Origin of the sequence: Pseudomonas sp. ML2-2023-6, from assembly GCF_037055265.1 — a bacterium.
In the GTDB taxonomy this organism is placed as follows: Bacteria; Pseudomonadota; Gammaproteobacteria; order Pseudomonadales; family Pseudomonadaceae; genus Aquipseudomonas; species Aquipseudomonas kulmbachensis.
This window is the reverse complement of record NZ_CP146347.1, coordinates 3505706-3561936: the sequence shown is the minus strand read 5'-3', so window position 1 is coordinate 3561936 and position 56231 is coordinate 3505706. Positions and strand designations below refer to the sequence as shown.

General features: G+C 50.1%; 55 protein-coding genes, 1 tRNA gene and 7 pseudogenes (1 of these 63 cut by a window edge). 32 read left to right on the top strand and 31 right to left on the bottom strand.

Annotated elements, in window-relative coordinates; all coding sequences use genetic code 11:
• Nucleotides 1-99, top strand: partial view of an MFS transporter gene (locus V6L79_RS16305; RefSeq protein ID WP_338579161.1) — the final stretch only. Its footprint begins 1299 nt before the window's first position; only the last 99 of its 1398 coding nucleotides appear in the window; the start codon falls outside the window, past its left edge; its stop codon occupies nucleotides 97-99.
• A gap of 427 nt (nucleotides 100-526) precedes the next feature.
• Here the strand turns inward: V6L79_RS16305 and V6L79_RS16300 are convergent, their stop codons facing one another.
• Nucleotides 527-1024: a WYL domain-containing protein gene (locus V6L79_RS16300; RefSeq protein ID WP_338579160.1), complete on the bottom strand. Its 498-nt coding sequence runs from the start codon at nucleotides 1022-1024 to the stop codon at nucleotides 527-529.
• Complete coding sequence (locus tag V6L79_RS24765; RefSeq protein ID WP_405046598.1) at nucleotides 1021-1245, bottom strand: winged helix-turn-helix transcriptional regulator; 225 nt, start codon at nucleotides 1243-1245, stop codon at nucleotides 1021-1023. The genes V6L79_RS16300 and V6L79_RS24765 overlap by 4 nt, the downstream gene beginning before the upstream one ends.
• A 161-nt stretch (nucleotides 1246-1406) precedes the next feature.
• Here V6L79_RS24765 and V6L79_RS16295 point away from each other — a divergent pair, with 161 nt between their 5' ends.
• Nucleotides 1407-2357 (top strand): alpha/beta hydrolase, encoded by a 951-nt coding sequence (locus V6L79_RS16295; protein WP_338579159.1) that lies wholly within the window; start codon nucleotides 1407-1409, stop codon nucleotides 2355-2357.
• Between the two features lie 61 nt (nucleotides 2358-2418).
• Here V6L79_RS16295 and V6L79_RS16290 read toward each other — a convergent pair whose 3' ends face one another.
• From V6L79_RS16290 to V6L79_RS16275, 4 genes are all read right to left on the bottom strand, one after another.
• On the bottom strand, nucleotides 2419-2892 hold the full coding sequence (locus V6L79_RS16290) for a MarR family winged helix-turn-helix transcriptional regulator (RefSeq protein ID WP_338579158.1): 474 nt from the start codon (nucleotides 2890-2892) through the stop codon (nucleotides 2419-2421).
• Nucleotides 2889-3326, bottom strand: a complete 438-nt coding sequence (locus tag V6L79_RS16285; RefSeq protein WP_338579157.1) for an EVE domain-containing protein — start codon at nucleotides 3324-3326, stop codon at nucleotides 2889-2891. Before V6L79_RS16285 ends, V6L79_RS16290 begins: the two co-directional genes overlap by 4 nt.
• Nucleotides 3323-3754 (bottom strand): SRPBCC family protein, encoded by a 432-nt coding sequence (locus V6L79_RS16280; protein ID WP_338579156.1) that lies wholly within the window; start codon nucleotides 3752-3754, stop codon nucleotides 3323-3325. The genes V6L79_RS16285 and V6L79_RS16280 overlap by 4 nt, the downstream gene beginning before the upstream one ends.
• Nucleotides 3755-3975: 221 nt before the next feature.
• Nucleotides 3976-4836: a LysR substrate-binding domain-containing protein gene (locus V6L79_RS16275; RefSeq protein ID WP_338579155.1), complete on the bottom strand. Its 861-nt coding sequence runs from the start codon at nucleotides 4834-4836 to the stop codon at nucleotides 3976-3978.
• 164 nt (nucleotides 4837-5000) lie between these two features.
• On the opposite strand from V6L79_RS16275, the gene V6L79_RS16270 reads away from it, so the two are divergent.
• Entirely contained in the window at nucleotides 5001-5501 is a 501-nt protein-coding gene (locus tag V6L79_RS16270; protein WP_338580325.1) for a LysR substrate-binding domain-containing protein, read from the top strand.
• A gap of 403 nt (nucleotides 5502-5904) precedes the next feature.
• A complete protein-coding gene (locus tag V6L79_RS16265) occupies nucleotides 5905-6699 on the top strand; it encodes an aminoglycoside phosphotransferase family protein (protein ID WP_338580324.1) in 795 nt (264 codons plus the stop codon).
• A gap of 832 nt (nucleotides 6700-7531) precedes the next feature.
• Here V6L79_RS16265 and V6L79_RS16260 read toward each other — a convergent pair.
• Nucleotides 7532-7616, bottom strand: a tRNA-Leu gene (locus V6L79_RS16260).
• Nucleotides 7617-7696: 80 nt separating this feature from the next.
• Here V6L79_RS16260 and V6L79_RS16255 point away from each other — a divergent pair.
• Both V6L79_RS16255 and V6L79_RS16250 read left to right on the top strand, forming a co-directional pair.
• Nucleotides 7697-8602, top strand: a complete 906-nt coding sequence (locus tag V6L79_RS16255; protein ID WP_338579154.1) for a hypothetical protein — start codon at nucleotides 7697-7699, stop codon at nucleotides 8600-8602.
• Between the two features lie 51 nt (nucleotides 8603-8653).
• Nucleotides 8654-9832 (top strand): relaxase/mobilization nuclease domain-containing protein, encoded by a 1179-nt coding sequence (locus V6L79_RS16250; protein ID WP_169916584.1) that lies wholly within the window; start codon nucleotides 8654-8656, stop codon nucleotides 9830-9832.
• A 78-nt stretch (nucleotides 9833-9910) separates the two neighbouring features.
• Here V6L79_RS16250 and V6L79_RS16245 read toward each other — a convergent pair whose 3' ends face one another.
• The 3 genes and pseudogenes from V6L79_RS16245 to V6L79_RS16235 all read right to left on the bottom strand — a co-directional run bounded on the left by V6L79_RS16245 (nucleotide 9911) and on the right by V6L79_RS16235 (nucleotide 12969).
• A complete protein-coding gene (locus V6L79_RS16245; protein ID WP_169916585.1) occupies nucleotides 9911-10150 on the bottom strand; it encodes a hypothetical protein in 240 nt (79 codons plus the stop codon).
• Nucleotides 10151-11619: 1469 nt separating this feature from the next.
• Nucleotides 11620-12231 (bottom strand): annotated as a pseudogene (locus V6L79_RS16240) (IS3 family transposase); the annotation flags it as partial.
• 243 nt (nucleotides 12232-12474) lie between these two features.
• Nucleotides 12475-12969: a helix-turn-helix domain-containing protein gene (locus V6L79_RS16235; protein ID WP_262372321.1), complete on the bottom strand. Its 495-nt coding sequence runs from the start codon at nucleotides 12967-12969 to the stop codon at nucleotides 12475-12477.
• 249 nt (nucleotides 12970-13218) lie between these two features.
• Between V6L79_RS16235 and V6L79_RS16230 the strand changes: the two genes are divergently transcribed.
• The 4 genes from V6L79_RS16230 (at nucleotide 13219) to V6L79_RS16215 (ending at nucleotide 15344) form a co-directional block, all read left to right on the top strand.
• On the top strand, nucleotides 13219-13722 hold the full coding sequence (locus V6L79_RS16230; RefSeq protein WP_169916586.1) for a hypothetical protein: 504 nt from the start codon (nucleotides 13219-13221) through the stop codon (nucleotides 13720-13722).
• 3 nt (nucleotides 13723-13725) lie between these two features.
• Nucleotides 13726-14454, top strand: coding sequence for a metallophosphoesterase family protein (locus V6L79_RS16225; protein ID WP_169916587.1), 729 nt, complete (start codon nucleotides 13726-13728; stop codon nucleotides 14452-14454).
• 67 nt (nucleotides 14455-14521) lie between these two features.
• On the top strand, nucleotides 14522-14926 hold the full coding sequence (locus tag V6L79_RS16220) for a DUF6957 family protein (protein WP_169916588.1): 405 nt from the start codon (nucleotides 14522-14524) through the stop codon (nucleotides 14924-14926).
• 49 nt (nucleotides 14927-14975) lie between these two features.
• The gene (locus tag V6L79_RS16215) at nucleotides 14976-15344 is read left to right on the top strand and encodes a hypothetical protein (RefSeq protein WP_169916589.1); all 369 of its coding nucleotides are present in this window, start codon (nucleotides 14976-14978) and stop codon (nucleotides 15342-15344) included.
• Between the two features lie 172 nt (nucleotides 15345-15516).
• On the opposite strand, the gene V6L79_RS16210 is transcribed toward V6L79_RS16215, so the two are convergent.
• From V6L79_RS16210 to V6L79_RS16180, 7 genes and pseudogenes are all read right to left on the bottom strand, one after another.
• Complete coding sequence (locus V6L79_RS16210) at nucleotides 15517-15816, bottom strand: hypothetical protein (RefSeq protein ID WP_169916590.1); 300 nt, start codon at nucleotides 15814-15816, stop codon at nucleotides 15517-15519.
• Between the two features lie 383 nt (nucleotides 15817-16199).
• Nucleotides 16200-16523 (bottom strand): annotated as a pseudogene (locus V6L79_RS16205) (LysR substrate-binding domain-containing protein); the annotation flags it as partial.
• Between the two features lie 12 nt (nucleotides 16524-16535).
• Nucleotides 16536-16778, bottom strand: a complete 243-nt coding sequence (locus V6L79_RS16200) for an AbrB/MazE/SpoVT family DNA-binding domain-containing protein (RefSeq protein WP_169916591.1) — start codon at nucleotides 16776-16778, stop codon at nucleotides 16536-16538.
• A 480-nt stretch (nucleotides 16779-17258) separates the two neighbouring features.
• Nucleotides 17259-17834 (bottom strand): hypothetical protein, encoded by a 576-nt coding sequence (locus V6L79_RS16195; protein ID WP_169916592.1) that lies wholly within the window; start codon nucleotides 17832-17834, stop codon nucleotides 17259-17261.
• Between the two features lie 94 nt (nucleotides 17835-17928).
• Nucleotides 17929-18894 carry a PIN domain-containing protein gene (locus V6L79_RS16190; protein WP_169916593.1) on the bottom strand — a complete coding sequence of 322 codons (966 nt, stop codon included), beginning with the start codon at nucleotides 18892-18894 and terminating at the stop codon, nucleotides 17929-17931.
• Between the two features lie 218 nt (nucleotides 18895-19112).
• Nucleotides 19113-20984 (bottom strand): UvrD-helicase domain-containing protein, encoded by a 1872-nt coding sequence (locus V6L79_RS16185; RefSeq protein WP_169916594.1) that lies wholly within the window; start codon nucleotides 20982-20984, stop codon nucleotides 19113-19115.
• The gene (locus tag V6L79_RS16180) at nucleotides 20981-23278 is read right to left on the bottom strand and encodes an AAA family ATPase (RefSeq protein ID WP_169916595.1); all 2298 of its coding nucleotides are present in this window, start codon (nucleotides 23276-23278) and stop codon (nucleotides 20981-20983) included. The genes V6L79_RS16185 and V6L79_RS16180 overlap by 4 nt, the downstream gene beginning before the upstream one ends.
• 224 nt (nucleotides 23279-23502) lie before the next feature.
• Here V6L79_RS16180 and V6L79_RS16175 point away from each other — a divergent pair.
• Nucleotides 23503-24670: pseudogene (locus V6L79_RS16175) on the top strand (restriction endonuclease).
• 341 nt (nucleotides 24671-25011) lie between these two features.
• Nucleotides 25012-25377, top strand: a complete 366-nt coding sequence (locus tag V6L79_RS16170; RefSeq protein ID WP_169916596.1) for a histone-like nucleoid-structuring protein, MvaT/MvaU family — start codon at nucleotides 25012-25014, stop codon at nucleotides 25375-25377.
• A gap of 148 nt (nucleotides 25378-25525) precedes the next feature.
• Here V6L79_RS16170 and V6L79_RS16165 read toward each other — a convergent pair whose 3' ends face one another.
• The 4 genes and pseudogenes from V6L79_RS16165 to metC (V6L79_RS16155) all read right to left on the bottom strand — a co-directional run bounded on the left by V6L79_RS16165 (nucleotide 25526) and on the right by metC (V6L79_RS16155) (nucleotide 28120).
• Nucleotides 25526-26008 carry an OsmC family protein gene (locus V6L79_RS16165; RefSeq protein WP_169916597.1) on the bottom strand — a complete coding sequence of 161 codons (483 nt, stop codon included), beginning with the start codon at nucleotides 26006-26008 and terminating at the stop codon, nucleotides 25526-25528.
• A 61-nt stretch (nucleotides 26009-26069) separates the two neighbouring features.
• Nucleotides 26070-26369 (bottom strand): annotated as a pseudogene (locus tag V6L79_RS16160) (transposase); the annotation flags it as partial.
• A gap of 190 nt (nucleotides 26370-26559) precedes the next feature.
• On the bottom strand, nucleotides 26560-26658 hold the full coding sequence (locus V6L79_RS24760; RefSeq protein ID WP_369782749.1) for a hypothetical protein: 99 nt from the start codon (nucleotides 26656-26658) through the stop codon (nucleotides 26560-26562).
• Nucleotides 26659-26944: 286 nt separating this feature from the next.
• Nucleotides 26945-28120, bottom strand: coding sequence for a cystathionine beta-lyase (gene metC, locus V6L79_RS16155; RefSeq protein ID WP_169916598.1), 1176 nt, complete (start codon nucleotides 28118-28120; stop codon nucleotides 26945-26947).
• Between the two features lie 385 nt (nucleotides 28121-28505).
• Here metC (V6L79_RS16155) and V6L79_RS16150 point away from each other — a divergent pair, with 385 nt between their 5' ends.
• From V6L79_RS16150 to V6L79_RS16120, 7 genes are all read left to right on the top strand, one after another.
• Nucleotides 28506-29987, top strand: coding sequence for an amino acid permease (locus tag V6L79_RS16150; protein ID WP_169916599.1), 1482 nt, complete (start codon nucleotides 28506-28508; stop codon nucleotides 29985-29987).
• A 105-nt stretch (nucleotides 29988-30092) separates the two neighbouring features.
• Nucleotides 30093-30656 (top strand): TetR/AcrR family transcriptional regulator, encoded by a 564-nt coding sequence (locus V6L79_RS16145; RefSeq protein ID WP_169916600.1) that lies wholly within the window; start codon nucleotides 30093-30095, stop codon nucleotides 30654-30656.
• A gap of 385 nt (nucleotides 30657-31041) precedes the next feature.
• Nucleotides 31042-31596, top strand: a complete 555-nt coding sequence (locus V6L79_RS16140; protein ID WP_169916601.1) for an OsmC family protein — start codon at nucleotides 31042-31044, stop codon at nucleotides 31594-31596.
• Nucleotides 31597-31692: 96 nt separating this feature from the next.
• Entirely contained in the window at nucleotides 31693-32466 is a 774-nt protein-coding gene (locus tag V6L79_RS16135) for an SDR family NAD(P)-dependent oxidoreductase (protein ID WP_169916602.1), read from the top strand.
• 175 nt (nucleotides 32467-32641) lie between these two features.
• Nucleotides 32642-33265 carry a TetR/AcrR family transcriptional regulator gene (locus V6L79_RS16130; protein ID WP_169916603.1) on the top strand — a complete coding sequence of 208 codons (624 nt, stop codon included), beginning with the start codon at nucleotides 32642-32644 and terminating at the stop codon, nucleotides 33263-33265.
• A 60-nt stretch (nucleotides 33266-33325) separates the two neighbouring features.
• Nucleotides 33326-34021: a DsbA family oxidoreductase gene (locus V6L79_RS16125; RefSeq protein ID WP_169916604.1), complete on the top strand. Its 696-nt coding sequence runs from the start codon at nucleotides 33326-33328 to the stop codon at nucleotides 34019-34021.
• A gap of 72 nt (nucleotides 34022-34093) precedes the next feature.
• Nucleotides 34094-34423: a co-chaperone YbbN gene (locus tag V6L79_RS16120; protein ID WP_169916605.1), complete on the top strand. Its 330-nt coding sequence runs from the start codon at nucleotides 34094-34096 to the stop codon at nucleotides 34421-34423.
• A 38-nt stretch (nucleotides 34424-34461) separates the two neighbouring features.
• Here V6L79_RS16120 and kefC read toward each other — a convergent pair whose 3' ends face one another.
• The 5 genes from kefC to V6L79_RS16095 all read right to left on the bottom strand — a co-directional run bounded on the left by kefC (nucleotide 34462) and on the right by V6L79_RS16095 (nucleotide 38886).
• Nucleotides 34462-36288 (bottom strand): glutathione-regulated potassium-efflux system protein KefC, encoded by a 1827-nt coding sequence (gene kefC / locus V6L79_RS16115; protein WP_169916606.1) that lies wholly within the window; start codon nucleotides 36286-36288, stop codon nucleotides 34462-34464.
• Between the two features lies 1 nt (nucleotide 36289).
• Nucleotides 36290-36811 (bottom strand): glutathione-regulated potassium-efflux system oxidoreductase KefF, encoded by a 522-nt coding sequence (gene kefF, locus V6L79_RS16110; protein ID WP_169916607.1) that lies wholly within the window; start codon nucleotides 36809-36811, stop codon nucleotides 36290-36292.
• Between the two features lie 186 nt (nucleotides 36812-36997).
• Nucleotides 36998-37216: a 4-oxalocrotonate tautomerase family protein gene (locus tag V6L79_RS16105; protein WP_169916608.1), complete on the bottom strand. Its 219-nt coding sequence runs from the start codon at nucleotides 37214-37216 to the stop codon at nucleotides 36998-37000.
• Nucleotides 37217-37385: 169 nt separating this feature from the next.
• Nucleotides 37386-38510 carry an alkene reductase gene (locus V6L79_RS16100; RefSeq protein ID WP_169916609.1) on the bottom strand — a complete coding sequence of 375 codons (1125 nt, stop codon included), beginning with the start codon at nucleotides 38508-38510 and terminating at the stop codon, nucleotides 37386-37388.
• 43 nt (nucleotides 38511-38553) lie between these two features.
• The gene (locus V6L79_RS16095; RefSeq protein WP_169916610.1) at nucleotides 38554-38886 is read right to left on the bottom strand and encodes a carboxymuconolactone decarboxylase family protein; all 333 of its coding nucleotides are present in this window, start codon (nucleotides 38884-38886) and stop codon (nucleotides 38554-38556) included.
• A gap of 288 nt (nucleotides 38887-39174) precedes the next feature.
• Here V6L79_RS16095 and V6L79_RS16090 point away from each other — a divergent pair, with 288 nt between their 5' ends.
• Entirely contained in the window at nucleotides 39175-39768 is a 594-nt protein-coding gene (locus V6L79_RS16090; RefSeq protein WP_169916611.1) for an ACP phosphodiesterase, read from the top strand.
• A gap of 58 nt (nucleotides 39769-39826) precedes the next feature.
• Here V6L79_RS16090 and V6L79_RS16085 read toward each other — a convergent pair.
• Nucleotides 39827-40070: pseudogene (locus V6L79_RS16085) on the bottom strand (response regulator transcription factor); the annotation flags it as partial.
• A gap of 30 nt (nucleotides 40071-40100) precedes the next feature.
• On the opposite strand from V6L79_RS16085, the gene V6L79_RS16080 reads away from it, so the two are divergent.
• Nucleotides 40101-40301 carry a YbdD/YjiX family protein gene (locus V6L79_RS16080; RefSeq protein ID WP_169916612.1) on the top strand — a complete coding sequence of 67 codons (201 nt, stop codon included), beginning with the start codon at nucleotides 40101-40103 and terminating at the stop codon, nucleotides 40299-40301.
• A 90-nt stretch (nucleotides 40302-40391) separates the two neighbouring features.
• Here the strand turns inward: V6L79_RS16080 and metC (V6L79_RS16075) are convergent, their stop codons facing one another.
• The gene (gene metC, locus V6L79_RS16075; RefSeq protein WP_169916613.1) at nucleotides 40392-41582 is read right to left on the bottom strand and encodes a cystathionine beta-lyase; all 1191 of its coding nucleotides are present in this window, start codon (nucleotides 41580-41582) and stop codon (nucleotides 40392-40394) included.
• A 181-nt stretch (nucleotides 41583-41763) separates the two neighbouring features.
• On the opposite strand from metC (V6L79_RS16075), the gene V6L79_RS16070 reads away from it, so the two are divergent.
• The 4 genes from V6L79_RS16070 to V6L79_RS16055 all read left to right on the top strand — a co-directional run bounded on the left by V6L79_RS16070 (nucleotide 41764) and on the right by V6L79_RS16055 (nucleotide 46184).
• Nucleotides 41764-42222, top strand: a complete 459-nt coding sequence (locus tag V6L79_RS16070) for an Lrp/AsnC family transcriptional regulator (protein ID WP_169916614.1) — start codon at nucleotides 41764-41766, stop codon at nucleotides 42220-42222.
• An 84-nt stretch (nucleotides 42223-42306) separates the two neighbouring features.
• A complete protein-coding gene (locus tag V6L79_RS16065) occupies nucleotides 42307-42957 on the top strand; it encodes a GntR family transcriptional regulator (protein WP_169916615.1) in 651 nt (216 codons plus the stop codon).
• Nucleotides 42958-43590: 633 nt separating this feature from the next.
• The gene (locus tag V6L79_RS16060; RefSeq protein ID WP_169916616.1) at nucleotides 43591-44796 is read left to right on the top strand and encodes a mandelate racemase/muconate lactonizing enzyme family protein; all 1206 of its coding nucleotides are present in this window, start codon (nucleotides 43591-43593) and stop codon (nucleotides 44794-44796) included.
• Nucleotides 44797-44864: 68 nt separating this feature from the next.
• Complete coding sequence (locus tag V6L79_RS16055) at nucleotides 44865-46184, top strand: MFS transporter (RefSeq protein ID WP_169916617.1); 1320 nt, start codon at nucleotides 44865-44867, stop codon at nucleotides 46182-46184.
• Between the two features lie 363 nt (nucleotides 46185-46547).
• Here the strand turns inward: V6L79_RS16055 and V6L79_RS16050 are convergent, their stop codons facing one another.
• Both V6L79_RS16050 and V6L79_RS16045 read right to left on the bottom strand, forming a co-directional pair.
• Entirely contained in the window at nucleotides 46548-47447 is a 900-nt protein-coding gene (locus tag V6L79_RS16050) for a DMT family transporter (protein ID WP_262372322.1), read from the bottom strand.
• A 403-nt stretch (nucleotides 47448-47850) separates the two neighbouring features.
• A complete protein-coding gene (locus tag V6L79_RS16045) occupies nucleotides 47851-48630 on the bottom strand; it encodes a S9 family peptidase (protein WP_169916618.1) in 780 nt (259 codons plus the stop codon).
• Between the two features lie 553 nt (nucleotides 48631-49183).
• Between V6L79_RS16045 and V6L79_RS16040 the strand changes: the two are divergent.
• Together V6L79_RS16040 and V6L79_RS16035 are read left to right on the top strand one after the other, a co-directional pair.
• Nucleotides 49184-49319, top strand: a pseudogene (locus tag V6L79_RS16040) (transposase); the annotation flags it as partial.
• A 132-nt stretch (nucleotides 49320-49451) separates the two neighbouring features.
• Entirely contained in the window at nucleotides 49452-50021 is a 570-nt protein-coding gene (locus tag V6L79_RS16035) for a MepB family protein (protein ID WP_169916619.1), read from the top strand.
• 5 nt (nucleotides 50022-50026) lie between these two features.
• Here the strand turns inward: V6L79_RS16035 and tnpC are convergent.
• Nucleotides 50027-50689 (bottom strand): annotated as a pseudogene (tnpC, locus tag V6L79_RS16030) (IS66 family transposase); the annotation flags it as partial.
• 744 nt (nucleotides 50690-51433) lie between these two features.
• Between tnpC and V6L79_RS16025 the strand changes: the two are divergent.
• The 5 genes from V6L79_RS16025 to V6L79_RS16005 all read left to right on the top strand — a co-directional run bounded on the left by V6L79_RS16025 (nucleotide 51434) and on the right by V6L79_RS16005 (nucleotide 56206).
• Entirely contained in the window at nucleotides 51434-51817 is a 384-nt protein-coding gene (locus V6L79_RS16025) for a DUF2946 domain-containing protein (RefSeq protein WP_169916640.1), read from the top strand.
• Between the two features lie 232 nt (nucleotides 51818-52049).
• A complete protein-coding gene (locus V6L79_RS16020) occupies nucleotides 52050-52676 on the top strand; it encodes a putative natural product biosynthesis protein (RefSeq protein ID WP_169916620.1) in 627 nt (208 codons plus the stop codon).
• Between the two features lie 11 nt (nucleotides 52677-52687).
• On the top strand, nucleotides 52688-53101 hold the full coding sequence (locus V6L79_RS16015) for a DUF2946 domain-containing protein (protein WP_169916621.1): 414 nt from the start codon (nucleotides 52688-52690) through the stop codon (nucleotides 53099-53101).
• A 44-nt stretch (nucleotides 53102-53145) separates the two neighbouring features.
• A complete protein-coding gene (locus tag V6L79_RS16010) occupies nucleotides 53146-55365 on the top strand; it encodes a TonB-dependent siderophore receptor (RefSeq protein WP_315246453.1) in 2220 nt (739 codons plus the stop codon).
• A 10-nt stretch (nucleotides 55366-55375) separates the two neighbouring features.
• The gene (locus tag V6L79_RS16005) at nucleotides 55376-56206 is read left to right on the top strand and encodes a DJ-1/PfpI family protein (RefSeq protein ID WP_169916622.1); all 831 of its coding nucleotides are present in this window, start codon (nucleotides 55376-55378) and stop codon (nucleotides 56204-56206) included.
• Nucleotides 56207-56231 lie beyond the last annotated feature (25 nt).

Genomic DNA, 56231 nt, shown 5'->3' with positions numbered 1-56231 from the left:
TACGCCATCCTGGTGTCTGCCTGCATGGTGGTAGTGGGGTTTGTGTGTGCCGCGCTCATCCTGCCGAACAAGGCTGCGCGGGTAGTTCATTACACGTGAACTGAGCAACGAAGTGCATTCGTGAACCTCTCAACCCGGTTCACGAAGCACCCCATCAATGCTCCTCTGCGCAGTGCAGCATGGTGACTACTGTTTTTGCAGGTCGCCAGGTTTCAATGCCTTTTCGAAAAAGCTCTTGGTAGGGCCGTAGAGGCGCAGGATCACGAAAAACCCTTTAGTTGTGTCATGAGGATTAGGTATCGAACCGAATCAGCTATTGGTCAAGGCAATCTTGGTAAAACGCTCACAGAAGCATTCTCACTGAATGACTCCGCTTATATAAAACAGCCCCTACATTAAGCTGAGCGTGAGAGCCTTTCTTTGTGGGTACGTAAATCACATTTCCTTGCACCTGTATGGCATACCACCCACTTTGGTTTTAGGTTCTGTGTGCCACTGATTCGGGATAGGAAACCGCCGCGAAACACTAGCGCTGTGAATTATCCAGAGGTCGGACGCCATCATCGAAAACGACGTTCCGTTTTCGAAACGTCGTTCCTTCGATACAGTACGGTTCTCTGATCCTGTCCATGCGGAAATGCCGGAAATCTTCACGTGCAGGATCCCAGGCCACCAGATACCAGAGTGGCGGCAGAATCAGCATCGCTTGCGGCTCAACCACACGTGTGCTGCTTTCACCTTTTGCATCGCGGTAATTGAATCGCAGATGCAGGCGCTGAAGAAAGGCTGCCTCAAATTCCGGAAGCAAGGCAGGGTCCATTGTTCCGATATTGGTTCTGTCCACCTGCGGGGCAAGTTCTCCAATATACAGACAGTCCAGAAAATGCCGCAAATCCCGAATTTTGTCTGATGGCAGTGCCTTTTCAATCTTTGCAAGTCCGGTATCTGCAACGCTTGAGAATGGTAGATTTCCCGCCGCACGCATAGATGCCACGCTGATCAAAAGCGCAAAAACCTCGATCACTGAAAGACGTGGCGCGGTCTGAACTGAACGGGGGTCAAGTTGCAGCCCGCCGCCGCGACCAGGTTCAGAGCGAATGACAAACCCTGTTCTCGCAACGCATTAATGTCACGTAACAGCGTGCTGCGGGATGCCCCTACCTGGCCTGCGAGCTCGGCAATGGTTGATGATCCGTTGCGGCGGAGGCTGCGTATGATGGCTTCTTGTCGAAGGCGAACATTCATCTTCTTTGGATCAATAATCAAAGGTGTCAGATTTTGACACCTTTACCTCGTAGTTTACGAGTGTCGACGTCAGCTGGATGTCTGGCACAAATCCTCGGAACTACCGACATCAAGTGCTGCGCCGCTGCCTGATCGCCCATCCAAACCAAAAAGGAAGATAAATGTTTAACTCCAACGGCTTTCCCATGCCCACTTTGATCTCGGTAAACGGTGTTGAATTGGAAGTTTTTGAAGCAGGAAAAGAAAATTTTGGAAACCCGATCGTACTTTGTCACGGCTGGCCGGCGCATGCCTTTTGCTGGCGGCATCAATTGCCAGCGCTTGCGACCGCTGGCTATCACGTCATCGTGCCGAACCAGCGTGGGTATGGCAATTCTGCACGGCCGACTGACGTGGCCGCATATGACCTCGCGCATTTGACTGACGACCTTGTCGCGCTGCTTGATCACTTCGGATACGACGATGCCGTCTTTGTCGGCCATGATTGGGGCGCTAATGTTGTCTGGGGTACGGCGCTACTGCATCCAAACCGAGTGAGCAAGGTCATCGCGCTCGCACTTCCCTATCAGGAACGGGGTGACATCCCGTGGGTGGAGTTGATCGAAAGCTTCATGGGGCCTGATAACTACATGGTGCATTTCAATCGGCACCCCGGAGTGGCGGATGCGATCCTGGATCAAAACAGGCAACAGTTCCTTCGAAATCTGTATCGCAAGAACGAACAAACACAAGCACCCGAACTAGGAATGGCAATGATCAACTTGGCTGAGGCCGAGGCTGAGGCTGATACCGGAGAGCCGCTCATGACAGATGCCGAGCTGTCTGTCCTCGACGCCGCGTTTGAGGTCTCTGGCTTCACGAGCAGTATCAACTGGTATCGAAATCTGGACCGCAACTGGCATCTCTTGGCGGACGTTGACCCGATTGTTCATCACCCCGCGCTAATGATCTACGGGGACCGCGATACGATACCAAAGTCCCCAAATCTGAGTGACTTTGTGCCAAACGTCGAGGTTGTCAGCCTGGACACAGGCCACTGGATTCAGGAAGAAAAGCCACAAGAGACAACCAAGACAATTCTGGACTGGTTAAAGCAGACGTCTGCAAGCTGACCTTTAAAAGAGCAATTTTTCAACAGAGTCGGCCAGAAGCGGTCATTGCGTGTCTACATAATCAAGACAATTCATCCGGCACTGGCCCTTTGTCGAGCATCATTTGAAAAAGCTGTACCAAGCTGGACCGCTGCTCGCCCAACGGTAAGAAAAATTGGCGGTCAACTTCCTCCACAACAAGGACGGCCTCGTGCGCCAATTCTCGCCCGGCATCGGTGACGGAAATTACCTTGGCCCGAGTGTCGGTAGGATGGGCATTCCGCTCGAGCAGACCATTGGCGAGGAGCGTGCGAACCGTCTGAGATGTTGTCATTGGGTCACTGCCGGTCAACTGCGATAGTCGCGTCTGGGTAAGAGGTTCTTGCGAACTGAACCAGGTAACGACTGCCAGCATGACGAACTGAGTGTGCGTCAAACCCAGCGGTTGCAACGCTGCGCGCTGATCTCGCTGCCAGTTATTGGAGATGCGCCAGAGCAAAAATCCAGGGCTGTCAGACGGTCCGCTGTGGACGGTGGGGAGTGGCTTCGACGTCATGGGTTACTCCTCAATGCTGCCAGATCAACGTCCATCGCGCGGGCAATGACGCCAATGTCGTTATCGGTTAGGGGAATCAGACCACGCCTCAAAATAATGCCCCAGTTTCGCGGGACACACAGATCCAAATCCCCTCGCACTGTTTCCAGGGGCACTTCTCTTGCCTGGCCATACTTAACTCGGCGGCGAAACGGTACAAAACCGTTGCCCATGTCGTATTCAAAAACCTCGTCGTCGTGGATCATCCCCAGCGCTGTGAATGCTTTCAGAGGGGCGCCTTGCATCTCCACACTCGGTGAGTAGTAGACGAAAATATCGCCTTTCTTCATTCTGCGTAGCGGCTGAGCCTTGCCATGGCATACCTGCGCAAAACCTCCCTCCACACCTTGGCAAACGTGCGAGCGCGACACAACGCCAAGCCACGCCTGAGTCATTGGCTCACCTGCCGTTCTGCCCGTTCTGCCAGAGCGCGCAATACGTCTGGAAAGTCAGAAGAAACCTGATCACAAACTGCCTGGGCGCCGATTCCGTTTACATCGATCGTGTAAGTGATTGAGCAGTTTCCAGCGGGCAATAAACTCACTTCATGCCTCACGCGCACAGTGATGTCGCCAAGCGTGGTCTCGTCTGTAAACCCGGTAGGTTCAGTGACTTCTACGAGCTGGGACTTAATGACCTCCTGATCCGGCAACACCATCGTCATCCACGTGCCTTTAATGAAGAGACCCTCAAGTACGCACGAATAGACGCCTGCATTCCATTCCTTCCAGCCAGCGACGTCTGTGAAAAACCCCCAAATCATGGCGGTGGTTGCGCTAGTTTCGTGGCTATACGAAGCACTGGCGTGGTGAGTGTGAGGCATGCTGAACTCCCTTTATGCATGCGCGCATATTGTATGTGCGCATACATAATTGATCAACGCAGTCGTTCAATTAATTAAACGGGGAACAGATTAATTTCCCTTCTCTAACACGTCCGCTTCTGGACCGATTGCGGCCGTCGCTAAGAGCCGCAACCATCCAAAGCAACCCTTCACAATCAACAGGGCACTGACTCTGGAATGCCAATGGCAGTCAGCTTGTTCTAGATTGATGGCGACTCAGACATCTCTACCAGCAGCTGCCCAAATGCATTGGCCGCAGGTGTCTTTCCTGTGGCACTCCAAATCAGTCTGAAGTCAGCATCCAGCAGCGCTGGCAGGCCATGTTGGCCGTCAATCACCACCATGCCGGGCTCTAGATCTCCCAACGGTAGAGCGGTGACGGCAAGCCCCGCCAACACTGCTGCCCGCAGTCCTTGTTGACTTGGGGAGGTAAAGGCTACGCGCCAATCCACAGTGGAATGCTCCAATGCCTCTACGGCCACTTGGCGGTGCAAGCAGGGCGTTGGTGCAAACGCCAGCGGCAAAGGGGAGTCGCCGGTAAAGGCGAAACTCTGCGCTGCGGCCCAGACAAACCTGGTTTCGCGCAGCACGGTACCGCCGGGCGGACTGCCCGGCAATGCCATGACGACGGCCAGATCGAGCCCATCGGCATCGACCAGCGCGCGCAGATCAAGGTAGGTGCCAACGGTTACATCCAGACGTACGGCGGGAAATTGTCTGGCGAACCGAGTCAGTAACGGCGGCAGGCCGTCGCCGATAAAATTTTCAGGCACTCCGAAGCGCACGGTCCCGGATACCGACGACGCTTCGAAACGCCGGGAGAGGGCGTCTTGCGCTCTTAGGACGTGTTCGGCATGGCGCAGGAAATCTTCGCCATCTTCTGTCAGCGTCAAACGTCGGGTGGTGCGCACCAGTAGCGTGGTACCGGCCTGTTCTTCCAAGCGACGGATTTGATGACTGATCGCTGACTGGCTCAAGTGCAGCCGCTCTGCGGCACGAGTGAAACTGCCGGTTTCCTTGATCGCGACAAAAGCACGCAATAGCGCTGGGTCGAAGTCCATTTAGTCAACTCATGACGAATATTAATAAAACTTACGAAATTAAATCATTTCTGTCATTTTTTAATTACTTCCAGAATGCGGCCGGTCACTTGGAGTTATGTCTGGCGAGGCTGACATTCAGAGCGGTCTTGCCGGAGCCCATCAACTTGATCTGGAAGATCACGATGCAGTTCTCTTCTTCGCAAAAAGATGTTTTCACGATAGCCGCCGTTTGCTTGGCCTCGCTGATGTTCGGCCTGGAAATCTCGAGCGTGCCGGCCATTCTGCCCACACTTGAATCGGTTCTGCGCAGCGATTTCAAAGATATGCAGTGGATCATGAATGCCTACACCATCGCCTGCACCACGGTACTGATGGCCACCGGCACACTGGCGGATCGGTATGCACAGGAAACCGGGATTGTCCTGAGCAACGCAGCGATGGGCGCGCGCTACGATTTGCATGCGATGTTGATCGAGGCCGCACTGGCTGGTCTCGGCGTGGCACTCGTACCGCGCCTGTACGTGGAAGCGGAACTGGCGCAAGGCCGGCTGGTTGCGCCATGGCCGCAGGAAAAGAATGTCGCCAAGACCTTTTGCCTCGTGTTACCCGACCCCCTTGAGCTGAGCCGCGCGCCCATCCAGGCATTTGCGCATTGGCTGTTGGAGGAGGCGCAGGTGAAGTAGGGTCGTGCGCAGGTGCCAGGACCGGTTCGGTTTCGTAGGCCACGTTAGTGCTGATCCCCCGGGGTGATGATGTCTATGCACGACCAGCTATTCAGTGGATAGGTGATAAAGCTTTTGTGTCTGCTTTTGGCCGAAAGTGGTTGTTCGCGAGCGGCAGCTATCGGCCCAGAGCGTGTAAAAACGCGTCGCCAAAATTGAAGTGTGCGCTTCTACGTTAAATCTGGCATTTATCGGCACATCTGCAGATGTGGATTTTCCGTAGAAGCGCGACTTCCAGTCTGGTTTTGAGTGCCTATCGCACTGAAAAACGTTTTTACACAGCCTCGGCCAAAAGCAGACGTTTAGCCTTATGTCCCAATCATTCATAATGATTGCTCGATTAAAAGCGAAAATTAATGCGTTTATGTTTGATCAATACTTGAAACGATGGGAGCTGACCATCGACGGTGATGCTTTCGTCTCGCTGAATGGCAATCTACTTCCCGTTCGCCACTACGGCATGCCCGCCATGCTCAAAATCTCGCAAGAAGTGGAAGAGCAAGCAGGCAATCTGCTCATGGCTTGGTGGGATGGTGAGGGGGCGGCGCCCGTGTTGAGACATGATGGCGAGGCCTTACTGATGGAGCGCGCGAGCGGCTCGGCCTCGCTTACACGTATGGTGAGCTGCGGCCAGGACGATGAGGCTACTCGCATTCTCTGTGCTGTGGCCAGCCGCCTTCACACACCACGCGCAAAACCGGCTCCTGCTTTAGTCCCACTGGTGCAACGGTTCGAAGCCCTATGGAGCGCAGCGGCAACGCACCGAGGGGTATTTGTACAGAGCGCGAAAACCGCTCGCGAACTCCTGGATGCGCCGCGCGACTTAAGGGTACTGCATGGTGACATCCATCACGGCAATGTGTTGGACTTCGGATCTAAGGGGTGGCTCGCTATCGATCCTAAGGGACTGTACGGTGAGCGCGGCTTCGATTACGCGAATATTTTCTGCAATCCCGATATCAAAAGCGCTTTGGCCCCAAGTTGTTTCGCGCGCCGGATCGGTATCGTGACACAGGCATCCGACATCGATCGCCACAGGTTATTGCAATGGGTGCTCGCGTGGGCCGGGTTGTCAGCAGCCTGGATGCTCGAGGACGGCATTGAGCCGGCCATCCCCCTTGGAGTGGCGAAGCTTGCAGCGTTGGCGCTTGGGTTGTGAGTTTTACGGTAGGGCAAGGCCAAGAATAATGTTCTGCCGACCCAATAATGCAAGTAGCCTTGTTCTCATTTTGATCCTCTAGACGCTGAAGCATAAGTGGAGTGTCCAGGTTACGCGTTTGGCACGACCTGCCCGTTACGCTAGCCAAAGTTATCGCTTTACTCCTGAGTTGTGCGACGACCGATTCCGGGCTGGTGAGAGGGATAGTGTGCGGTTCCCGTGATGTTGCAATCAATTCAGCATGAGTAAAAACCATAGGTGAACTCAAGGTACGGCATGCAGCTGCGAATGTCGGGCGCGAGGTGTTTGGCAGTGGTATGAGCTTGGGATTTTGTACTTTGGCAGGACGCCAGGGGGAGGGGCGAAAATCAAGAATTGCGGAACAGCTTTCAGAATTACGGAACAAAAAACAAAGGGCCTGCACGAAGAATCTCATGCAAGCCCTTGATTTGTTTGGTGCCCGAAGCCGGAATCGAACCGGCACGCCCTTACGAGCGGGGGATTTTAAGTCATCTTACCCGTCGCCAGCATACAAAAGCAGTTGAGCGCTGAGGCCGGCTTTTGCCCGTACTTATAGGCTTAAAAACTTGTTAAAACAGTAACTTACGGACATTCTTAGCTGCATTAAAGAGCGGGTGAAAGCTGAGCTCGGCAGGCCTGGAATGGCGAAAGCTACCAGCAGAGCTCCCACGCCAGCTCCCAAATAGCTCCCAAGCCGGCTACCAATTTTAAGGTGCTGCATACCAAATCGCAGACAGCAAAAAACACCAAGGTCTCGGTAGACGCTGGGGACAAATAGGGGTGTTTTTTGATTGAGCGGGATGAAGCTAGATGGTGCCCCGAGCCGGAGTCGAACCGGCACACATTTCTGCGACGGATTTTAAGTCCGGTGTGTCTACCAATTTCACCATCGGGGCTGATGTTGCGGTAAAGCAGGCGACGATTTAACCCCAAAACAAAGTCAAAATCAATCACTTAACCAGGGAAACGACGTGTTATGGCCTTGAAAATTAATTTTACTAAGTCCACGCTGGACGACCTGACGTGCCCGCAAGGCAAATCCGACATCCTAGTGTACGACACGGAAATCAAAGGTCTGGCGATCCGGGTCACCAAAGCAGGCGGTAAAACTTTTTTTGTGGTGCGCAAAATCAAAGGGCGAGACCACAGGATTAAGCTGGGTGCTTTCGACAAACGCACTACAAAAATTCCGATGATTCGCGACGAAGCCCTGTCGGTGTACACGAACCTGGAAGCGATGCTGGAGGAAAAAACCACGAAAGACTTGCAAGAGGAAGTGACTGTCGAGAGCGCATTCGAGGACATGCTGATCGCAAAAGCGAAGCTCACTGAGTGCACCATCGACGACTATCGCAAGACTTTTAAAAATCACATTGCTCCAAATTTGTCCGGCAGGCCTTTGCGCACAATAGCCGCTAAAGATGTGACCGCCCTGCACGCAAAGGTGACTAAACCGTTGCCAAAAAAGGATGGGACACTTGGCCCGCCACGGGAGAGGACGGCTAACAAGACACTATCCCTGCTCGGCTCGATCTTTTCGTTTGCCATAGCCTTTTACGATAGCGGCTCAAAAAGGCTGGTTGAATACAATCCAGTTGACATCATGACTACGCTAAAAATCTGGCACGAAAATAAGCGATCAAAGATACGCATAAATCCTAATGAGCTTGGGGGGTTTATTGCAGAGTGCCTAGCTATTGCTGATCAGCAGCCGATGCGAGATGTGCCAACATCTTTTAAAACCGTTTCAGCCGCTGTCCTCTTTATGCTTTTTAGCGGAGTGCGGCCATGTAAAGCCCAAGGTCACCCAGGATGTCGTCCAGATCGCCAGGGAGCTCATGAATCTCGCATCGCTGATCAACGCCGACCGCCCCGGCAGTGAGCTCCTTGAAAAAGTGAAGTACATCGCCCAGGTAAACCTCGGGGGTGTTCAATGATCGGCAAGATTTTTCCGAAGTCAGCAGGCTCTTTCAAGAACCGCATTCGATACATCTTCGGCTGCACAAAGCACGACCACGGGATCAGCGGAATCCGTACGATCAGCTTCAACACCATGAGCAAAGATCCACTGCCAGGCGTCCTTCAGGGTAACGAAGCAGACCTCGCGGAGATTATCAAAGAGTTCGACCAGATTGAGACCCTTCGCCGCTTCTCAATCGACTCTGAGAAAGCCATCAAACCGGTCTTCCACGCAATGCTGTCCCTGCGCCCCGGAGAGTCCCTGACAACTCCACAATGGCGTCAGGCGGTCACCAAATACATGACTGATCTGAGCTTTGACGAGACTAACCAGTACGTCGCTGTAATGCACCAGGACAAGGATCATCAACACGTCCACATCGTCGCAAATCGCATCCGGCTCAATGATGACTTCTCCATGGTCAGGGACAGCAACGAACGCTCAATCAGCCTGGAGTCAGTGTCGGGTATCGAAGACCGCTTCAACCTGAGCAAAGCCCCTAAGCCGAAGGGCACCTGGGGCGTCTCGATCACCCATGCCGAGCTCCAAGCATCGATTCGCGACAACGACCTGCCTTTGAAGCACAAGATGATCACCAAGATCGCTGGAGCTATCGAAGCCACGAACGCCCAGGATGGCGACATGTTCGACTTCGTCCGGGCGCTGAGAAAGCAAAAGGTCTACATCAAACTGACGCTGAACGACGATGGCCAACCCAAAGGGATCTCGTTCGAATTTGACGGCAAACACATCAGTGGTAGACAGCTCAAGCGCTCAAGATTGACTTGGCACAAACTAACTACACAGGAAGGAATACATTATGACCCCGAAACCATTTCAGAGCTTCAGGTCGAAATTGTTCGAAGAGATCAGGACGAACATCAAAGATCTGAGCGACTCCGGTACTTCTACCTCCTATTCGAAGGCGGCGCGCGACGAATCCCGATCAAAGTCAAATCAAACAACTGGAGACTCGACAGAGACGTCAAAGCGATCCTAGAAGCCCTGGAAATGCTGCTAGGTATCGATCTGACCTTAAAGGGCGCTAACAACAGGCCATCCAAGTATTATGTCGAGTACATCCCAGGCCAGCCTCTGGTTCTACCCGCCAAAAAGCCAATGGAGTACGAGTTTGATTCACTGCATCCATAATGCTCGGTTCGTTATTGGTGATGGCGTACCCGGTCAACGCGTTGCTGGGTACGTTTTCAGCCTTCAAAGTGGCGATGACTACATCCAAACGCAACCAATCCAAGATCTAGGAAAACGTAGGTGAGCTTTTTGTTGAAGACAAAAGCTGGCAGCACGCACCAGACCGCCGACTTTAAGTACGACGATGCGCGGTGTCAGGATTGCAGGGGTTTCGATCATGTCGTAGCGCGTGACATCGACTGGTTCGAAAGACGATTTCTTCCATTGAGCCGCAGATCCAGCAGCGTAAAAACTCTCAAAAAAAGTGTCTTGGATCATGGTGAGCCGGCCAGCACCGTTAGTTGGCGCGCTGATGTCGACAGCAGTAAACTGATTTTTTCGACTTTTTGAGCCGGCCAGTAGAGTTGCTCGACACCACCTACGCTCCATTTCACCCGTTTCGGGGCTTCGGTTTTTATCTGGTAACCTTTAGCTGCCTTGATTTGATCATGGCTCTGTGAGTTGGCATGGCTTATTTTAATACAGCCTTTTTATCGTCACTTTGCGTAGGCTAGCCAAGCAAGGATCATGCCCATTCAAGCGGTTATTGGACAACCTCATGATCGCTATCGCCCGCTTTCCGCTACGTAGCCTCCCGACGAAAATCTAGCTCGATCGTCCAAGTGTCCGCGGCCTCAACAATTTTGGTCGCGCTAATGTTTATGGGTGCAGCGCTGTCCGTGAGCGTCTAGACAGGTCACCTTCCTAGTCCCAGCGTTAGGCTGGCAGAGTCTGGGTATTTGATTGACGCTAATTAGGCCAGTTTTTGCCGCAGATCATGAGGGGAGGCTGAGGAGGCGGTGACGAAAAAAACGGTCGATGGTGGCGAATCAATCCTGAACTACGGCCTTCATTAAGTGTGTCCGGCTGAATCTGGAATGGATGGCAGAATGTACTGGAGTAGCTGACTGGATGGCCGTGAGAACGATATTGAAACTCAACCTGAAACTGACGTGCAGTAGAGCAGAGTGGAGCAACCAGCTGATACGCTAATCGATTGTCCCGGGGCAGAGGGCACCGCTACATCTGTTCAACATAGGTTCGCCAGTGAGGCTGTCCTCAAACCAGACATTTTGATGGTGTGCCGATTCCCAAAATCTAGACGTAATTATCCCAAAAAATTACCGCTTTCATTTGAGATCAAAAGATAAGCTAGCCGGCCTGCGGCCGAATAAGCGATTCTCTGAAATCCAGCCCATGTACAAGTTTTAGGAAAAGCACAAGGAAGATGAAAGTTGATTTCTATAATTTCTGCAGTTTTATATTGAAGTGCGTTCAGAAAGAGAAGAATGGTTTGCTTTTTAAGTATTTTAAAAACAGCTAAAAAAGTTGTCAAGGCCTCAAAATGATATATTTCTAATTCTAATTTGACAGTATTGTGGGTTTTTAGTGATCTACCGAGCAGTGGATGTGATATTGGCTGATTATTGAATTGTAACAGGGTGTGTTTCGCATGATATTGATTTGATATGAAGTCCTTAATGAGGGTTAAGGCATGATGCAATGATAGGGTTTTTGACGAAGAATCCTGTATTTATAATTCAGGCAAGGAGAGCCAGCGGTATAGTGCTCCCCCCGTGAGTATTCAATTTATGCATGGCGAGTAGAGGATGCCGCGAACACTCTTAACCCCCGGGTAAGCGCTGCCGGAATGTTTTTTGATAACTCGCCATGATTAAGTTATGAGGTTGACTATGTCTGGGGTTGAATCAGCACTCATCTTGACGGTTTGAATCGCCCCGGGTTCTTTAGACCCCCTGAAAGCTCATTGCGTAACGCTTTTCAAACTCTACCGGCAACAGCTGATTGTTGAAACCATGACGAAGTTTCGCGTTGTAGAAAATCTTGATGTAATAAAACACATCACTACGTGCATCTTCCCGCGTGGTGTAGATTTTCCGCTTGATCCGTTCCCGCTTTAGAAGCTGGAAAAAGCTCTCGGCCACGGCGTTGTCATGACAGTTGCCTCGACGACTCATGCTGGCAACCAAATGGTTCGCTTTTAAAAAACTGCGCCAATCCGAGCTGCTGTACTGGCTGCCTTGGATGGAGTGAACCATCACCTTGTGTTTCGGTTTACGCCTCCAAACCGCCAACAATAACGCATCAATTGCCAAATCACCGGTCATCTGCGACTTCATTCACCAGCTAACAACCTGACGAGAAAACAGATCCAGCACCACAGCCAAATACAGCCAGCCCTCATACGTACGGATGTCGGTGACCCAAACTTTGTTGGGTTCTCTGACATCGAACTGGCGCCTCAGCAAACTGGGTGCGGCGACCGCTGGCTTACCGCCGTACTTTCCAGGACTACGTCTATACCCTGTCCAAGAGCGCAGCCCTTCAAGACGCATAAGCAGTGAGCGATAGCCGGTTCTGATTCACACGCGGAGGTGCGAAAGTGGCAGCCGCCCTTGGGCACAGGGTTACTAGTTTTCCGTGCATGCGCGGCGGGAGGCTTGGGGGATGGGATGTCGCATCCCGACAGTTGCCCCTTGGTGAGCATGCGTGAGACCTCATCGAGTAGAATCCAACAGTGCTGCCTAAGAGTGGCCGGCTGTGGAAGCCACCGCTAGAGCTAGACCGCGAGGTACTTAGACTCATTGACTGGCGGCGGATCCAGAATCTGAATGCCAGATTTTATGAACGGTTGAAGCAGCCATCCCTAATTTTAAAGATGTCTGCTTCTGCGTCATTCCTTCAGCTTTGCAGGCAAGCACAGCCTGAATTCTATCTGCCGGGATAGGTCGCTTGCCGGCTTTGCCTGTTACTAAACCACCGCCTTCGAAATGGCTCGGTAAACCAGAGAGAACCCCTAGCGCTTCAAGCTTGTTCATCTCTGCCAGCAGACGGGCATTGAACGAAGTGAGAGATTCTTGACGCTCGTAAATGGATGCCATCGCCAATAAAGCAATGGGGTCGACTTCCAGTCGCGCGCTGATGCGCTCGAGCATGTCGAGTGTGATGTTGGTCTTCGCGTGCTCGACATTGTGCAAATGCCGTGCTTCCACTGCGCCACCTAGTTGCTCTTGAGACAGACCTCGAGCAGTTCTGATCGAGCGTAGGATCGCTGCCAGCGTTGATCTCGAAGGCATGGGTGCTTCCCGTAAAGGGAAGGATAAGGCCACATTGAACAATTCATATCCATGTAATATAGTGCGTAATTGTGAATTTCAGGTGAGTAGCTACCACCGCACTGCACTGGCGCCGATGGTTGGGCTCCGTCGTCAGCAGCGGTTTAGTCCATATTTGTCAATTTAAAGGAATTATCGCTGAGGTTGGTTGCTTGCGAACTTGGGCGCCGCCTTTCGAATTGCAGCACCGCAAACGAGGAAATCAGCATCATGTTTATTTCAGATGAGTCTTGTATGGTCGGCTTACCGGGCTTCCCTGGGCCTGGCCGCACGGCTTGGCGGATGATCGAACGAGACACCGAGGATTTCTGGTATCACGTGCGCTTTCGCATTTGTGAAGGAGCAAAGCCTCGGTTCAAAAAAATGATGCCATCAGACCCTTCGATGCTGACACACCTACTCTCGCAGCAGAGCCCAGAGCACAAGATTGAGGTGGTTCAGATTGTGACTCCCCCTTGCATGAATGGGAGTCCTTTAGAGCGTATGGAAAAGTTGATCAGTGCAATCGTCGGCTACGACAGAAGCGGTGAGTGCGTACTGCTTCATAAAGTCGATAGCGGAGCAATCTACAGCAGCTCGCCCGGCGTGATCGACGCATGCCTGCTCAGAAATATTCGAACGATCTACGACGCCATGACTGCCGCCGGGAAGCATTTCCATTGCACCAACTATCAAACCCCGAATCGCTCCGCCACTACAACGGCAGCAGGTTAATCCATGAAGCTACAAATCTATTCAGACCTGCACCTCGAGTTCGCTCGGTTCGATCCCGCCCCAAGCGACGCGGACGTAGTAATTCTCGCCGGCGACATTGATATCAAATCGCGGGGCGTGAAATGGGCAAGCGAGGTTTTTCAATGCCCAGTGATCTATGTATGCGGTAATCATGAGTACTACGGCGGGCACATAGGTCACACACTGCGAAAGATGAAAGACGCTACATTGCCCCATGTGCATGTACTCGAAAACGAGATGCTCATTCTCGATGGCACACGCTTTTTGGTCACAACTGCCTGGACGGATTATTCGTCTACGGGTGATGTGGTTGCGGCAAAGAGAATTGCTTGGGATTCGATGAACGATTTCTTGACTATTCGAGCCGACTTGGATTACAGGCGCTTGCGTCCAGACGACCTAGTCGCTAAGTCAATGAGAGCTCACCTATGGCTAACCCAAGAGCTTAATAGACCTTTCGACGGCAAAACAGTGGTGGTCACACACCATGCACCAGTGTTGGATCACCTGGGTGACGATCACCCTGGACATCTGGCTGCAGCGTATGCGAACGATTGGTCAGAGTTACTTAGTAAGCCTGATCTTTGGGTTTATGGGCATACCCACGTTGCGGCGGACTTCTTAAAGGAAGGGTGTCGAGTGGTGTCCAATCCACGCGGTTATCCGGGGCAGAATACGGGCTTTGATCCTGATTTATTGATCAAGCTTTGATTGTCAGTGATTGGCTATTGGACACGTTCGCGTGGCTGGCCGAGCTCAACGGGATGGAGGATTTTTGATGGTGACATTGGAAGAGGTCTCGCAACTCTTGTACGGCGCTGGAGAGGAGGTTGTCGGCTGGGAAGGCTCACAAGAAGACTTGATCTCTTTGGCTGCAAAGACATTCCCAGGCAAAGCATTCTGTGTGGTGAAACAGTGGATCTTGATCGACCTCACTGTGACGCCGGTTGAAAGGGAAAAGCTTACGAGCCTCGGTCTATTTCCCATGACGCTTTTCGCTCACGAAGTCGTGCTTGACAGTAAAGGTCGCTTTCAATCCGGTATGTGGGTACGCAGTAACTTCGGAAAATCCTTCACTGAAGGCTGCATGTTTGAAACCAACAGTACCGTCTACCTTCTTTTAGGTTCAGGTCTGAAAAAAGAGGCAAGCATTGGCGCTGCTTTTTCCATGAAGGCCGGGTAGGCAACGGTCAGCACAAATACATAATGACCCTTTTTGGAGCTTTGGCCGGATGCCTGAAATCATTGAAGTTGAATTTCATAGTAAGTATCTCAGTGATTTTCAGCTGAGCCGTCTTGTACAGGCAAGTCTTCGAAAATACACCGTGGCCATTACGGCTTTTATCAGCGATGCGGTGATCATAGACAACAGGTGCCTTGGCGTGTTCTTCGATCACCTTCAGGAAGACGAGGTGTATCGAACAGCCAATGGCGGAATCATTTGCACGACAAAAATTCATAGGGCATGGAAAGAAGGACGCTTCTGGCTTTTGGAAACGGGGGAGGGAAATTACCTTGTTGGTAGCTTCAAGCGCGGCGGTGGGCGACGTAATTTTCTTGAATTGATTCGATGGGGTGATCGTCTCAAATCAGAAGATTGAATACTTAATCTCTGGCGTAGTGGCGGTATGACTGCATGGCAGCTGATGAGCGCTGGATGGCTATTACGGTTTTGATCAGCAGCGCTCCGAGTTAGACGTGTGGAGCGCTTCAAACTGCCGCTATCCAGTGAAGCCCATTTTTTCATCGGACGGATTCACAGTTAGCCCTTCTTCAGTAACCGAACTCGTTCAGCAGTTTCTGCAAAAACTCACGTCTCCGTTGGACAATGCTTAAAATGAGGTGGTCACGATCGGTGTCTCTCGTTGATAAGTGCCCAGCGTCCACAAGGCCATGGATGTAGCCTTCAGCTCTGCCTCTAGCTTCGAGCAACGCCTCTGCTGAAGTGCTTTTGTAGATGTCTTCCGCGATGATCTGCCACCGCTTCATTTGACGCCGACCAACCGGGTCGTCCGAAAATTTTGGGGCGTTGATCAGTGTATTGAAATCGTTGTGTACGGTGGCTGTGCTCAAGTTGGGTTCTCAGAACAGTGATGTCTGAGCTGAAGTTATCATGCGCACACTATATCGCCTGCTGCTGGCTGGTTTTTTGTAGGCGCTGACGCGAAGGGCCGAATTTAATGTTGTTACACGCTATCGGTGGCGTCTTTGAGCTTTGTGGAGAGTACAGGCAGTACTATGTAACGAGTAAATTCTTAGCTAGGAGTTCGATATGGGATACCTCAGCCTAGAGGACATCTACCCCGACGACCCCAGTTATTCGTTAGCCTTCAACATCTCTATGTCCATAATTTTGATACTGACTACGATGCCTGCGATTCTGCGGTTGGCTCTTTCATAGCCGTAGCAAGTCCTATCCGACCAAAAGCGGGCGTATGACTCAGGGTGAAAGAGAGCTATCCCTTTAGAATGAGGGACATATCTGGATATTTAGCGCACATGAAATCGACGAATGCGCGAACCTTGGGAGCAGTAAGGCGCCTGGATGTATGCAAGACCCAAAGCCTTGGTTCAACACCCAACACCGTGCCCCACTGAACTAACTCCCCACGCGCAAGCTGGTTCCAGGCAATGGACTGTGGAATGAGGGCGGCGCCACCACCGGCAATAGCCGCATCGCGAACCATAAGTAGCGAAGAGAACCGCAGCTTTGGAATCGGCTCCAGGATCAACTGTTCTCCGTCGAGACTCCAATGCGTGGGCTGGAAGTTCGAAAGCACATTACGGCTGTCTCATTTGTCCTGGGCCTTACCAAGCTGTCCGCTATCCCAGGCTTCAGTGAGCTCGTCTATTCGATCTGCAATCTGAGGCGTTTTTGATAGGACAAGGCAGCGTGTATTGCCGACAAACTCCTCTATCAAATACACCGCGTCGCCGACGTCTAGCTCCAATTCCTGTAGCGCCTCATCGGGAATTCGGATTGCACCGTCACCATCCCATTCTTCGATCATGATTTTTATCGGTGGCTTTCTCACGTGTGGTCTCCATAGCTTAAAGTCGGCAATGGTAACGTGCTTTGCGTGCAGGCTCAGAGCGCGGCGAGCAGCTGTTCGAGCCGTTCACGCTCCCTGGAACTCATTAGCTCGACAGGATCAAATCCGTCGCGCAGCCAGAGTTCAAGTGTTCCGACTCTACCATCAGGCGACCTGCAGTACTCGCAGTAGTCCAGGGTGTCACAGTCATTTAAGAGTGTGAGTCGCCAGCCATCAATTTCCACAGCCATGAGGCCGTGATAGATCTCGCTCCAGGACTGCACGGATCTTCGTGTCATGATGCGTTTACCGAGTGCGACGTCCGTCAGTATCTGGCAGACCTTGCGGGCGGTGAGAGGGGAGGTTGTGTTCAAATCATTCGGAGCTTGAGTCATTGCTTGCTAACGCTAAGTTGCGGTGTGGAGTGGCGTCAATGAAGAGGTCGCTCCTTCGGGCCAAAAGAGGCCGGGCCTGGAAGATGAATCATTGCGGGCCGACAATCTGCTTTCTGTACTCGCCAAGGTTCGCCACCCAGTTACGCGAGATCATGTGAAGCTTATTGGCAAGGTCACGGCAGCACTCAGGTGTGAAGAATGGCGGCAAATCATCTTGCGCACGGACATACTCAAGAATGTTGCCGTGGCACAGGGTGTGCCGAACCCTGACGAGTTCAACATTCTGGCGGGTAGGCAGATTGGCTTCGAAATCTTGCTCACCTGGAAATGCTAAGGCGTCGATTGACATGCCGTTGGCCCTAGCTTGGCGCAGCAGTGAGTTACTGAGCAGCGAGATATCGTCAACGTTGTCGATTCGTGCAGGGATCTTCACTTGAGCCATCGTATTGCGAAGCGAGCCCTCGATTCCGGTGAGAAATCCAGTGCAAGCTGGCAGGTAGAGCTCATGCTTCAGCGCGTCATACGCCTGGATGAAAAGCCAATGACTTTCTGCGCCCAGCGAATGTTGAAGCCAATAGCTGCGCTCGTCGAAGTCCGCACGCTGTCTTCGCAGAAAGTCCTCAAGCTGATATTCGTCGCCAGACAGTTCATGGGGGGCAGTCACAATGGTTACCTCATTACAGCAGATTAGAAAGATGACGGGGCCTGAATCCCCGCAGCAGAGCTAGAAATCTACACCGGACGCTCGGGACAGGACGTCATAGTGTGTTTGCGTTGGAAATCCATTGCAGTACCTCATCGACACCTGCGCGATTAGCCTTCGCAAGCAGAGTCTTGCCAATCTTAAATGGCGCTTCTTCTCTACAGCGTTCTGCAAACCGGACGAAATTCTTATCCGCCGATATGATGACTTCCGCGTCAACCAAGTGCGTCGCCAGACGAGAGTCGCCCGGCGTGCCGGTGGTGACCTTGTGCCATGCTTGAAGAAACTCGAACGACCCGCGTAGCCATTGCCGCGGGACCGCTGCGGGATCGAGTTCATGCAGCCATAGCCGATTCATCGACTCGGTTGATGAAAGCATGGCGGGCACGTCAATCTCGCTGTCGAGCCACTCTCTGATCGCACTCTCGTAAATCTGCAGTTCGGACTTGAACATATGCAGGCTGGGCACGCGCCAGTAGTGCACAGGCTTTCCCGTCCAGCCTGGCGTGCCGGTTTCTGGGATGTGTCCGACATGCTGTAGATGTGTCTCACTGCCAGGCCTGATTTTCTTCAGCCGTTCTCTGATGGCGAATGACTGCTCGACAGCCAGGTTCTCTTCTTGCTCCCGTCGAACGCTTTCATTCGTTGGAGGGGAATCAATCTCCCTGCGTGCACGATCCCAGAAGCCACCGGTACGCCTTACCCAGTCATATCTGACTCGGTTGAACTCCCTCATGTTCGGCTTGGCTATGACCCATTCCGGCCGCAGCCTGATTATCTCTGCTTTGACCTCAGAGCATTCGCTGAACACCTCCGGCATCAGGCGCTTCCAATCATTTTCTGTAAGAAGCCGGATTACCTTACGGCGGGCGTCCGGCACCGGCAGTTGCTGTACCTCATCCACCACAGCGGAAGAAACGACAATTTCAACTCCTGCTGCCCGGGCGCGCATGGCAAGTTCGCTGCCAGCATCCTCATTTGCGATGTAACTCCAGATGTTTGTATCCAAAAAAAATCGCATCAACGCTGTCTCAATCCTGAAAAGTAGTAAGCGTATTACGCTGTGAAGACTGTCAGATTTTGGATCAGCGCAGGTCAAACATCCATTGGAATGCTTCGACTGCGCCTAGCTTTCCGAAAGCAGGTTTGCGTCGCCTAATCACCTAGCTGAAGCCATGCCCTGTGCCACTTGTCTCTTCAGTACATCCGTCAAACAATTCATGTCGTTGGTAGTGAGTTTCACAGAAGATCGACCTCGTCGGGCTTGAGCCATCCTGCCTCGATTACTCGCTGCTTAGCTATCCCAGGCTGAGCGGTGTAAACCACAATCGCGAGACTTTCTTCGGCCCGGCTGCACGTGACATACAGCAGGCGACGAGTGCGAGCCAAGGAATCATCTTTGCCCTCGTGTTGATTTTTTACGTCGCTGTCAGAAGCTGGTTTGACACCCAAGAGCTTGTCGTAACTGAAAAGGAAACCACCTGCCTCTTCGTCATTGAGGATGACCATGACTCTGGGGAACTCCAGCCCCTTTACACCCTGGTGCGTGTCGAAGGGGGAAAGCCCATCGGTATAACCAGCGAACGCAGCCATTTCCGAGAAGGGACGCCCTAGTAGAGTCTGGTATGCATGGGTTTCTAATGCATCACGATCCGATGTGTCTGGAGGGGCATCAGTCGTAGCGCCCAGCGATAGAGCTGCTACAAGTCGGTCTGGGAGATCCAGCAGGCCTGTTTGGAGTAGGACTTGAGCGACGTCTCCTATCAGGGGGTCGTTGTCATTGAATAGTTCACACAGCGATTCAGTAGCGTCTCCTGCTTTCTCAAGCAAGGCTAACTGGTCAGGCACCTCTTTCATGGATTTAGGGTCGAGAAGCGGCGACTGAAGCCGCACAGCTTCCATGAGACTGAAATCGTTCATTTTGGTAGCTTGAAGAATAGGGGCCACCCGTTCGAAAAACAGTTTCAAGATTGGCAGTGTTCCGTCCAACAGCCCGGTTCGTAGGTGCTCAACCCCATACAAAGGTGTGAACACACCCTCGAACCCCATTCGACGTCCGGCCATCTTGTGTTCAAGGATGAGGGTCTTTCTTCCATCCTTACCAGCTGCCCACTGAGTATCGCCGGTGATGGCTGCCATGCGCTGTGCTATGTCTTCCTCCAACCCGAAGCTTTGACCTGGTGTCTGTTGGGTGCAAAACATTCGAACCGTGCCTTCTATGGCGTCCGGCTTTGGCTTCTGCTGATGATTGTCTGCGCCCGCACGGATTACATTGATAAGATCAACAACCCTTGTTGGGCAGCGACGGTTCATACGTTTTTCGGGCACCGCCCAATCTGGAGGGATCGCTTCCTCCAAGCGCACCTTCCCATCGTTGTAGATGCGTTGCATGGTATCGCCGAGAAGCCCGAGACAGAAACGGTCAGGGATGAGGGATTGTGCTCGCAGAAAAGCATCCATGAGAGGCCCATAGGTATCCTGGCTCTCATCGATCAAGAGTACAGGGTGCAAATCCGCCATAATATTCAGCAATGGAGGCAACTGGATAAAAGCAGCTGCCATTTGAATGACTTCACTATGGTTTAGGGCTTGCCTACCGCGATTGTCGCCGGTAGGGCTGTAAATGAATGTGGATATCTCATCCAGGGAATCGAGGCGACGAGCTTTGCTATCCCTTGAAGCTTGATTTGCTAGAAATGTCTTGTTTTGCCCTCGAGCCTTTCCAAGCTTCTCATTGAGCTCACCAATGTCTTGGGTGAGCTTGACCCGAAGCCACTCACGAATGTCATCATTGAAGCCCTGAATCATCCGCCAAGAGAAGGCGTGAATGGTTGACACAACCACCAGTGGGTCGTGTTCAAGACGGCGGGTAATTTCCTCGGACGCCGCTTTGGTATAGGTGATGATCGCGATTTGGCGTCCTTCAAAAGTCAGTCGTTGCCGTTCCCTATTCTTTAGAATTTTCACGGCTTCGACTAACGAATGGGTTTTTCCAGAGCCAGCGCCGGCGTATAGGAAAAAACTCTTCGGATGGTCGAGATTCAGACAGTCCTGAATGATCTGATCGGCATCTGGAACATCATCCATAGTAGCTTCCGGCTGCCGGCTCATGGTGTCACCTCGACAATCGCTGAAGGGATGACCAGTAGCTCTTTGCTTTTTCTTTCGAGCTTGGACTGCAACCACGCCAAGCCTTCATGGATGTAAGTAGGCACCGTCAACTTGGCGAAATCAGAATCGCCGAGAACGTGTAGTGCGAACTCTGCCTTATCACCATCCTTGAGTTTGGTGAACAGCTCTGTGCCAAGCTCTAAGGATGTTTCTGCTTCACGTAGCGCCTTGGCGAAAGATCGCATCAGCCCGCGTCCCGCTTTGTTAGCAAAATGCTCTGTGTTGCTCAAGACAAGGCTGTCTTCAAAGGTATTTGGTAATGCTTCGACCTCTAGCCCAGTTTTGGGTAAGCGGACAGTAATGGGCGTCTGATAAGCGATCCTGATCGAAAACAGCTCGTCAATTTGCTGAGCTTTACTGTCGGAGGTCAGATCCAGTAATGAGTCCACATCATGTCCAAGGCCTGCTGCTCGCATCCAATGGCGCACGGTTGGGTTGTTAGTGGTTTGGCCTTTCTTCCGCTCGACAGGTTTGCCGATCTGTAGGAGACCCGCGTCCAAGTCAGTTATCACCAGAGTGACAATACCCAACGCATCGATCAGGGGCCGGAGCCGATGCGCGTGGCTTCCCCCAATATCCAAAATGGTGATGTAGCACTGGTCTAGGAAACGAAAGTGCTGCCTCAAAAAATGTGGAAGCATCATGCGCTCAGCGGCCCCCTCAACAAGGATCACCGCATCCGCAAAGAACAGGTCGGCATGTTGGGCCCGAAGGTAACGGGTAACGAATTCCTTCGTTTGATTGGACTCGCCGAACACTGTACTTAGGTTCGAAACGGTAGAGACTGGGATTGATATCCCGGCCATGCCGGACGGAAGTCTGCGGAAGTATCTCAAGTTTTCGTAGTCAATCTCATGAGCTACGTGGCTGGAATGGGAACTCACCATCAGCTGTGTCCTGAGGTTCGGATACTTCACTAGCAATGGGTCGCTGCACAGCACATGGTAGGCGTGTTTTATGAATGCTTGCTGAACCTGGACGTGTAGGTGGGCCTCCGGTTCTTCGATTAGAACCAAATGTATAGGCTCAACACCAGTAGCGCTTTGCTCTTCAGGGCTTCTGTACTTCTTCAGCCATTCATCTCGAAATGCCATCAATCGGAATATCATTGAGATGAGGTTCTGGTAGCCGAGCCCGTTGGACGTCTCCGGAAGCCTAAGAGGCGGTGCTCCAGGGGCTCCTCCAACGGAATCCAATTCAAACAGCACCGCTGCTTCGTGGTTCATCCCGTCCGTAGGGGCGAGGCGGGTGGAAACTCGGATGGATGGGTCGGAATTATTCGGATAGCCCAAGCCGGCGACTTCCTTGAGCGCAGGCGCGAAGCTCGTGCTCAAGCGAGTGTCAAAGGCGGTTTGAGCTGCCTCAATTGCTCTGAGTGCCTCCAAATCTGAAATATCTGGGCTATCGCCTGGATCGAGATGCCTGCTGTAGTACGCTCGCAATTGTTCCGAGAGCTTCCTGCCCGATCCATGTCCTCCCTCTAGGACGCCTTCGTCAGCGCTGTCACCAAAGCCGCGTTGAGCATTGATCTCGTGGACTCGAATCAGGTCTGTTAGGGGATTGCGCTCGAGTGGCGTTGCAGTGGCCGCAAGCGGTTGCGGGTTAGCTTTACGAGTTGCAGGATCTGGAGCTTTTAGCTGGCCTGGATCAAGTCGGTACCATCGGATCTTGAAGGTTTTACCGATTCGCCGATTCAGGTAATCATGCAAGCTCTGCGGCCAGAGCGGAAGCGATGGTGGCTGCGTACCTAGCGCTGCCTGTTTTTGAATTTCCTGCTGAAGCTCCCTCACTCGTGCCCGCTCTTTGCGGTAATCGACAAACAGCGTTGGCATATCATCTGGTTCCAGCCGGAACCGCATACCGACATGGCCGCCTTTCCAGGCGAAGTTCGGTATGAGATCTCGGATGTGATGAAGCTCGCCCTGAGCTGCTTCAAGCCAAATATCTAGCGTTGGCAACCAATCAGCCCATTCATTTGCGACTGGGATGGGGAAGCTATCATCTGCAGCCTCCCAAGCTTCACCAATGGCATCGATTGTGGCGAGATGGCTCAGAGTAAGATCTTGCAATCTGAAAATCGACGCTTTCGAAAGTAGGAACTTGCGCAAGGCCAGCATCGCAGATGATTTGCCACTGTTGTTGGCTCCAACGAGGAGTGTGGTCTCGGCTGCGAGGTCGACTCGTACGGATAGGAGCTTGCGGAAGTTCGCGATTTCCAGATGCTGAATTTGCATAGTCTCTTCCCTGATGACTGCTCAACAACGGAGCGTCCGGCTGATAGATGCTGGAACTCTAGCTTAGCCGGCCCGGCACTCCAATCGCCGTGGTGGTATTTCGCCATCATTGGTGCGTCTGCGTGCAGTGGAAACAAGCTCGTGGACTGAGTGATGGCACTGAGCTATGGTCGCTAGCATGATGTGCGTGAAGGCGCGCGATGACTTGGGAAGGAACGGAAACGATGATTTACCAATGCAACGGATGCAACAGGACTACCTTCGAGACAGCATGCCCGTGGTGCATGAGCTCCCAAGTTTCGCCGTCATCAGAGCTCACGTTGCGGCACCTCACTCCACTGGATCCTTCGTTTTATCCCGACTTTCAATACAGATCCAAAGGCTTGATTCAAGATTTCTTCGGTAAGAAGAAAGAGCAAGCCCAACTGAACGATCTTCTGAACAACGTATTGAGAAAATACGCGGAGCTGAAGCAGCCATACTTTACGAACTTCATTCACACGACTCGCGAAAGCGCAGGTAGCAGCGATGACGCAGGCGTGCCCGGCCCACGTTTGGATGGTGTGTACAGCGAGAGAGAGCTATTCAGGGAGGTCTTGATTCGCAAAGGTTTTGACGAGCTTGAAGGGCTTCCATCTCTTTTGGACAAGCTGCTGCAAACCACAGCATTCAACTCTGCCTACCTGGGCTTCTCGAGAGAGTTGACCCGCCACATCCGAGCTGATCTTGCCGACACCTTACGTTCCTGGATTGAAGAGGCCGGGACAACGTTCAGGTCTGACCTGGCCTTGTTCTGACTACCACCTCTGGGAAAATGACGTTCCATTTCCCAATGTCCAATTCAATCCCCAAGCAGCCTCCACATCTGGCGTACCGCTGCTTCCGCTACAGTCTTTTCGGAATGGCTTGAGCCTGTGCGAGGAGATTTATTTCGATATCCTCGTTGAGCGGCTGGGATCACAGCTCGAGCATTTCAATCCGAACCAGTTCATCACTATGTACCTGGTGGATGCGATGGACGGTTTTCAGTTCGAAGCCTTCCTGGTCGAGATCTTTCAAACCATTGGCTATGACGTTAAAGAGACCAAGAAGACTGCTGATCAGGGCGCAGACCTTTTCGTTACTAGGTTCGGTAAAAACATGGTCATTCAAGCTAAGAATTACTCTGGCTCTGTAGGCAATGCGGCTGTGCAGCAGGCCATTTCTGCTAAAGCCTTCTACGGGTGTGACGAGGCTATGGTAGTTACCAACTCCTACTACACGAAGTCAGCGAAGGAGTTGGCAAGCGCAGCCGGTGTACGGTTGGTCGACCGAGATGGGCTTCAGAGTTATCTGGATGACTACAATCAAAAACTTATCGAGGTCTTCCAGGCTGAGGAAGAAAGTGCTTAAGCTAGGCGTATCCGTGATTGCAGATGAGCAGTAGATCCCATGTTCTAAGTCCTTATGTTTACCTAGAACGATCAGTCACGAACGCATTTTCGTGACTGGTTAGCGGAGTTAGATCACGCCACCCGGTGAATCGCGCCAGGTTCCGTAGACACCGCCATGCCTCAAAAGGTTGGTCTCAATACTTCGCTTTTGACAGGACACGAATAAATTAAAGTTGCGAACCTAGACTCCTCAGTGCGGGTCTTTGTGATCGCTCATTCATGAATCTTATAACTAAACGATTTACGGTTAACTCTAGAGTTTGGTGTATTGTTAGGGGACTAACTACGTAGAGACTAAGCATGTCAAAACTCGCCGAATTTCGCCAGCTCGAAAAACACCTAGCCGAGCAACTACAAGCCCTAGAAACCCTGAAAGGGGATGCAGGCCTCAAAAAGGAAATAGAGTTCGAAACGAAGCTGCGCGCTCTGCTTGCTGAGTACGGTTACAGCTTGTCTAACGTAATCAACTTGCTGGATCCTCAGGCTGGCCGTAGCGCTCCAGTAGCCGAATCTAAATCCGGCTCTCGTAAGCCTCGTCAGGTTAAGGTCTACAAAAACCCTCACACTGGTGAAGTCATCGAAACCAAAGGTGGGAATCACAAAGGGTTGAAGGAATGGAAAGCAGAGTACGGCTCGGACACCGTTGAGTCTTGGTTAGCCAAGTGATTCTGGTTTGAGTGCAAAAGGGCCCTTTAAGGGCCTTTTTTGCAGTGTAGAGCTAAGAATCCGAGTCGTAAGCGTCCGGCAATTTCCTCTAAGCAGTTACGTAGACTATGAGATGGTGCTCGACTATGCGGACACCATCTCTGGTTAACTAAGTGGCTGGCCTTATCGATATTTCGGGAGCGTGGCTGACTGGAAAGTTTACCGAACGAGCAATGAAGCATTTTTCATGAGCTATTTTGTGCAGCATCTGAGCTTTTTCGATCTCAGACCCCGATGCCAGGATCACTTTGGGCCTCAAAATAACTGAGGTGAACTGACCAGCGCCGTTGCTCTCCTCGACCATTGTTCCTTGAGCGTTGTCCTCGTAGGCCACTACAACGACCCCGGCCTCAGCGCAAAGGCCAAGGTACCAAAGCTTGTGGCACGCAGATAAGGATGCCAAGAGCAATTCCTCGGGATTCCAGCGCGTAGGGTCTCCTCGAAAACTGGGATCGGATGAGCCCTCGATTGGAGTTTTGCCGTTAACTGCGATTAAGTGCGCCCGGCTGTAACCCCGATAAGATGACGTTCCTGTCCCGTTGTTGCCGGCCCAAGTTACCTGGACTTCGTACTCGTGCGCTTTATCTACCATTGCTCCCTCCTGGGATAGTTTTCGAAAAGTCCATTAAAAAACGGACTCATTGAGCAAGCACCTAGCGACGAGGTAGCAGTTCCATAATCTCACTGACCCGTTGCGTAGGCAGGCGAGTGAGGACGTCCTTCAAATAAGCATACGGATCATGCTCGTGGAGTCGCTCCGACTGGATCAGGCATATGATCACCGCCGCCCGTTTGCCGCTGCGTAGTGACCCTGCGAAGAGCCAGTATTGACGACTCAAGGCCCACGGTCGAATCTGGTTCTCGGCCCAATTATTGTCAATGTGTACGGCCCCGTCATTGAGGTAGGGCTACAGCGTTGTCCAGCGCTTCAGGCTGTAATCCAAGGCTCTGCTGATAGGCTCGGTGGCGAGCCTTATGGCGTCGGGGATCATCTCTACAAGTCTCGCAGAAAGGTCGCATAGGCCGCCGCGCTTTCGGTTGATCAGTTAATTTTGAAGGCACCGCGTGGATATGGGATTTCGAAGCAGATGGTTGCTCCAGTAATATCCGTTCGTGACTTCGACGACGGTAATTTCAGGGGAATCAAGGCAGGCTGCAGGGCAATGGTTTTTGCGATTGCAGCCGAATCCAATTATGGACGAGATTTGCGTTGAGATTGTGGCCCAGCGCGACGATGGCAATCGAGGCGCCAGGTTCGGAGCTCTCTTGAATGAATCCGGCTTTGAAGGATTTGAAGTACTAAAGGCGTTGTGGCTGCATGAAAGACCAGCTTAAAAGACTAGAAATGGTGTCCACTAAAATTAGTTGGGCGCCATCGCCTTTGGCGTCGTGGTCAGGAAGGTGAGTTGGCCGGAGGCTTACGCCACTTGGGTTGACAGGCAGCGACAAAGACTAATTTCAAAGACTGAAATTTTGCATCCGGCAAACTAGGAAAACCCTGTAAAGGGTTAACCTAGCAATTAGTGGATTATGGTTTGTTGCGTAGAGAATTAAATTCTTCAAAACCTTTTTCGAGATCTTCGATCAGGTCAAATGGATCTTCAAGGCCGATATGAAGTCGTACAAGGTGCCCATCAATCTCCCAGGATGTCGCACTTCGGATGGCTTTGGGATCTGCAATCATAGCCAAACTTTCAAATCCACCCCAAGAGTAGCCAATTGAAAATAACGATAAGCTATCCAATAACGCGTCTGCCGCAGCTTGTGAAGAAGGTTTGGTCACGAAGGACAGCAAGCCCGAGGCTCCTCTAAAGTCTCTTTTCCATAATTGATGCTGAGGATGAGACTCTAATGCTGGATAATAGACTACTTCAACTTCATCGCGTGTTTCCAACCATTTGGCTACTGTTGTCGCATTTTTATAGTGGCGTTCAAGCCTAATATCTAACGTTCTCATTCCCCGAAGTGCCAAGGTTACATCATCAGGGCTAACAAACAATCCCATGTTGAAGTGGAATTTTTTGAGGCTTTCCCATGCACGCTTGGAGGCTGATACAGTACCGAGAACGGCATCAGAGTGGCCGACGATATATTTGGTGGCGGCCATGATGGAAAGATCGACACCTAGTTCGAGCGATGGAAAGTAAAGGGGAGTTCCCCACGTGTTGTCAGCAATGACCAAAATATTATGCTCATGGGCAACCTTAGCGATGGCTGGTATGTCCTGTATTTCTAGAGTCAATGAGCCTGGGGATTCCGTATAGATGGCTTTTGTATTTGGCTTAAAAAAATCTACTACACCGGCACCTATTGTAGGATCGTAAAACGATACCTCTATTCCAAGGCGATTACCCACTTGTTCACAAAAGGCTCTAATTGGTGCATATACGTTGTCGGCGATTAGCAGGTGATCCCCTGCTCCAACTGCCGACAGTATGGCAGTCGTACAGGCAGATAGCCCTGATGGGCAAAGCACTGTGCCTTCAGCATGCTCTAACTGCTTAAGGGCCTGAGTAAGTGCCTCCGTGGAGGGGTTGTTCCATCGGCCGTAGATGTATTTTTGGCGCCCCTCGCGCATAGATGCGCTCGAAGGGAAAGCCACGGTTGAGCCTCGGTAAACCGGCACATTTACGAATCCATGATGCTGCTCAGGCTCGATAGACGCGTGGGCGAGTAAGGTTTGAACGTTTTTATATTTTTTCATACGGGCATCCAATTCCTGCAGCGGTTGGTGGCTTGGTGCGGACAGAAGTGACGCAGGGTTAGGATTAAAAAGCTATTTTTATTAAATGTCTACTACTAGGTTGGCCTATAAATAAATGTCATATAGAACATGGTCTTAGGATATTTTAAAAAATAGAGTTTACACGCCAACCATGTGGATGGTAGATTTTTTGCGACTCAAAACTCTACTATCTGGTCGGTATCGCATCGACGCTCGGTGTAGGATTTTGAATTGGGAGTGGATGGCTTCGTGCTATTGCTGCTACGCAAGTACACGCCGATTTCCGTATCTCGTTGGTAAAAGGATTAGAAGTTAAGAATTGCTATGGATAATAAAAACTGCAGATAAATCGCTTGGGTGAAGTATGAAAAAACAAAAAATAGAATCCCTAACAGCAACTCAGTGCAGTGACAAAAAAAATGATGCATCGAACTGGCTCGATTCTCAAGATAGTGGGTATTCGAAGCATTTAAAAAAACGGCATGTGCAAATGATGGCCTTGGGAGGTGCGATCGGAACTGGCTTGTTCTTAGGTGCTGGTGCTAGGTTGCAAATTGCGGGGCCAGCACTTGCAGTTGTGTATCTAATTTGTGGCATATTTGCGTTCTTTATACTAAGGGCCCTTGGCGAACTGGTTATGCATCGCCCAAGTAGTGGAAGTTTTGTGTCCTATACCAGAGAGTTTATGGGGGAACGTGCATCCTTCGTTGCGGGTTGGATGTATTTTGTTGTATGGGCATTAACTGGTGTGGTTGATATTACTGCTATTGCTATATACATGAAATACTGGAGTGTGTTCTCGGATGTACCTCAGTGGCTATTTGCATTGAGTGCTTTAGGCGTAGTGACGCTAATGAATATGGTTGGTGTCAAATGGTTTGGTGAAATGGAATTTTGGTTTGCTGTGATAAAAGTAGCTGCAATTAGCATATTTTTGATAGTTGGATCGTATTTTTTTGCAACGGGTCATGAAGTGGCTGGTCATATCCCAGGCTTTCATTTGATAACAGATAACGGTGGGGTCTTTCCTCATGGAATATTACCAGCGATTATCATCGTGCAAGGTGTCATTTTTGCTTATGCAAGCATAGAGTTGGTCGGAACAGCAGCTGGAGAAACGGCAGATCCAAGAAAAGTGATTCCAAAAGCAATTAATGGTGTGATTTGGAGGATTAGCCTTTTTTATGTTGGTTCCGTATTCTTGCTTGTTACGGTATTACCTTGGACTGCCTACAGTGCAAATGTTAGCCCGTTTGTCACGTTTTTTGAGGCACTTGGTATCCCAGGAATTGGTTCCGTCATGAACATTGTTGTAATGACGGCAGCACTTTCTAGTCTCAATTCAGGATTGTATGCTACGGGTCGTGTGTTGAGATCACTTGCTATGGGCGGATCTGCACCCAAAATGTTTAAGCGCATGAGTACTCAAGGTGTGCCCTATATGGGGATTTTGGTTACCATGGGCATTAACGTATTTGGTGTTATTTTGAATTTCCTCATTCCCTCTCAATTGTTTGAGCTTTTACTGAATTTGGTCTCTCTGGGGATACTTTCTACGTGGGCCTTCATAGTTCTTTCTCAAATTATGTATCGCCGTGCAGTGAAGAGGGGCGAGGTGGAAATGGTCTCATTCAAAATGCCTGGAGCGCCGTTTACTTCATGGCTGACGCTCGGTTTTTTACTCGTAGTATTGGTTCTCTTGGCGCTCGACTATCCAAATGGTACTTATACTGTCCTCTCTATACCTTTAGTCGCAGGAGCATTGATGCTTGGTTGGTCGAGGGCAGTTCGCTCAAAAGAAAAGGACTTAGAAGGAGCGGGTACACCTAGTCACGTAGGGGCCTAGCTTATTAGCGATGAGAGCACGTCTCGCGGCGTTCTCTCATCGCTTTGAGTTGAACCATAGTGCTAAGACGGCTAATATGCCTGTATCAAACATTTAGGTAAGCTTATGAGCACGCGTTCAGACCTTTTAACTGCTGCCGAATTATTGCTACGTACCAAAGGCTACTCTGCATTTAGCTATGCTGATTTAGCTCAAGAAATTGGTATTAAAAAAGCCAGTATCCATCATCACTTTCCTACAAAAGAAGGGTTGGGTATTGCAGTTATTGAGAGCTATCTTTTTAGATTTACTAAAAATTTAGATCTGATTAACGAGGAGAGTTCCGATACCATCATCCGGTTGAAAGCATTTTCATCTCTGTTTGTTGATAGCTCGAAAAATGGGATGCTACCTCTGTGCGGTGCACTTGCAGCTGAGCTGTCTGCTTTGCCTGATAGTCTCAAAGAACTGACTAGAAAGTTTTTCGAAATACATATCTCATGGTTGGAGGAAAATATTGCGAAGGGGCAGGGTGAGAGCGTTATAAAGGCAGACCTTAATCCTAAAGAAATTTCACGTGCTATTTTGAGCTTGCTTGAAGGTAGTAGCTTCGTTTCTTGGGCGTTCAACGATAAGGTTGTCGACCAATCTGGGTTTGATTTTATTTTGCAGAAAATTATCGTTTCGTAATTTCTATCTAGAATACGATTTGATGATCCCTTTCCGGATTTCTTCTTAAGTCATTGTTTTTGCCCATCTTTTAGATGGGCCCCATCTCGTAACGTCTCCGATACTCTGTAGATTTTCTCTGCATAGGTTGAATCTTCCCGCTCGAATACAAAGCTCATGGCGTTTTAGCCTGGTGAAGCTCCGTATCTGCCTGTCTGTTCTGACAGGTAGCGTATCGATGCGCGCCTTGTTTCATAGGGCTTTGGAGGCATTGGTGTCATCAAGATCTCTAGCGCAGGGATTATTTTTCCAAAAACTCTGTTGCAAGCCAACCTACCAGTTGGTAGGATTGTTTTGTCGCAAACAAACCCACACGAAACAATGCGCTCCACAGAGGATTTACCAAATGACAAATAATCTGAATGGTATTGATGTAGCCGCACTGCAGCAGTTTGCCCAAGGCGTTGCTGAGGATGCTTCCAAGCGGCACGCCAGCTTTAACGTCAAGACTCAGTGGAAAGGCCAAACACGCTCTGTGGCAAAAGTCAGCCGCTACAGCCTCGCCGGTGAGACCTATTCACGTGATTTCGAAATCGTCGCCGATGAGCCAAATGAGTTGCTTGGCCAGAATACTGCGCCGAACCCTCAGGAACTGCTGATGGCGGCCCTCAATGCCTGTATGTCAGTAGGCTACGCGGCCAACGCTGCAATGATGGGTATCAAGATCCACAGTCTGGAAATTGAGACTGACGGTACCCTCGATCTACGTGGTTTTCTGGGTTTGGACGAGAACGTTAACCCAGGCTACGACGAAGTAAGTGTTGTAATTCGTTTGCACACCGACGCATCCCGTGAGCGTGTGGAAGAGCTGCATAAGAATGTGATCAAGACATCGGTCAACTATGCCAACTTTTCTAAAGCCATTCGTATGGTGCCAACGCTCGAAGTTCTAGAAGACTGATTTTTAGGGTTTGACACCTGCTGAACCCTAAAAGCGCCAGTTGAGGAGTTTTCTCTGGCGCTACGGTTTTCGTAATCTAGTTACCGGGAGCATGAAATGAACGATTTTTTCAAAGGTAAGAAACTGCTTGTCGTCGGTGGTACCAGCGGAATGGGCTTGGAAACTGCTCGTATGGTGCTGAAAGCGGGTGGCAGCGTGGTGCTGACGGGTAGCAAGCAAGACAAGGCAGACGCCGTCCGTAGCGAATTGAGCCCGCTTGGCCCGGTTTCAGTGATAGTCGCAAACCTCATGACAGAAGAGGGTATGAATTTCGTTCGTAACGAAATCAACACAAATCATAGCGATATCAGCCTGATGGTTAACTCCGCTGGTATTTTCATTCCCAAAGCTTTCACTGAGCACGACGAGGCTGAGTACGATATGTACCTGTCTATTAATCGTGCAACGTTCTTCATCACCCAAGCGGTGGTCAAGAACATGCTCGCCGCCAAGCGGGAAGGGTCAATTGTCAACGTTGGCTCCATCGGCGCACAGGCTGCTTTGGCAGGTTCGCCGTCCTCTGCCTATTCCATGGCTAAAGCAGGTCTGCATGCGCTGACCCGCAACCTTGCGATTGAATTGGCTCACTCGGGCATCCGCGTAAACGCCGTCTCTCCAGGAATTGTTCACACATCTATCTATGAGGGCTTCATGGACAAAGAGGCAATCCCAGAAGCGATGAAGTCTCTGAACGATTTTCACCCACTGGGCCGAGTTGGCGTTCCGGAAGATGTGGCCAACACTATCGTGTTCCTGTTGTCGGATAAGACATCCTGGGTGACCGGTGCTATCTGGGACGTGGATGCGGGAATCATGGCCGTTCGTGCCTGATTTCAGCTAACGCTGTCTGATGGGAGCTGCCAAAATCGACTCCCATTCCATCACCAAGAGTGCTGGGAGGTGTAATGGCTCGAGTGATTATTCACGGCTATCTGACTGGCCCAGCTGGCTTCAACTACCAGCTTTTGGTGTAGGGCGGCTTAGTTCTGGGCGCAGGAGTTTTTCAATGTCAGGTTCGACAAGAGCAGCGCTGTTAAAAGTCGCGGAAAATCAGATGAGGTCTAAGGGCTACTCAGCATTTAGCTATGCAGATCTAGCCACGACGATTGGCATTAGAAAAGCCAGCATTCATCACCACTTTCCGACCAAAGAGTGTCTTGGTCAAGAGTTGATTAAAGACTCTATCATTCGCTTTGATGCGACTATTCTGTCAATTGAAGACGCTGATGAAGACTCTATGTTGCGGCTTCGAGCCTTCTCCCGTCTATTCGTCGATAGTGGGAATGAAGGGCTTCTACCGTTGTGTGGTGCACTGGCGGCAGAAATGGCAGCGCTACCCTTATCACTTCAAGTGCTGACTCGAGTTTTTTTTGAGACACAACTTGACTGGCTACAGAGAACCATTAGCGAGGTAGCCATTCAGAAAGGATGGATACTTTCCAAGCCAGCTAAATCCTATGCATTCATGCTCTTGAGTGTGTTAGAGGGGGAGTGCCTTATTGATTGGACATTAGGTAGATCAGCTGATCCCTTAGCAGGATTCGACTACATACTCGAATCCCTGGAGCAATCAGTCGTGATGCCTGCTCGTCAGATCAGACACACCAAAAGCAAGCAGCCGAGTTGTTAATAGTCGCTTTTAGTTTTCCTTAATAGCGACGCCTTTATTCCCTTCACTAGAGAGAGATTTATGAGCGGTATTCCGAAGAAATTCGTAGTTGATATTTGGTCTGATTATGTCTGTCCTTGGTGCTGGGTCGCTAAGCGTCGTTTTGAGAAAGCGCTTGAAAGCTTTCCTCACAAGGACAGCGTTCAAGTTAACGTCAGAGCTTACCGTCTTGCCCCGAACCATGTTGCTGAACCTATGGTCGGAGCCCTCAAGCGTAAGTTGGGTAGTCCAGCCGCTGCTGTAACCATGATGAATACAGTTAAGCAATATGGCGCATCTACGGGGCTTGATTACCATTTTGAAACCATGATGTTTGGTGATACAGCGGATGCTCACGTATTAGTCAAAGCAGTCGAAGATGAAGTCGTGAAGAAAAACCTTATGGAAGCGCTCTATGAGCAAAGTACCACCCAAGGTAAATCGCTGTTTGACAGAACAAGTCTAGAGGCGATAGCAAAGTCTGTTGGGGTATCTGATGAGTCGATTCGACTCGCGTGGTCATCCCCTGATCTGCGCCTTCAGATGCAGAGCGACGAGCGCGCGGCGGCTCAATTTGGGTCAGGCGTTCCTTTTTTTGTTTTCAATAATTCGTTCTCTGTTTCGGGTGCTCAGTCTCAAGAAGCTTTTCTTCAAGCACTGAACCAAATGTATTTGGAATCAAAGGGTGAGGATGAGTCGTTTAATGGCCAAGTCTGCGGTCTTGATGGTTGTAATTGATGTTAGAGAGATTGCGGCACCTGATGGTGCTGCAATTTCTGTGTCTGAAATTGCATCGTGGGTGAGGTGAAAATGAACCGTATCGTAGACTTGAAAGCCGAACAGTTCACTCGATTCGTTGCAAAGGGGAACAGTGTCGTGCTGTTTTCGGCGTCTTGGTGCAAACCATGCCAAGAGATGAAGCCGGTCTTTCACGACCTTGCAGACAAGATGCATTCTCGCGCATCCTTTGCAAGGATCGATGTAGCTGTTTCGCCGACGATTTCCCAAATGTATGGGATCCGGTCAGTGCCATCCTTGGCGATTTTTCACGAAGGGCGGTTGCGCTTAGTCTTGGCCGGCTCTCGTTCTGTTGCCGCGTTGAAGAAAGCAATCCTGGCTGAGTTAAAGGACGTCTTGTAAAGCTACCTTAAAGTGGCTTTAGATTTTTCTGCCTTGGATTAGCTATCTTTCTCTTCCGGCTTGGCGCGACTTTTATCAGGCCAGTTGTTGATAGTATGAGCTCGGTCTTCGTTGAATATTTCTGTTAGAAGGGCGTTTGCCCGCTTGTATGCGTCGTACTTGAATTCAGTGTCCTCCTCGGGCTGTCGGGCCATTTCTTCAAGCATTTCCTGGTTCAATCGGCGGAAGCGATCCGCGCGTTCACGGGCTTCATAGCGCCCAACACCAAGTTGTTCCAAGGCTTTGCGTCCAAGGGACAAAGCGCTTTCAAAAGTCTCCCGCTCGGCTTCCTCTATACCCATTTGGCGTAGGGTAATGATGTGTCCCATATCACGAGCGCGCACTACCAGTTTCATGGCGGGGAAATGCTCTTGGGCCAGCCGTGTCAGTGCCAAGTTGTCTTCCTGGTTGTCGATGGCGTTGATCAGAACCACTGCTTGAGCTGCACCAGCGGCGTGCAGCAAATCAAGACGGGTCGCGTCGCCGTAGAACACCTTGACTCCGAACTTGCGTAACGTTTCGATATGATCGGGGTCGTGATCTAGCACCACCACTTCAAAACCACAGGACATTAATAGACGGCCTGCAATTTGGCCGAATCTACCGAAGCCAGCGATGATTACCCGAGGATTGCGTTGGTCGATGGTGTCAGCTTCCTGATTGTCCTGTTTGCGCGCTGATTCCAAGCGATTGAGCACTAGAATCAGCAGAGGAGTCACACACATGGAAAGTGCTACCGCCAAGGTTAGACTTTTACCCCAAGGGTCGACCAGGATGCCCGCAACCGTTGCTGCGCCAAATACCACAAAGGCGAACTCACTGCCCTGACCGAGAAATACCGCCTGCCAAGAGCGCTGTTGAGTAGGAACGTTCAGGAAGCGGCCAAGAAGTTTGATCACCAGCAGCTTGATCAGGATAAAACCTAAGGTCAGTGTTAAAACTTTCAGTGGTGCATCAATCAGCGTGCCAAAGTCGATCGACATACCGACGCCGATAAAGAATAAACCAAGCAGTAGCCCCTTGAATGGCTCAATGTCGCTTTCCAGCGCATGCCGGTACTCTGAGCTTGCTAATAGGACACCGGCGAGAAATGCCCCCATAGCCATGGACAATCCTGCCTCTTCTAGCAACAACCCAAATCCAAACACTAGGAAGAGCGCCACGGCACTGAAGATTTCGCGCAAGCCTGAGCGCGCAACAAAGCGCAGAACGGGTCGTGAGACGTACTGACCCAAGAGCACCACCGCGCCGATCGCGCCGACGATTTTTGCAATGGACAACGCGAGCTCCGCGCCGGAGGGCGTACCACCATTTGCCGCTAACAATGGAATCATCGCGACCAGCGGAATCGCTGCAATGTCCTGGAATAACAACACGGCAAAGCTGCTGCGGCCCACGGCAGTGGGTGTCATATTTCGCTCGTTCATGGCCTGCATGGCGATGGCGGTCGACGATAGACTTAGCGTCAACCCCACCAATAGTGCTGCTGACCAGTTCAAGCCAAGTGCGGCACAAAACACGGCAATTGCAGCGCCGCAGACCAGCATCTGCAATGCACCGCCACCGAAGACCATTCGGCGCATGGCCCAAAGACGTTTGGGATCAAGTTCGAGACCAATGATAAACAACATCAAAACTACGCCGATTTCAGCAAAGTGCAGAATGGATTCCACATCCGTAACAAGCTTCAGGCCCCAGGGGCCAATCAGGCAGCCGGCCAATAGATAGCCCAGAACTGGGCCAAGTCCTAATCGAACGGCTATCGGGACTATCAATGCAGCAGAGCCCAAGTAAATGAGCATCTCAATCAGACTGTGAGTCTCCATCTTAATATTCCTTCCAGGAGGCCAACCGCGAGTAATAATGCTCGATTTGTGAGTGTATGAAGTCAGGTTCATCTGCATACGCACCGTGTACCACCACAGGATTCAGCCAGCGCATGTTGCAATAGATTGCTGTTGCGTGGAGGGGTTGAGCCAACACCGAAAAACCTGGATGGTCGCCAATTTGGAAATGATCGTGCTCGCCACCCGTCGTGACGGCCCACATCAGACTCTTATCTTTTAGGCCGACAGAGCCTTTGCCGTATGCCCATCCGTGGGTGAATACTTTATCTATCCATAATTTCAAAAGCGGCGGGGAGCTGTACCAATACATCGGATGTTGCAATACGAGCAGTTGAGCTTGATCGACTGCTCTCTGTTCAGCCTCAACGTCGATATTGAAGTCCGGATAAAGGTCGTACAAGGAGCGTACGACAACGTCCGGATTGCTTGATACGCGCTCGAGCATTGCTTGATTAACAAGTGATTTTTCGGGGTAGGGATGAGCATAAATGATAAGAATCAAGATGACCTCCAGGAGGTCCGTTAGTCGATGAGCGATAGAACCCACCCTCATAAAGGATGGTTTAAATTCAGTACTTTGAGGCCAATTAATTTTTGTGAACGAAAAAGCCCTTCCTGGAGAAGATGCCAAGTCCCAAGGAACGAGATACACCAAATCCAGAAAAGGCTTGATTGTCAGAGCAGCGCTTTACTCGCCAGCTTGTATCTTGAGCACCTTTTCTGCGGTTATTGGCTCTCCTGCAATTCCCCAACTACCGCTTTTTACTTCTTCGAAAAGAACCCAAGTGAGAGCTCGCATGTTTTCACCTTCGACTGAAACCATGGCTTCCGTAACTTTGTGAATCGCCTCGGCTTTCTGTTCTTCCGTGAAAACGCCTTCGATACCTTTAATGATGACTAACGGCATGGTGTGCTCCATTTATGCAAGGGCTTAGGGTCAGTGTCGAAGACGCCCACATCTTCGCGACCTTCGGGGTACGGATTTTTCCCGTCGATACAACAGACATGACAGGCAGGTTCCGGATTACGACAGGACAGCCCACGCAGAAATGAATGTGGGCTAGGCCTTTAAGCAATTACGCTTTAGCTGGAGCAGGTTGAGTCGCGTTACCGTAATTCGGATAGTCGGTATAACCCTTGTCAATCGAACCACTGACACCGTAGTAGGTTGTGCGATCGCCTTCCGATAGTGGCCAGCCGTTCTGCATACGCTCCACCAGATCTGGGTTGGCAATGTAAGCAGTACCGAAGGCGATCAGGTCGAGTTCGCCTTTGGCTAGTTCAGACTCAGCAATATCTTTGGTGAAGCCGCCGGCTGCCATCAAAGTGCCTTTGTAAGCTTCGCGGAATGCGGCACCAAACCCTGGAGGGGTTTGCGCGACTAGGATGGTTGGCTGGTAATTCAGGTGAACGAATGCAAGCTCGCGATCATTAAGTGCATCAGCCATGCTCATCCAAGTTTCTGCTTCGCCCTCGTATACGCCGAAGTCATACAGGCGGCCAAATGGCGAGAACCGTACACCTATCTTGGAACCGCCGATTTCAGCAGCAATTGCGTCAATGGTTTCAAGCAGGAAACGCTGGCGATTGGCGATAGAGCCGCCGTACTGGTCGGTACGAGTATTCAGGGCGCTGCTCAGGAATTGATCGAACAGGAAGCCATTGGCAGCCATGATTTCGATACCGTCAAAACCAGCGTCAATAGCCATGCGAGCCGATTTCACGAAATCCGCAACAACGCGTTTCACTTCGTCAGTTGTCAATGCGCGTGGTGCGGAGGGTTGAACCGGGCCAGATTTTTCAGGCTCTATCCAAGCATATACCGTGGTATCTACCGCAGGGATAGTACCCGAGGAGACTGGTATTATGCCGTGCACCGAAACATGGGACATGCGGCCAACGTGCCAGAGTTGCGCAAAAATCTTCCCCCCTTTGGCATGCACTGCATCTGTGACTGTACGCCAGCCTGGCAAGTGCTCTTTAGCATAAATCCCAGGGGTATATAGATAGCCACGAGCCTCGTCGGAAATTGGCAGCCCTTCAGTGATCAGCAGTCCAGCAGAAGCACGCTGCGCGTAGTACAGCGCGTTGGATTCATTTGGAATGTTGTTCAGCGTCCTTGTGCGAGTCATTGGGGCCATGACAACGCGGTTCTTCAGAGATGTTCCGGCCAGATCGTAAGGTGTGAACAGCTTATTCATGATTACTCTCGACGTCGTGTGAGGGAGCAAGGTCGCGTTTGATTTATGACTTGTCGAACGCGTCGAGTACGTGGGTGCTATACACCAGTGCTGCACCGGCGTTCATGTTGATGGCAACACTCAGTGCCTCAGCAACTTCCTCGCTTGTAATACCGAGCTTCTTGGCTTCCGCTGCGTGGAAAGCAATGCAACCATCGCATCGAGTCGTAACGGCTACTGCTAAGGAAATTAGCTCGCGAGTCTTCGCATCCAGATGGTTTGTTTTGCTACCGGCAGCGCCGAGTGCAGCCATGCCCTTCATGGTCTCCGGGGACAAGCCGTTGAGTTCTACCAAACGAGTGTTGATGTCTTTACGGGTCTGCTTCCAGTCTTGCATTTGATTCTCACTTGGGCGTTCAGCCCGGTTAGTGGCGCGAGGAAATGTGGAACTGGATCAAATCTACCATCCAGTTGGTAGGCTTGCAAGGGGCGTGATAGAATTTGGCACCCTAGAGATGTTGTCACTGATGGTTCAATGCTCAGATCGATGCCTAGAGCCTCTACGAATACGGTTTTAGATTGTATTTATTACAATCCTAGTAGATGGTAGTTTTTTACGCTCGACAGCAGGACGGGCTTTGAGTGTTAAGCGTTATTAAAATCATGCAGTTAGACGAGGTTATTGATGAATTACCTAGCGCACTTGCATTTGGGCGGTCAGGAGCCGCAGCAGCTCCTGGGGAGTCTCTATGGGGATTTTGTAAAGGGAACGCTTGCAGGCCATTTTCCTTTACAGACTGAAGAGGCAATCAGGTTGCATCGCCAAATTGATGTGTTCACTGACTCCCATCCATTGGTCAAAAGGGCGTTAGGACGATTTCGAGTGGCAAGGCGTCGTTATGCAGGAATTGCACTAGACATGTTTTTTGATCATTGCTTGGCTCGCGACTGGGAGCACTTTGCTGATGAGCCTCTGGAGGCTTTCGCAAAAAAGGTCTATGTCATTTTAAAAAACGAGCCTGCCTTACCGGAACGTCTGGCTCAGATCGTTCCGTCCATAATCAGAGAAGATTGGCTTGGTGCATATAAAGATTTTCCAATGATTGGTCATGGACTCAAAGTCATCTCACAGCGCTTATCCCAACCAGAAGGCATGTTTGGCGTCTACGAGGAGCTGTCAGCGCTATATGAGCCGCTGAGTGAAGATTTTCAGGAATTCTATCCAGTGTTGTGGCAGTACGCACAAGCCGGTTTAGGTGCATCAAAGACACCTCAGTGAGCTTATTTGCCTAACAGGTTAGGCTTTTCAGTAGCTTAGTTGGATTTTAGGGATAACCTCATCTTGGAATTATTCCATGGTCTATTCCATAATTTATCAAAGCAGTGGGCTTGTCGATATTAAGCTTGCGCCGGACGATGAGTCTTAACGGTTCTGACACTAATATCCAATTCGCGAGCCATTTCCTTATTGTTCAACCCTTGAGCTATTTTATATAGAACTTGGTTTTCCCGTGGGGGTGGCTCGTTCGAGTTACCATCGTCAAGAAGTAGTTTTTGCGCGATTTCAGCACTATATGTAGCAATTCCCAATGCGTAATAGAGGACTTCAACGTGTTCAATGACCTGAGTCGTTTCGGTAAGTATCTAGGTCAAGCAGCGCGCCTGATGGTTGGTATGCCCGATTACGATACGTACGTTGAGCATATGCAGACTAAGCACCCTGATAAGACGATGATGTCATATGAGGGATTTTTCAGAGAGCGACAAGAGGCTCGCTACGGGGGTGGCAACTGTCAACCTCGGTGCTGTTAGTAATGTTATGTTTTTTGCTAAATAAAGTTAAGCCCGATACCAAGTATCGGGCTTTTTTATTTGGCTATAAAGATTAATTTTAAAACATGCCTAGAGCATAATATGGTTTTTCATTTGATCAAATCGTTCAAAACCCAGTGCTAGGTCAGCAATTAGATCATCTGGATTTTCCAAGCCGATGTGCAGCCGTACCAAGTGGCCCTCATCACTCCATTGTGTTGCACTTCTGATATTGCGAGGGTCTACAGTGATAGCCAAACTTTCAAACCCACCCCAAGAGTAACCCAGGCCGAATAAGTTGAGATTGTCGAGTAGTGCCTTGACAGCCTCGAAAGGTGCGGGTTTGGTTACAAATGACAGTAGGCCAGTAGCGCCAGTGAAATCCCTTAGCCATAGGGCATGATTTGTATGGGATGGAAGCCCAGGATAAATAACGCGTGCAACCTGCTTTTGATCTTCGAGCCATTGTGCAATTTTGGTTGCATTCCGTTGATGTCTCTCCAAACGAACGTCGAGCGTGCGAAGTCCTCGGAGAGCCAAGTTTGTATCATCTGGGCTAACGTAGATGCCGCATTCAAAATGGTAGGCCTTTAATTGAGGCCAGGCGAGCGGTGAAGCCGCGATGGTGCCAATCAATGCATCTGAGTGCCCCACAATATACTTCGTGGCTGCCATGATCGACAGGTCAACACCGTGTTTGATCGCTTTGAAGTACATAGGTGTAGCCCAAGTGTTATCCAGCAGCACTAGGGCACCGCAGTCATGGGCCGCTTCGGCAATCGCAGGTATATCCTGTATTTCAAAGGTGTGGGATCCAGGAGACTCAGTAAACACTGCCTTCGTATTGGATTGAAAGAGGGTTTTTATGTCATGCCCAATCTGTGGGTCATAGTAAGTGGTTTCGATCCCGAACCGTTTTCCAGCCGTTTCCAAAAAGTGACGTGTTGGGGCATAAACGGTATCAGGTACCAAAATGTGCTCGCCTGAGCCAACGACGGAAAGTATCGCCGTGACGCAGGCTGACAGTCCTGATGGACAGAGAACAGTTCCAGTTGCTCCTTCAAGTGCTGTGATCGCTTCGCAGAGAGCCTCGGTGGATGGGTTGTTCCAGCGGCCGTATTGATACCTTTGACTACCGTGCTGCATAGAGTCGACATTGGGGAATATTACAGTTGAACCACGGTATATTGGAGGATTTACGAAGCCATAATGTTCTTCGGGGTGACTTCCCGTGTGCGTAAGTACAGTTGAGGGAGAGTGTATTACCTTTTTATTTTTCATAGATTTTCCCATCGATGAGTCTATTGGCGAGACCTTAAGTATATTTTTATGTGAAGGAAACTATCTTTCGATTGTTTGTCATTTATAGCCATTCTGGTTAATTTTATTAGCTGAAAATGATGCTATGGAAGTTTTTCAAAAGTTGTGCGAGGATGCCTAAATTCGCCTATGAGGGAAAATCATGATTGAGTTAGACAAAGTAGATCGGACGATTCTCAGCATTATTCAGATGAATGGCCGATTGACTAACGCGGAAATTGCCGCGCGCGTATCTCTCTCGCCACCAGCAAGCTGGAAGCGTCTTAAGCGACTCGAGGAAGAAGTTATTGATGGTTATTATGCAACCCTTAACAGAAAGGCTCTTGGCTTAAATGTCTTTGCGTTTATTAGTATTACGCTTGATAGCCACTCAGAAGAGGCGATGGATAATTTTGAGCGAGGTGTTGATGCGCTGCCTAATGTGTTGGCGTGTCATAACATATCTGGGAAATATGATTACTTGTTGCAGGTTGTTGTAGAGGACATGGATGAGTTTCATAAGTTGGCCATGTTTAAGATTCGTAGGTTGGGCAATATCAAAGAGATGTACACAGGGTTTTCGTTGCGAGAAGTTAAGCGGAGTACAACGCTACCTCTTTGAGATTAGTTGGAAAGCATTTAGTGAAGTGGTATTTTATATTGTTTTTTTGATAATCTGGTTTGTGATTTTTAAGGGTATTAGAGCATGGCAAAAAAACTCGAGTCGCTTGCAGAGATTGCTGAATTTAAGATCGTGAACATGATCATAGCAGGGCACCTCAAGCTGGGCTCCAGAGTCACTGAGGCTGAACTTGCAGAGAAACTATCAATAAGCACTGCTCCTGTACATCAAGCGCTGCAGGCTTTGAACAGGCTTGGTGTGGTCATTATAAAGCCACGGAAAGGAACGTATATATTTACTTTTACCAAGGAAGACATATGTAAAATGACGCTTGCGCGTTACGCCATTGAAAGCGAGGCGCTGCGGCAAGCTCATGTAAATAGCTCTACCCGATTTAGTTTGGAGCTTTCTAGGGTGATTTCAAAAATGGAGGAGTCTGTAAGGCAGGGAGATCTAACAGGGTATTTAAAGTATGATGCTGAGTTCCATGATGTTTTCTATAAGTATTCAGAGAATGAATTTCTCGTTATGGCATCTAGCGCGATTACCATAAAAGTAATGGTGTTGTGGTATTTGAGTATTCTTGATAAGTATACAGTTGGCGATATGCTGCTATCTTTTGGTGATCATCAAGCTATTTATGAGAAGGTTGTTGTTGGCGAGATTGATCAAGCATGTAAGATCTTATCTTTGCATTTGAAACGCTTGGAAGATATATTTTCCAGGGAGGAGTAAGTGTTTTTGTTCATTTGCGAGGACGGACATGCTCCGTACGTCCTCAGGTGGTTATGGTTTTTTATCTGTGTTGTTGCTTGTTTGCGTATTGACTATTGTGAAGTTTGGAGTGAGTGAGAGTTTCTGTAGTTGAGCGCTTCGAAGTTGGTCGCTATGTTTTTTTGTGAAGCCAAGTTTGCCAAGAAGGATTTCTATCTGATGTATTGGTTGTGGGTGTTTATTATTGATAAGTGTGAGCGGTTCCCTCGCTAAGGATCTATATATGCTTTTAGATAATTAAAGTGTTTTCGCGTTTTGGAGGAGGCGTTACGCATAACTGCTGCCAGCAGCATGACTGCACGATGAGCGCCGTAAGAGCGCTGTTCACAACGGTCTAGAGATTTTTGTGAAATTTCACAGTTTTTTTTTGCGCGGCTGATATTTCACTGTGGCAGGTGGAGATGCTCTAGGTTGGCGCATGTGAATACTAATATTTAAAATAAATAATTGTAGTGCAGTGAAATTTCACGAGTTTAATTTTTTGAGATTTTTGCAGGGGTTGAAAGCTATTTGGGAAGCTGCTTTTATTAGGTTGTGTGAATGAAAAGTCCACGTTTTTCATGATAGACAAAATAATAATTGAGGCTGGTTGGTATGAGAATTACAAGTGTCGAAGTATTTGATTGCAATGTCCGTGAGAAAGATCCTGCGCTTAGTTATTTTAATCCAATTCTGATCCGTATTAACACTGATGAAGGTGTCTCTGGAATAGGAGAGGCTGGACTTGCATATGGATCAGGTTCAAATGCAGCTGTTGGCATAATCAAGGATCTTGCTCCGCGCCTCATTGGTAAAGACCCCATGCGGATTGAGTCCATCTGGGAAGACTTTTACCGTGGCACTTTCTGGGGGATGGGAGGAGGGCCAGTATTTTATGCCGGCATGAGTGCGATTGATATCGCATTGTGGGACATCAAGGGTAAAAAATATAATGCCCCTATTTACGAGCTGATCGGGGGGAAAACCAATGAAAAGCTTAGAACCTATGCCAGTCAGCTTCAATTTGGTTGGGGAGATGAACAAACAGCCCTTTTCGATCCTAAAGACTACGCGGATGCAGCCTTAAAGGCGGTTGCAGAAGGCTATGATTGTATTAAAGTCGATCCAATTCAGTTTTATGGTACCACCAAAGAAGAAAATGCGCTGAGCAACCCTAAGCAAAGTTACTATGGACTTCTACGTAACGAAGATATCAATCGAGCATACGATCGCCTGAAAGCTATGCGGGATGCCGTGGGTAAAGATGTTGATATTATCTTGGAGATTCACTCTCTGCTCGGGGCAAACTCCGCTATTCAGTTAGCCCGCGCTGTTGAAGACATAGGTATTTACTACTATGAGGAACCAACAAACCCGATGAATACTGACGCATTTGCAAGGGTTACAAATAGCGTGAGTATGCCCGTGTCCACAGGGGAGCGGAATTATACGCGCTGGGGTTATCGTGAGCTTTTAGAGAAACAGGCGGTAGCTGTAATTCAACCAGATGCTTGCTTGGTGGGAGGGATTACTGAAGCTAAGAAAATTTGCGATTATGCAAATATATATCATGCTACTGTTCAAGTGCATGTGTGCGGTGGGCCGGTTTCTACCGCAGCAGCACTGCATATTGAGACTGCAATACCCAATTTCATTATTCATGAACACCACACAATTGCTTTGAAAAAAGATATTATCGATCTTTGCAAGTATGACTATCAACCAAAGAATGGCTTTTTTACAGTTCCTGAGTTGCCTGGGCTTGGTCAAGAACTGAACGATGAAGTTGTTCATCAGTACTTGGTAGCAACAATAAAATAATAAAGCATTGTGAACTTAGCACTGGTCTTGTTTCAGGTCAGTGCTTTGTTACACCCTGGGAGTATAAAATGGAAACGAACATAGCAGCTTTTTCTAATGAGAGCTCAAGCTCAAAAGCTCTTTATGGAAAGGTGATTAGAAGAATAATACCGTACATGTTTGTTTGTTATTTATTTAATTATCTCGATCGCGTGAATGTTGGTTTTGCTAAGCTGCACATGCTTCAAGATATAGGTATGAGCGAGGCCGCGTACGGATTAGGGGCGGGTATATTTTTCATTGGATACTTGGTGTTTGGCTTGCCAAGTAATCTGATGCTGCAACGGATCGGCGCTAGGCGCTGGGTAGCGATTATCATGGTGCTGTGGGGGATTCTCTCAACCTCATTAATGTTCGTAAAAACAGCGGAAACATTTTACGTACTCAGGTTTCTCACAGGTGCCGCTGAAGCAGGTTTTTTTCCTGGTCTGATTTTGTACTTTACGCAGTGGTTTCCTGCTTCAATACGTGGACGTGTGATGGCTTTGTTTATGTCTGCTATTCCACTCTCTGGCGTTCTGGGCGGGCCGCTTTCTGGGTGGATCCTTGAAGCATTTTCGTCCAGCCCCGTTGGTGGTATGGCTGCATGGCAATGGTTATTCGTTATTGAAGGGGTGCCTACTATTCTGTTAGGTGCAGGTGTATATTTTATTTTGGATGATCGAGTACAGGATGCGCGTTGGTTAACTCAAGAAGAAAAAAATGTAATTATATCTGACTTGGCCGCTGACGAAGCCAAAAAGCCTTCCTGCAAGGCGGAGGGCATGAAGCAAGTCCTGAAAAACAAGTGGGTTTGGATTCTGGGTCTTATTTACTTCTCATTTCAAGGTGGCGTTTACGCTATTAGCTTTTGGCTTCCAACAGTAATTAAATCTGGGAATTGGGGTGGGATGTTTATGGTTGGTTCAATCACTGCCATCCCATATGCTGCAGCTGCCTTGTTCATGCTTTTCATGGGAAGATCTGCCGATGCCAGTGGTGAGCGGCGTTGGCACTTGGCAGTTCCGATGATTATGAGTGCTGTAGGTCTAGCAGTTACTGCCAGTGCAGGGGGCTCATCTACAACTGCTCTGTTAGGACTTACTATTGCAACTATGGGCGCTTTTACAGCACTCCCAATGTTTTGGCCACTGTCGAGTTCGTTCCTTAGTACGGCTTCCGCAGTAGGAGGCGTTGCAGTAATCAATTCGATAGGTCAAGTTGCGGGTTTTGCTAGTCCATATTTCGTTGGCTGGATCAAAGATACGACTCACTCAACAGATGCCGCTTGGTATTTTTTGTCAGCACTAACCCTGTTAGGGGCATTGGTAATGCTTCTTGCTACCAAAAAACGTACCTTCCGCAGTTGAGATAGGGTTATTGCAGCGAACCACTTCGATTTGAGGTGCGGCGTTGAATATATTAATAGTTACAGATTTAATAGGGGTTATGTTGGAGCAGATATTATAAATGTTATCTGTTAATTCTTACATGGTTAATGACACCGATGCCTGATATCAAGGGTTTCGGTGTTCACCTGCTCTTGTGTATTGTTGAGATTAACTTATATCCTGAAGTGGATAGCTCATCTACTCTTGTATGATTGATGGTAATGCTGGTCAAGTTGGGTTGTTGATTATTAAGGAGCTAAGGCTTGGTTTTTGAGTTAGGCTATCTTGTCGATAGTTAGTGGCCTATACAATTGGCTCAGAAATCCAGCTAGACGTATAAGGCTAGTCTTCAGTGTTTAACTTATGTATGGATGATTGTTTAGATAATAGGATTAGAGTAATTCCTCCAAGCACCGCGAGAGAGCTAAGACCAAGACGTGCAGTATAGATTTCTCCCAGTAATAAAACTCCGGCAAGTGATGCAATAACAGGGACACTGAGCTGGACGGTCGCTGCGTGGAACGATGAAAGCTGTCGCATTGCCGCGTACCAAATTGCGTATCCAATGCCAGATGCAATGGTGCCTGACGCAAATGCTGCCGCTATGCCAATAACGTCCGCATGAAAAGACTTAATGAAGGGTAGGGCCGTAAGCATGATGAGCGGTACAGACCTCATGAAGTTGCCACTTGTCGTCGCCAACGGGTCAGTCGAAGCTTTGCCAAGAATTGAATATATCCCCCAGGCTACTCCTGAAGTGATCATTATTGCTGCGCTTATCAGAGGGGGGGCATTCGTACCTGGAACAAGAATCACAACTAATCCAGAAATAGCGAAAACTAAGCCCAGTAATGTTAAAGGCCCCATTCGCTCTCCTTTGAAGAAACCGAACCCAAGCATCGTGAGTTGTACTGCTCCGAACAAAATAAGTGCGCCGATGCCAGTGTCCAGATTCAGGTATGAATAGGAAAAAGCGAATGCATAGACGTAGAGTGATAAGCCTCCTCTCCAAGTTCCTGTGCAATTTGGAGTAGACCGCCTAAGCTTAAGAATTATCCATAAAACAAACGCACCACTGACTAAACGTATAACACTAAAACTGATGGGGTCGATAGCACTGTCTCGCAGTGCCAGCCGACAAAGTACGGAGTTCGCTGCGAAAGCGACCATTGCGATGGTTGTTAGTAAAATTATGCGTCGTGATCGCTTGCTCATGATTTTTTGAGTAAAGCTGGCACTCATGAAGTAGTCTTCCACTTAATTGGGTCAGATTTAGATGTTTCATGATCGAAGAGCTATCGTTATATTTTTTAAATGCATCAATGATAGATGATAATTTTATTGTGCTAAAACTCAACCAACTGGCGATGTACTTTATTCAAAATGTAAAGCAGCTAATTTTTGCGATTGAGTGAGCTGCCAGGCGGGACTCTAGGTCAAATTGCTCCTATCACAGCTGCACATAGAAATGTGACTAATATAATCAACAAAAAAACAATGCCCCATGAGTTTTTTGTTGGTTTCCTTTGATCGCCTCTTTTGGCAGACTCACTATCGCAACAAAGTGAACTATTTCGCCCTTGTTCCCTCGCTCTCTTAAGAGCTAATATTGAGCAGTATCGCATGTAAATATCCCTAGATTAATTTATATTGAATGTGATTTTTCCGAAGTGTACAAATATCTTGAACTCCATGCGGTAATGCATGAGGCAACATAGTCAGCGTCCTTGCTATTGGTTAACAAGTGGTCGGCAGAGTCTAGTGAAATAAAACTTTTAGGATGCTTCGCGGTCTGGTAAATTTTTTGAGCTTGTTCTATTGAAACAACGGTATCTACTGGGGAGTGGAAAACTAGCAGCGCCCTACGTAGGCTTGCAATATTTTTGTCCTGTTGATGTGTCTCAATATCATCAAGGAACTGTTTTTTTATGTTGAACTCTCTACCTGCTAACATGACTTTAAATTCTCCATGATCTCTTATGTTAGCTACCTCGCTTTTGAACTGTTTTATTACATGGGACGCCTCAGCAGGAGCACCTATGGTCACAACTCCTTTTACTTCTGGGATATATTTGGCCGCTGCTATGACTGCAGCCCCTCCTAAACTATGGCCTATTAGGATAGCTGGAGCTTCATGTGTTTCTCGCAAATAGTCTGCTGCTGCTACCAAGTCAGCAACATTGGATGAGAAATTGCTGTTGGAGAAATCACCTTCACTATTGCCAAGGCCTGTAAAATCAAATCTGAGAACAGCAATATTGTTGTCAACCAGGGCTTTTGCAATTCTCGCAGCCGCTTTGATGTCTTTACCGCAAGTGAAGCAGTGGGCGAATAAAGCGTAAGCGCTAGGTGCTTCTGGCGTTTGAAGAAGGCCGGATAAGCTTACTGATTCAGAATTTTTAAATATTATCTGTTGTTTGCTCATGATTTTTCCACAGATCAGCTATTGGTTCAGCAAAAGATCGAGACTTGACCGAGAAGCATTTTTTGCCACGGCCTTTCTAAGGATGCGGTGGCCATTACGAAGCAAGACTACCATCCAGTAGGTAGGTTTGCAATGTTTGTGACCGCTTTGCGAGCGTTTTTGAGTAGAGTATGGATCGAGCGGACTGAAGGGCAGGGCGTTAGGGATGTGGAGAGGTGAAATCCCTCACATCAGCCCGTAAGGGAAATGGCATAGCATAGAGATGGTCATGGATCTAGATGCGTGCTGAATAGTGGGCAGGGTGTTGTCAGGAAAGCCTGATGTAGACTTGATGATCAATGCTTTTGATATGGCCTACAATCAAAGAGAGAAGCTTCAGAACTGCTGCTGCTTCATTTCGATCAGGGGTCGCAATACGCTAGTCGTCAGCGTCAGCGTCAGCGTCAGCGTCAGCGTCTGTGGCTTTACAGCACAAAGTAGAGCACGATATTTGAATAGCCCCTAGTTTCGTAGACATCTTCATACCTTAAAATTAGGCCATTCAGGAGGTGCCATGAGCAATCCACGTTATGCCGAAGAATTCAAAATCCAAGCGATCAATCAAATGATCGAAAAAAAAGCTGCCTGTCGCTTATGTGGCAGCACGTTTTGGCGTATCGACTCACAGCCTTTATGCGTGGGTAAAGCGTAAGCGGCTGGCTATCCCACCTTGCGCAATTACAAGACGTAACCGCACGCAGCCCGCTTCTGCATGTCGAAGGGCGTAGCATATGTTCTGGAATGGGTCGTATGGTCAATGAGTCGTTTAGGAGTTGTTCCCGTTGAAATTCGATTTAACTGAACTACACACAAAATATGCAGGCGCGGCAGACCCGGCCCTCGGCCATATTCCGAACGATCTGATAGCTGCTATCCAGGATGTGTACAAGCCGGCGGGAATGCAATTGACGGATCTGGCTCTACGCGAGGCTGAGAGTGTCGAGTATGGTGCCTCCCGCTTTGGCCTCGACGGACACACCATTGCCTTCCGTGTGGCTAAAACAACGCCGACGAAGATTGGACAGTTCGTCACAATATGGAAGCGCCCGACGTCAGGCAGCATCATTGCACCTCTCGATGTCGATGATGGCGTAGCCTTTGTTGTAGTGAGTGTGTTCGATGCAACTCATCGCGGACAGTTTGTTTTCGACCAGAAAATACTGGCATCAAAGGGCATCATGGCGATTAACGGTAAAGGCGGTAAGCGCGCCATCCGCGTTTATCCACCTTGGGTCAAACCAGTCGCCAAAGAGGCCGTTAGGACACAACAATGGCAACTACAATACTTCCTTCCTCTTGAACAAAGCGGAAGCGCCGATTCCGTGCAGGTGCGTCGGTTATTTGAAGTTTAAGATCCTTATCCGTCATTCTTGAGCGTTCTGGGTAAGCCCGACGTCCACCTATACGGCAGGAGCTGATCAATTTCACTCGCACGCTGCGTCGGCAGACGCGTGAGAACGTCCTTCAAATAAGCATACGGATCATGCCCGTTGAGCCGCGCAGATTGGATCAAACCCATGATCGCCGCCGCCCGTTTACCGCTGCGTAGCGACCCTGCGAAGAGCCAGTTCTTGCGTCCAAGAGCCCAAGGCCGGATCTGGTTCTCTGCCCAATTATTGTCAATGGGAACAGTTCCGTCATCGAGGTAGCGCGACAGCGCTGCCCAGCGTTTCAGACTGTAATCCAATGCTCTGCTGATAGCCGAACCTTCGGGCACGAGATCGCGCTGCGCGATCATCCAGGCATGCAGCCTATCCATCACCGGTACTGCTTTTTCTTGCCGTATTCGGCGCAGTAAATCCGGATCCAGGTCACGGACTTCACTTTCGATTTCGTACAGCAACTGGATATAGCGCAGGGCTTGCTCGGCGAGCATGCTCTTGTTGGTGGCATGCAATTCGAAGAACTTACGCCGCGCATGGGCCATGCAACCGATCTCCGTCACGCCGAGTTCGAAGCTGGCCTTGTAACCGCCAAAATCATCACAGACCAGCTTGCCCTTCCAGCCTTGCAGGAAGTTGGGGCCGCGATCAGGTGTCTTCCCAGGGTGCATTACATTTCGGTTCAGCAGGCCCAACTGGACATTAGTCAATAATTGATGCTCGGTTACAAATGTGGATGCTACCTCATCAACTCAATTGCTGGCCAACGCCCGCTTGCAGGCCGGGGAAATAATTAACGTCGTGTCCGGGACTATTTGATCACTAAAGTTTTAGGCCTTATCCGAGCAATGCCTATTGAGTATTTGTTTTGATCGGCCACAGGAAATGCGAAAAATCTGCCGATGCCAGTCGCCCGCATAAGCTGCGACACTCCGACGCAGTCATAGGCCTTGGCTCGCTATAACATGCTCGTCAAAAGACATGTGACAGTCTGTCGCATGAGGCTTCGTGGAACCCTGCTTGAAAAAGGCTTCCTGGCTCGTGCGAACAACACATAAAAGCCTTAATCTATTAGCGATTTGTGGTTTCACCGGCTGTTGAAGTAATAGGGGAGTAGGTATGCCTTTACCACACTGTTCCACCAAGTGTGAACGCCTAGCTCTCTTGGGCCATTTCTACTGGGAAGGTACCGGAAGCTATCGGGCTACCAGCGCGAAGACCTGCCTCACAGCGTAATTCTGGCAACGTCTTCGGTTAGAATTTCACTTGGGTGAACTCTCTGAAAGTCGTGTAATTGAGTTGTACCTCCATCGTCCAGTTATTTCTGGGCTGTGGGTTTGACCGACTTCTTCATGCCCTTAATTAGTAGTAATGCCGCTCACATGAAACTGTCCCTTGCAGACCGCTCACTCGTTGCCTGGATGCTGTGTTTTTGCGTCCTGCTCAACGTGTACGCCTGCGGTTTGGGGCATGGGCAGATGACCGGGTTCGAGCTTAATGGCGTCGGCGGTCAGTTCTGTTCTGCGTCGGGCAACAAGAGTCCGGTACAAAGCACGGACTACACCGACCAGTCAGTTAGCGGTTGGGTTGGAAGCTTTACCTGTCCGATCTGTTCTGCGGTGACGTTGAGCATCGCTTTCTTATTTTGTCTGACCTGGTTATTGCGGGTAGGGCAAAAGCTGCGCCCAAGCCGTGAATTGGGTTCCAGGGCGCCTCCTCGATACTCTTGGCCATCGGCTAATCCCCGCGCTCCCCCTCAAAACTGACGCTTGCATGTGACCGGTCAAACTCGGCCGTCACTGCTTTATTACGACGTTATTTTTACGCCTGATTGTCGCTGACGCGACCGCAGGTGGACGTCGTTCAATCGTCATGAGGAGGTAGTCCTATGTCTCGCGTTATTGATCATTCAGGTTGCAAGTTCAGCTTATTCGAAAGCTTAAGTTTTACATCTGCTACATCAGATAATCCGCAACGAACGATTGTGGGGTGGCTGGCATGCGCTCTGTAGTTATTCCTTCAGGGGTTTCACGGCTAGCCACTAAAACTTCGCGCCTAAGCAGTCGTGGCGATTTCCTGTTGCCGTTTCCTGATTACCCCGGCAATGCACGCTGTTTTGTTCATCTTGATACCCGGTTGTTGCCTTACTGGCACACGCTATTTGATGTGTGCCCCGGGCTACTCAAGCTTGATCCTCCAGACGGTTTGAACATCTTCCGTAGTTTCATGATCTGGGCATATCGCAATCACCCACCGCTGAATTGGACGTACTACCTGAGCGTCTGCCGCTGGTTACTCACGTCAAACTATCGATCTCAAATTACTGAGGATTACATCGACTCATTCATGGCTGCAGCGGCAGCCCGATGGGTAAACACCGACGATAGCCAAGCGCGTGGGATGGTACTCGTTTGGCAAGGCTCACCCATGAGGGTGTTTGACTGGAAAGTAGAGCCTCGCAGCGTTCCAGGTAACGATCCTGAGCATGAAGAGTTTCCTCCTGCGCCGTGGGACTTTGCTTGGTGTCCCTTGACAGGGAAGGGCGGCAGCGGATTCCGACGGTGGTTGCCTATTCCCGGATATGAAGGTCAAACACAGTTATCCAAGCCTGTGCGTGATAAGTAGAGCACCTGCTAGTGCGTAGACGTCAAATTATCGCAGCCTGGCTCAGTCTGTTCGCCATGCTGATGATCTTTGCCGGCCCGCTGATCAGTCAGGGGATCAGTCTTGCCCAAGACAAAAGCCAAGCAATGAGCATGGCTGTCATGGAGTGCCACGACATGCCTGGCATGAGCCAGATGTCTCACCATGGCTCTGTGGACAAGCACCATGATCTGATCGTGTGGGAAAAGTGCGGATATTGTTCTCTTCTGTTCCAGCACCCTGCGCTCACTGAGTCAAGCCTGCCGAGCATTCGGCGCCATGTTCCACTGTCAAAGTGTCTATCTGCCCGCTTTATCCCTCGGCAAGCTGTACCACCGGTGTTCCCTGGCGCACGAAGCCGAGCTCCGCCTACTCGACCGTTGAATGTTCTCTTCATTTTCTGCTAGGCGCACATGGCTGGATCTGCGTTGCCGGGGCCACGCACCCGCTGATGCTTATTGTTCAAGTGCGCTTTGCCAGCACCTGTCTTTCAACGGTAGATCCCATGTACTTGACCAAGAACGAGCCATTTTTTCACACTGCCCCATCGCATCTGCGCTGGCGCCGAGCCTTTTGTATGTTTCTGGGGTTGGCATTACCCGTTATTGTCCAAGCCGCGCAGCCTGAGGAGGGTGCAAAAAGCTTACAGTCCTGGACATTGGCACCTACAACCGTTTCTGGAGCAGGTCACGGCTATACTGCACCCACTTCTGAGTCAGCCACGCGCACCGATACGCCCCTGGTCGAAGTCCCGCAGTCGGTGCAAGTTGTCACCCAATCGATGCTTAAGGAACAGGGCAGTCGCTTTCTTTCCGATGCGCTGGTTAACGTTTCCGGGGTAAGAGCAACCAAGCCTCAGGAAGCGCTGTTCGCTCAACCAATCGTGCGCGGTTTTCCGGCAGAAATTTACATGAATGGGCTGCCAGCCTTCGGAGGGACTGCGGCAAGCATTGACCCGACGAGCCTGATCGGTACTGAGCGCATCGAAGTGCTTAAAGGCCCTACGTCAGCGCTGTACGGCGGCGGTATCGGCGCGCCACTGGGTGGCCTGATCAACGTGATTTCGAAGCGGCCAGAGGCCGAGCCTAGCGCGTTCCTGTCGATGCGCGCCGGTAGCTTCGGCACGGTGAATCCTTCGATGGATATCAATACACCCATTGGCGACAAGGTGGCCGCGCGGATTTCCGCCGACTACCAGGAAAACGACAGCTGGATTGATCACGTAAACGGTCATCAATGGTCGATACAGCCCAGCGTTGCGTTCCAGCTATCGCCTGAGACCGAGCTCTTGCTGCGTGGCCAGTATGAGGATCGCAGCCAGCTCGAATTTTCCGGCCTGCCCGCCGCTCAGGCATTGAGTGGGCAGATTGACCGCAACGCTTTCCCGGGTGCCAGCAGCGGGCAGCCTCACACCACCATCGAGAATCGCACGACCACTGCCGAACTCAGGCACGAGGTTAACGACGATACGAGGTTGAGCGTTTCCGCCCAGTATTACGAAGGCAAGATACGCGACAACGGCGGCTTCATATTTCCGGAGCTGCTTGGGGCGGATCCTGCAACACCCACGGTTTATCCAATATTCAAGCTTTACCTGCCAACAAGCATTCGGGAAAGCACGCTGGATACCAACTTGAGCTCCAGAATCGAATCGCTTGGCGGCAGCCACGAACTGATGGTGGGCGCGAGCTACGACCGTACCGACTTCACCTCGGGTGTCTCTAATGCCGAGTTGATTGGCGAGCTTGATCTGGCCAATCCCAGTTATGGGATTTCCTACGGAGCGACGCCGCAAACCATTGTGTCTCAGACCAACCGCTACGAAACGAAAGCTGTTTATCTTCAGGATCAGGCGACTTATGGCCGGTTCCATCTGTTGGGGTCGTTGCGGCTTACCCAGCTCAACCTCAAGCAGCAAGAGCAGGGCGTTGATACCTCTTATCATCGTGTGACACCACGACTGGGCATCACTTATGACCTGACCGAGAGTCTTGCACTGTATGCAGCGTATTCCACCGGTTTCAGGGGCGAGTTCAACTATAACGGCCAGGAAACACCCAAGCCTGAGCTTTCTCGTAACTACGAGGCGGGCGTCAAGCTGGCATACCTAGATCTCGGCCTGTCCGGCACTCTCGCGGTGTTCGAGCAGACGCGCCGCAACGTATCCACCCCAGATCCCGACCCTGCTAAAGCGATTCTGGGGTATTCAGTCCAGAGCGGTGAACAACGCGCTCGCGGAATAGAAGCAGATCTGGTCTGGGAACCAACCCCGGCTCTTTCATTGCTGGGCAACTACGCCTACACACAGGCACAAGTGACAGAAGACAATACGATTCCGATGGGTGATGTCCTAGCGCGCGTACCTCGGCATAGCGGCCGCCTCGCGGCCCGCTATCGGATACTGGATGGCGCGGTAAAGGGACTGGGATTTGGTGCCGGAATTACCGCGCTCAGCGCTCGCGAGCTGACATTGCCTAATACGGTCTCCGTGCCGGGCTACGCATTGCTCGATGCGCAGACTTCGTATGATTTCGACTGTTACACGATCTCTGTATCTGCGGTCAATCTGACAGGCCGTAAAGTCTTCGAGACCTATCAATATCTGGGGTCTCCAGTGGTATTACCCACACAACCACGCTCAGCTTACTTAACGCTGACAGCCAGCTTCTAAGGAAACCATCATGATCGATAACCAACGACGTAACTTGGTGATTGGTGCGCTCCTGGCTCCATTGGCTGCCAGTATTCACCTCAAGGCTTCGGCTGCTGACAAATCCATGCATGAGCATAAGATGCCTGACATGGGCCCCGACATGGATAAAGTGCCTTGGATGGGCGAAGAACAAATCGCAATGTTGATCTACCCAGGCATGACGGTGATGGATCTCGTCGGGCCGCACTGCATGTTTGGTTCACTCATGGGGGCCAAGATTTATATCGTCGCCAAATCGCTGGATCCAGTCACGAGCGATGCAGGGTTAACGATTGTCCCGACCGACACCTTTGATACCTGTCCTCGCGACCTGACTGTACTTTTCACCCCCGGTGGTACGGACGGCACCCTAGCAGCAGCCTCTGATGCCGATACCCTGGCCTTCATGGCTGATCGAGGGTCACGTGCCAAATACGTCACCAGTGTCTGCTCTGGCTCGCTGATACTTGGTGCTGCGGGATTGTTAAAGGGCTACAAGGCTACCTCGCACTGGGCGTGCCGGGATGCTTTGGCCGGGTTCGGTGCAATTCCGACTGAAGCTCGCGTTGTGCGCGACCGTAACCGGATCACGGGGGCGGGTGTAACAGCAGGGCTGGATTTTGGCCTAAGTATGGTCGCTGAGCTACGCGACCAGACCTATGCCGAGTGCACCCAACTGATGAGCGAATATGATCCTGAACCTCCGTTCAACGCAGGCTCCATGAAGACGGCTCCCCCATACGTGAAGAACGCAACGATCCAGATGGCTATGGACTTCACCAAACAGGCAGAAGCGCTTGCTGGCATAACGAAAAGCTAAAGCCTCCCAAGGCCTACAGCGCGTT

Bases quoted from the DNA above. Each gene is read 5' to 3' on its own strand.
- V6L79_RS24765 (WP_405046598.1), bottom strand. From the start codon at position 1,245: ATGAATGTTCGCCTTCGACAAGAAGCCATCATACGCAGCCTCCGCCGC.
- V6L79_RS16295 (WP_338579159.1), top strand. From the start codon at position 1,407: ATGTTTAACTCCAACGGCTTTCCCATGCCCACTTTGATCTCGGTAAAC.
- V6L79_RS16290 (WP_338579158.1), bottom strand. From the start codon at position 2,892: ATGACGTCGAAGCCACTCCCCACCGTCCACAGCGGACCGTCTGACAGC.
- V6L79_RS16285 (WP_338579157.1), bottom strand. From the start codon at position 3,326: ATGACTCAGGCGTGGCTTGGCGTTGTGTCGCGCTCGCACGTTTGCCAA.
- V6L79_RS16280 (WP_338579156.1), bottom strand. From the start codon at position 3,754: ATGCCTCACACTCACCACGCCAGTGCTTCGTATAGCCACGAAACTAGC.
- V6L79_RS16275 (WP_338579155.1), bottom strand. From the start codon at position 4,836: ATGGACTTCGACCCAGCGCTATTGCGTGCTTTTGTCGCGATCAAGGAA.
- V6L79_RS16270 (WP_338580325.1), top strand. From the start codon at position 5,001: ATGCAGTTCTCTTCTTCGCAAAAAGATGTTTTCACGATAGCCGCCGTT.
- V6L79_RS16265 (WP_338580324.1), top strand. From the start codon at position 5,905: ATGTTTGATCAATACTTGAAACGATGGGAGCTGACCATCGACGGTGAT.
- V6L79_RS16255 (WP_338579154.1), top strand. From the start codon at position 7,697: ATGGCCTTGAAAATTAATTTTACTAAGTCCACGCTGGACGACCTGACG.
- V6L79_RS16250 (WP_169916584.1), top strand. From the start codon at position 8,654: ATGATCGGCAAGATTTTTCCGAAGTCAGCAGGCTCTTTCAAGAACCGC.
- V6L79_RS16245 (WP_169916585.1), bottom strand. From the start codon at position 10,150: ATGATCCAAGACACTTTTTTTGAGAGTTTTTACGCTGCTGGATCTGCG.
- V6L79_RS16235 (WP_262372321.1), bottom strand. From the start codon at position 12,969: ATGCCTTCGAGATCAACGCTGGCAGCGATCCTACGCTCGATCAGAACT.
- V6L79_RS16230 (WP_169916586.1), top strand. From the start codon at position 13,219: ATGTTTATTTCAGATGAGTCTTGTATGGTCGGCTTACCGGGCTTCCCT.
- V6L79_RS16225 (WP_169916587.1), top strand. From the start codon at position 13,726: ATGAAGCTACAAATCTATTCAGACCTGCACCTCGAGTTCGCTCGGTTC.
- V6L79_RS16220 (WP_169916588.1), top strand. From the start codon at position 14,522: ATGGTGACATTGGAAGAGGTCTCGCAACTCTTGTACGGCGCTGGAGAG.
- V6L79_RS16215 (WP_169916589.1), top strand. From the start codon at position 14,976: ATGCCTGAAATCATTGAAGTTGAATTTCATAGTAAGTATCTCAGTGAT.
- V6L79_RS16190 (WP_169916593.1), bottom strand. From the start codon at position 18,894: ATGCGATTTTTTTTGGATACAAACATCTGGAGTTACATCGCAAATGAG.
- V6L79_RS16185 (WP_169916594.1), bottom strand. From the start codon at position 20,984: ATGAGCCGGCAGCCGGAAGCTACTATGGATGATGTTCCAGATGCCGAT.
- V6L79_RS16180 (WP_169916595.1), bottom strand. From the start codon at position 23,278: ATGCAAATTCAGCATCTGGAAATCGCGAACTTCCGCAAGCTCCTATCC.
- V6L79_RS16170 (WP_169916596.1), top strand. From the start codon at position 25,012: ATGTCAAAACTCGCCGAATTTCGCCAGCTCGAAAAACACCTAGCCGAG.
- V6L79_RS16165 (WP_169916597.1), bottom strand. From the start codon at position 26,008: ATGGTAGATAAAGCGCACGAGTACGAAGTCCAGGTAACTTGGGCCGGC.
- metC (WP_169916598.1), bottom strand. From the start codon at position 28,120: ATGAAAAAATATAAAAACGTTCAAACCTTACTCGCCCACGCGTCTATC.
- V6L79_RS16150 (WP_169916599.1), top strand. From the start codon at position 28,506: ATGAAAAAACAAAAAATAGAATCCCTAACAGCAACTCAGTGCAGTGAC.
- V6L79_RS16145 (WP_169916600.1), top strand. From the start codon at position 30,093: ATGAGCACGCGTTCAGACCTTTTAACTGCTGCCGAATTATTGCTACGT.
- V6L79_RS16140 (WP_169916601.1), top strand. From the start codon at position 31,042: ATGACAAATAATCTGAATGGTATTGATGTAGCCGCACTGCAGCAGTTT.
- V6L79_RS16135 (WP_169916602.1), top strand. From the start codon at position 31,693: ATGAACGATTTTTTCAAAGGTAAGAAACTGCTTGTCGTCGGTGGTACC.
- V6L79_RS16130 (WP_169916603.1), top strand. From the start codon at position 32,642: ATGTCAGGTTCGACAAGAGCAGCGCTGTTAAAAGTCGCGGAAAATCAG.
- V6L79_RS16125 (WP_169916604.1), top strand. From the start codon at position 33,326: ATGAGCGGTATTCCGAAGAAATTCGTAGTTGATATTTGGTCTGATTAT.
- V6L79_RS16120 (WP_169916605.1), top strand. From the start codon at position 34,094: ATGAACCGTATCGTAGACTTGAAAGCCGAACAGTTCACTCGATTCGTT.
- kefC (WP_169916606.1), bottom strand. From the start codon at position 36,288: ATGGAGACTCACAGTCTGATTGAGATGCTCATTTACTTGGGCTCTGCT.
- V6L79_RS16105 (WP_169916608.1), bottom strand. From the start codon at position 37,216: ATGCCGTTAGTCATCATTAAAGGTATCGAAGGCGTTTTCACGGAAGAA.
- V6L79_RS16100 (WP_169916609.1), bottom strand. From the start codon at position 38,510: ATGAATAAGCTGTTCACACCTTACGATCTGGCCGGAACATCTCTGAAG.
- V6L79_RS16095 (WP_169916610.1), bottom strand. From the start codon at position 38,886: ATGCAAGACTGGAAGCAGACCCGTAAAGACATCAACACTCGTTTGGTA.
- V6L79_RS16090 (WP_169916611.1), top strand. From the start codon at position 39,175: ATGAATTACCTAGCGCACTTGCATTTGGGCGGTCAGGAGCCGCAGCAG.
- metC (WP_169916613.1), bottom strand. From the start codon at position 41,582: ATGAAAAATAAAAAGGTAATACACTCTCCCTCAACTGTACTTACGCAC.
- V6L79_RS16070 (WP_169916614.1), top strand. From the start codon at position 41,764: ATGATTGAGTTAGACAAAGTAGATCGGACGATTCTCAGCATTATTCAG.
- V6L79_RS16065 (WP_169916615.1), top strand. From the start codon at position 42,307: ATGGCAAAAAAACTCGAGTCGCTTGCAGAGATTGCTGAATTTAAGATC.
- V6L79_RS16060 (WP_169916616.1), top strand. From the start codon at position 43,591: ATGAGAATTACAAGTGTCGAAGTATTTGATTGCAATGTCCGTGAGAAA.
- V6L79_RS16055 (WP_169916617.1), top strand. From the start codon at position 44,865: ATGGAAACGAACATAGCAGCTTTTTCTAATGAGAGCTCAAGCTCAAAA.
- V6L79_RS16050 (WP_262372322.1), bottom strand. From the start codon at position 47,447: ATGAGTGCCAGCTTTACTCAAAAAATCATGAGCAAGCGATCACGACGC.
- V6L79_RS16045 (WP_169916618.1), bottom strand. From the start codon at position 48,630: ATGAGCAAACAACAGATAATATTTAAAAATTCTGAATCAGTAAGCTTA.
- V6L79_RS16025 (WP_169916640.1), top strand. From the start codon at position 51,434: ATGAAACTGTCCCTTGCAGACCGCTCACTCGTTGCCTGGATGCTGTGT.
- V6L79_RS16020 (WP_169916620.1), top strand. From the start codon at position 52,050: ATGCGCTCTGTAGTTATTCCTTCAGGGGTTTCACGGCTAGCCACTAAA.
- V6L79_RS16010 (WP_315246453.1), top strand. From the start codon at position 53,146: ATGCTTATTGTTCAAGTGCGCTTTGCCAGCACCTGTCTTTCAACGGTA.
- V6L79_RS16005 (WP_169916622.1), top strand. From the start codon at position 55,376: ATGATCGATAACCAACGACGTAACTTGGTGATTGGTGCGCTCCTGGCT.